The organism is Maribacter huludaoensis (assembly GCF_029350945.1).
Classification (GTDB): domain Bacteria; phylum Bacteroidota; class Bacteroidia; order Flavobacteriales; family Flavobacteriaceae; genus Maribacter; species Maribacter huludaoensis.
The window spans coordinates 359,984-417,654 of sequence record NZ_JARKMS010000002.1; the positions used below are offsets into that span (position 1 = coordinate 359,984).

Annotated in this window: 39 protein-coding genes and 1 tRNA gene (1 of these 40 cut by a window edge); 31 read left to right on the forward strand and 9 right to left on the reverse strand. The window is 36.9% G+C overall.

The window, feature by feature from the left end:
- The 5 genes from PXC01_RS06640 to PXC01_RS06660 form a co-directional block, all read right to left on the reverse strand.
- On the reverse strand, window positions 1-3,545 hold a 3,545-nt coding region (locus tag PXC01_RS06640), incomplete at its 3' end, for a leucine-rich repeat domain-containing protein (RefSeq protein WP_276471535.1).
- 118 nt (window positions 3,546-3,663) lie between these two features.
- Window positions 3,664-6,498 (reverse strand): DNA polymerase I, encoded by a 2,835-nt coding sequence (gene polA / locus PXC01_RS06645; protein ID WP_276471536.1) that lies wholly within the window; start codon window positions 6,496-6,498, stop codon window positions 3,664-3,666.
- A gap of 95 nt (window positions 6,499-6,593) precedes the next feature.
- Window positions 6,594-7,109 (reverse strand): hypothetical protein, encoded by a 516-nt coding sequence (locus PXC01_RS06650; protein ID WP_276471537.1) that lies wholly within the window; start codon window positions 7,107-7,109, stop codon window positions 6,594-6,596.
- A gap of 10 nt (window positions 7,110-7,119) precedes the next feature.
- Window positions 7,120-7,803 carry a hypothetical protein gene (locus PXC01_RS06655; protein ID WP_276471538.1) on the reverse strand — a complete coding sequence of 228 codons (684 nt, stop codon included), beginning with the start codon at window positions 7,801-7,803 and terminating at the stop codon, window positions 7,120-7,122.
- A gap of 229 nt (window positions 7,804-8,032) precedes the next feature.
- Window positions 8,033-9,019: an isoaspartyl peptidase/L-asparaginase family protein gene (locus tag PXC01_RS06660; RefSeq protein ID WP_276471539.1), complete on the reverse strand. Its 987-nt coding sequence runs from the start codon at window positions 9,017-9,019 to the stop codon at window positions 8,033-8,035.
- Between the two features lie 41 nt (window positions 9,020-9,060).
- Between PXC01_RS06660 and PXC01_RS06665 the strand changes: the two genes are divergently transcribed.
- The 3 genes from PXC01_RS06665 to PXC01_RS06675 all read left to right on the forward strand — a co-directional run bounded on the left by PXC01_RS06665 (window position 9,061) and on the right by PXC01_RS06675 (window position 11,459).
- Window positions 9,061-9,783 carry a copper homeostasis protein CutC gene (locus PXC01_RS06665; protein ID WP_276471540.1) on the forward strand — a complete coding sequence of 241 codons (723 nt, stop codon included), beginning with the start codon at window positions 9,061-9,063 and terminating at the stop codon, window positions 9,781-9,783.
- A gap of 57 nt (window positions 9,784-9,840) precedes the next feature.
- The gene (locus PXC01_RS06670; RefSeq protein ID WP_276471541.1) at window positions 9,841-11,070 is read left to right on the forward strand and encodes a metallophosphoesterase; all 1,230 of its coding nucleotides are present in this window, start codon (window positions 9,841-9,843) and stop codon (window positions 11,068-11,070) included.
- 92 nt (window positions 11,071-11,162) lie between these two features.
- The gene (locus PXC01_RS06675) at window positions 11,163-11,459 is read left to right on the forward strand and encodes a thioredoxin family protein (RefSeq protein WP_276471542.1); all 297 of its coding nucleotides are present in this window, start codon (window positions 11,163-11,165) and stop codon (window positions 11,457-11,459) included.
- Window positions 11,460-11,531: 72 nt separating this feature from the next.
- Here the strand turns inward: PXC01_RS06675 and PXC01_RS06680 are convergent, their stop codons facing one another.
- Window positions 11,532-14,855, reverse strand: coding sequence for a glycosyltransferase family 117 protein (locus tag PXC01_RS06680; protein ID WP_276471543.1), 3,324 nt, complete (start codon window positions 14,853-14,855; stop codon window positions 11,532-11,534).
- Window positions 14,856-15,022: 167 nt separating this feature from the next.
- Between PXC01_RS06680 and PXC01_RS06685 the strand changes: the two genes are divergently transcribed.
- Together PXC01_RS06685 and PXC01_RS06690 are read left to right on the forward strand one after the other, a co-directional pair.
- Window positions 15,023-15,093, forward strand: a tRNA-Gln gene (locus tag PXC01_RS06685).
- A 246-nt stretch (window positions 15,094-15,339) separates the two neighbouring features.
- On the forward strand, window positions 15,340-15,672 hold the full coding sequence (locus tag PXC01_RS06690) for a hypothetical protein (protein ID WP_276471544.1): 333 nt from the start codon (window positions 15,340-15,342) through the stop codon (window positions 15,670-15,672).
- A gap of 31 nt (window positions 15,673-15,703) precedes the next feature.
- On the opposite strand, the gene PXC01_RS06695 is transcribed toward PXC01_RS06690, so the two are convergent.
- Window positions 15,704-17,029 carry a cation:proton antiporter domain-containing protein gene (locus PXC01_RS06695; protein ID WP_276471545.1) on the reverse strand — a complete coding sequence of 442 codons (1,326 nt, stop codon included), beginning with the start codon at window positions 17,027-17,029 and terminating at the stop codon, window positions 15,704-15,706.
- A 223-nt stretch (window positions 17,030-17,252) separates the two neighbouring features.
- Between PXC01_RS06695 and rimP the strand changes: the two genes are divergently transcribed.
- The 3 genes from rimP to infB are packed head-to-tail and all read left to right on the forward strand — an operon-like array spanning window position 17,253 to window position 21,842.
- On the forward strand, window positions 17,253-17,714 hold the full coding sequence (gene rimP, locus PXC01_RS06700) for a ribosome assembly cofactor RimP (protein WP_276471546.1): 462 nt from the start codon (window positions 17,253-17,255) through the stop codon (window positions 17,712-17,714).
- Window positions 17,715-17,726: 12 nt separating this feature from the next.
- Window positions 17,727-18,959 (forward strand): transcription termination factor NusA, encoded by a 1,233-nt coding sequence (gene nusA, locus PXC01_RS06705; RefSeq protein ID WP_276471547.1) that lies wholly within the window; start codon window positions 17,727-17,729, stop codon window positions 18,957-18,959.
- A gap of 42 nt (window positions 18,960-19,001) precedes the next feature.
- Window positions 19,002-21,842, forward strand: coding sequence for a translation initiation factor IF-2 (gene infB, locus PXC01_RS06710; RefSeq protein ID WP_276471548.1), 2,841 nt, complete (start codon window positions 19,002-19,004; stop codon window positions 21,840-21,842).
- Between the two features lie 56 nt (window positions 21,843-21,898).
- On the opposite strand, the gene PXC01_RS06715 is transcribed toward infB, so the two are convergent.
- Entirely contained in the window at window positions 21,899-22,270 is a 372-nt protein-coding gene (locus PXC01_RS06715) for an SPOR domain-containing protein (protein ID WP_276471549.1), read from the reverse strand.
- A 231-nt stretch (window positions 22,271-22,501) separates the two neighbouring features.
- On the opposite strand from PXC01_RS06715, the gene PXC01_RS06720 reads away from it, so the two are divergent.
- The 9 genes from PXC01_RS06720 to PXC01_RS06760 all read left to right on the forward strand — a co-directional run bounded on the left by PXC01_RS06720 (window position 22,502) and on the right by PXC01_RS06760 (window position 35,239).
- Window positions 22,502-23,872, forward strand: a complete 1,371-nt coding sequence (locus PXC01_RS06720) for a c-type cytochrome (protein ID WP_276471550.1) — start codon at window positions 22,502-22,504, stop codon at window positions 23,870-23,872.
- Between the two features lie 35 nt (window positions 23,873-23,907).
- Entirely contained in the window at window positions 23,908-27,027 is a 3,120-nt protein-coding gene (locus tag PXC01_RS06725) for a TAT-variant-translocated molybdopterin oxidoreductase (protein WP_276471551.1), read from the forward strand.
- A gap of 32 nt (window positions 27,028-27,059) precedes the next feature.
- Window positions 27,060-28,805, forward strand: coding sequence for an NrfD/PsrC family molybdoenzyme membrane anchor subunit (gene nrfD / locus PXC01_RS06730; RefSeq protein ID WP_276471552.1), 1,746 nt, complete (start codon window positions 27,060-27,062; stop codon window positions 28,803-28,805).
- 2 nt (window positions 28,806-28,807) lie between these two features.
- A complete protein-coding gene (locus tag PXC01_RS06735) occupies window positions 28,808-29,338 on the forward strand; it encodes a DUF3341 domain-containing protein (RefSeq protein WP_276471553.1) in 531 nt (176 codons plus the stop codon).
- Window positions 29,339-29,340: 2 nt separating this feature from the next.
- Window positions 29,341-29,901, forward strand: coding sequence for a c-type cytochrome (locus tag PXC01_RS06740; RefSeq protein ID WP_276471554.1), 561 nt, complete (start codon window positions 29,341-29,343; stop codon window positions 29,899-29,901).
- 15 nt (window positions 29,902-29,916) lie between these two features.
- Window positions 29,917-31,251, forward strand: coding sequence for a quinol:cytochrome C oxidoreductase (locus PXC01_RS06745; protein WP_276471555.1), 1,335 nt, complete (start codon window positions 29,917-29,919; stop codon window positions 31,249-31,251).
- A gap of 32 nt (window positions 31,252-31,283) precedes the next feature.
- Window positions 31,284-32,387: a cytochrome c oxidase subunit II gene (locus tag PXC01_RS06750; protein ID WP_276471556.1), complete on the forward strand. Its 1,104-nt coding sequence runs from the start codon at window positions 31,284-31,286 to the stop codon at window positions 32,385-32,387.
- Between the two features lie 59 nt (window positions 32,388-32,446).
- Complete coding sequence (locus tag PXC01_RS06755) at window positions 32,447-34,276, forward strand: cytochrome c oxidase subunit I (RefSeq protein WP_276471557.1); 1,830 nt, start codon at window positions 32,447-32,449, stop codon at window positions 34,274-34,276.
- A gap of 135 nt (window positions 34,277-34,411) precedes the next feature.
- Window positions 34,412-35,239 (forward strand): GIN domain-containing protein, encoded by an 828-nt coding sequence (locus PXC01_RS06760; RefSeq protein WP_276471558.1) that lies wholly within the window; start codon window positions 34,412-34,414, stop codon window positions 35,237-35,239.
- Here PXC01_RS06760 and PXC01_RS06765 read toward each other — a convergent pair.
- Window positions 35,236-37,500 carry an acyl-CoA dehydrogenase family protein gene (locus PXC01_RS06765; protein ID WP_276471559.1) on the reverse strand — a complete coding sequence of 755 codons (2,265 nt, stop codon included), beginning with the start codon at window positions 37,498-37,500 and terminating at the stop codon, window positions 35,236-35,238. The two genes, PXC01_RS06760 and PXC01_RS06765, sit on opposite strands and share 4 nt — an antisense overlap.
- Window positions 37,501-37,629: 129 nt before the next feature.
- Here PXC01_RS06765 and ruvB point away from each other — a divergent pair, with 129 nt between their 5' ends.
- From ruvB to PXC01_RS06835, 14 genes are all read left to right on the forward strand, one after another.
- Window positions 37,630-38,652 (forward strand): Holliday junction branch migration DNA helicase RuvB, encoded by a 1,023-nt coding sequence (gene ruvB, locus PXC01_RS06770; RefSeq protein ID WP_276471560.1) that lies wholly within the window; start codon window positions 37,630-37,632, stop codon window positions 38,650-38,652.
- A 2-nt stretch (window positions 38,653-38,654) separates the two neighbouring features.
- Window positions 38,655-39,578, forward strand: a complete 924-nt coding sequence (queG, locus tag PXC01_RS06775; protein ID WP_276472116.1) for a tRNA epoxyqueuosine(34) reductase QueG — start codon at window positions 38,655-38,657, stop codon at window positions 39,576-39,578.
- Between the two features lie 230 nt (window positions 39,579-39,808).
- The gene (gtfA, locus tag PXC01_RS06780) at window positions 39,809-41,263 is read left to right on the forward strand and encodes a sucrose phosphorylase (protein WP_276471561.1); all 1,455 of its coding nucleotides are present in this window, start codon (window positions 39,809-39,811) and stop codon (window positions 41,261-41,263) included.
- A gap of 120 nt (window positions 41,264-41,383) precedes the next feature.
- Window positions 41,384-42,700: an MFS transporter gene (locus tag PXC01_RS06785; protein WP_276471562.1), complete on the forward strand. Its 1,317-nt coding sequence runs from the start codon at window positions 41,384-41,386 to the stop codon at window positions 42,698-42,700.
- Between the two features lie 122 nt (window positions 42,701-42,822).
- A complete protein-coding gene (locus PXC01_RS06790) occupies window positions 42,823-45,117 on the forward strand; it encodes an NADP-dependent malic enzyme (protein ID WP_276471563.1) in 2,295 nt (764 codons plus the stop codon).
- A gap of 73 nt (window positions 45,118-45,190) precedes the next feature.
- Window positions 45,191-45,772 carry a Holliday junction branch migration protein RuvA gene (ruvA, locus tag PXC01_RS06795; protein WP_276471564.1) on the forward strand — a complete coding sequence of 194 codons (582 nt, stop codon included), beginning with the start codon at window positions 45,191-45,193 and terminating at the stop codon, window positions 45,770-45,772.
- A gap of 5 nt (window positions 45,773-45,777) precedes the next feature.
- Window positions 45,778-52,962: a T9SS outer membrane translocon Sov/SprA gene (sov, locus tag PXC01_RS06800; RefSeq protein ID WP_420828580.1), complete on the forward strand. Its 7,185-nt coding sequence runs from the start codon at window positions 45,778-45,780 to the stop codon at window positions 52,960-52,962.
- Between the two features lie 121 nt (window positions 52,963-53,083).
- Window positions 53,084-53,464 (forward strand): glycine cleavage system protein GcvH, encoded by a 381-nt coding sequence (gene gcvH, locus PXC01_RS06805; protein WP_276471565.1) that lies wholly within the window; start codon window positions 53,084-53,086, stop codon window positions 53,462-53,464.
- A gap of 37 nt (window positions 53,465-53,501) precedes the next feature.
- A complete protein-coding gene (locus PXC01_RS06810; RefSeq protein WP_276472118.1) occupies window positions 53,502-53,849 on the forward strand; it encodes a VanZ family protein in 348 nt (115 codons plus the stop codon).
- A 62-nt stretch (window positions 53,850-53,911) separates the two neighbouring features.
- Window positions 53,912-54,616, forward strand: coding sequence for an energy transducer TonB (locus tag PXC01_RS06815; RefSeq protein ID WP_276471566.1), 705 nt, complete (start codon window positions 53,912-53,914; stop codon window positions 54,614-54,616).
- Window positions 54,617-54,841: 225 nt separating this feature from the next.
- The gene (cyoE, locus tag PXC01_RS06820) at window positions 54,842-55,744 is read left to right on the forward strand and encodes a heme o synthase (protein WP_276471567.1); all 903 of its coding nucleotides are present in this window, start codon (window positions 54,842-54,844) and stop codon (window positions 55,742-55,744) included.
- Window positions 55,745-55,746: 2 nt separating this feature from the next.
- On the forward strand, window positions 55,747-56,328 hold the full coding sequence (locus PXC01_RS06825; RefSeq protein ID WP_276471568.1) for a cytochrome c oxidase subunit 3: 582 nt from the start codon (window positions 55,747-55,749) through the stop codon (window positions 56,326-56,328).
- A gap of 97 nt (window positions 56,329-56,425) precedes the next feature.
- Window positions 56,426-57,403 (forward strand): cytochrome c oxidase subunit 3, encoded by a 978-nt coding sequence (locus PXC01_RS06830; RefSeq protein WP_276471569.1) that lies wholly within the window; start codon window positions 56,426-56,428, stop codon window positions 57,401-57,403.
- Window positions 57,404-57,456: 53 nt separating this feature from the next.
- Window positions 57,457-57,671 carry the 5' portion of a cytochrome C oxidase subunit IV family protein gene (locus tag PXC01_RS06835; RefSeq protein WP_276471570.1) on the forward strand. The gene runs 169 nt beyond the window's last position, so the window shows 215 of its 384 coding nt (coding positions 1-215); its start codon is at window positions 57,457-57,459; the stop codon falls past the right edge of the window.

Genomic DNA, 57,671 nt, shown 5'->3' on the forward strand with positions numbered 1-57,671 from the left:
ATTGTGGTTATTGTGCAACCATTTTCATCAACTGTATCTCCTGTAGGAGTATTTGGGCAGTCATCATCTGCATCTGCAACACCATCGTTGTCAGAATCTGTTATTGTGGTTATTGTGCAACCATTTTCATCAACTGTATCTCCTGTAGGAGTATTTGGGCAGTCATCATCTGCATCTGCTACACCGTCGTTGTCAGAATCTGTTATTGTGGTTACTGTGCATCCATTTTCATCAACTGTATCTCCTGCTGGAGTATTTGGGCAATTGTCATTAGTGTTGATTATTCCGTCATTATCGTCATCTCCAACGGCAGTAACATTTGCCCTAATTATGGTATTGTCTAATAAAATTCTGTCTCCGGTTTGACCAGATTCAACTCTAATACCTAAATCTAACATTTCGTTAGATGTTGGTGTAAAAGTTGTTGAAAAAGTTTGCCAACCTGACGAGCTAGGTGTAGTGCTAAATTCAGCAACAATATCACCAAATATACCGCCTTCTGTCAACTCAAGTTGTAAAGTGGTGAAAGTGCCTTCTAGTACTTGATAATCTATTGAGATTATATATTCTACACCTTTGTAGAACTGCAATTCGTTTTGGAATATTGAATTTGATGAAGCACCACCTGTAATTAACTCCACACTATATTGTAGATTATCACTAATGTCTGTGTTTTTTACCCAGCTCCCTAATTGGATATAAATACCCCATTTTGACAAATTAGTGCCACCCCCATAAGACCAATCTTCAAAACTAGGGTCTTCTAATAGATTTGAACCATCTATTGTAACTTCACAGCCATCATCATCTACAGCAAGAGCAGTATCAGAAGTGTTTGGGCATAGATCATTATTATCTAAAACACCATCATTATCCGCATCTGGTAAAGGATCTCCTAAAACCCTAAGGTTGTCAAGAATGATTATACCTGTTTCCGTGGTGTTAGCTCTGAAAATAAGTCTAAAAATATGCGATTCATCTGTATCGTTTGTGTCAAAATCAAATGAGAAAGTATGCCAGTTGCCATCCGTATTAAAAGTTGTATACTCTCTTAATAAAGGTATTCCATATGGGTTTCCGTCTTTTGAGATATGAATTTCAGCACTAACGTTCGTGCCTCTTTTTATTTTGTAGTCAAAGGCATAGGTATAAGTTGTGTTGGTTGCTAATTGAATAGCAGTAGTATTTATGAGTTCTGTTTTAAATTGTAGAGAATTATTTAAATCTAGCTCTAAAGATGAAGATCCGTCTGTGGCATCCGTACTTTGAATAATGCTATTTTCATTTTCAATAGTCCAATCTTCAGGCGTAGCCGGGTTTGTTGACCAATTTTCAAAACTAAAATTCTGTGCGTAATTAACTTGATTGTTGTTGCTTACTATACAACCTTGGCTGTCTACGGTATTACCAGATGGTGTATTTGGACATTGGTCATTGCTATTAATTACACCATCGTTATCATCGTCTAATTGATTTTGAGAGCAACCATTGACGTCAACGTTTTCCCCAGTTGGTGTGTTTGGGCAATTGTCATTAGCATTGTTTACTCCGTCATTGTCATCATCTCCAACAGTAAATTGTAAGGTAATTGGATTTTTCGTAAGTGTTAGTGATGGTAAAACCGTATTAGTTATTAAGCAATCATAAACGCCTGCATCGGGCGCTGTAACATTAGGAATGATAAATGAACTATTTGTGGCTCCATCTATTTCAACTCCATCCTTACGCCATTGATACTCATTGTCAACATCTGTTGTATTATTAACAGAAACAGTAAATTCTTGACCTTCACTCCGTATAATTGTTTCTGGTTCTCCTATATTCTCTTGTGGTGTGTAATAAAAATTGACATGATTAGTGGCATTACTTTTTAAATCTTCAAAAACAAATGAATTAGTGTTAAGTCTAAAGTCAGAAATTGAATTTGGAAATATTGGTACTGTACCATTTAGATTGTTTCTGTCTAGAAAAAGATTATTAAGAGTCGGAATTTGTGTGAGTTCAACAGGAATATCTCCTATAAGGTTATTTCTTGATAAATATAATCCAATAAGATTGGGCAATTGTCCTAGACTTGGAGGAATACTACCGCTTATTCGGTTGAAATTTAAATCTAAAAACTTAAGACTTGTTAATGCGCTATATTCTGTAGGTATCTCTCCTTCTAGGCTATTTAATTCAGCACTAAGTCTTTCAAGACTTGATAGTGTACTTAATTCTTCAGGCAAAGTTCCTGTTAAACTATTACGATCTATTACTAGGTTTTTGAGAGACACAAGTTGTCCCAATTGAGTTGGAATTGTGCCTCCAAGATTATTTTGCCCCAAATCTAAGGTTTCTAGATTGTGTAGCTGCCCTAATTGTTCTGGTATACCACCTGTTAATCCATTATTGCCCAAATCTAAGTAACTTAAATTTGTCATTTGACCTAAAGTACTGGGGATAGAACCTGATAAATCGTTGTATTTAAGATTCAGGACCTCAAGTTGATCAAGTTGTCCAAGCGTACTAGGTATATTGCCATTGAGTCCATTGTAGTTAAGATTTAGATTCTTTAAATTGGATAGATTTCCTAACTCAAGGGGTATAATGCCGGTTAAGTTATTATTGTTGAGAAATAATCTTTCTAACCCGGACATTTGTCCTATTTCGGGAGGAATATTTCCTGATATTTCAAAATTATTTAAATAGATCTCTTTCAGTTGTATTAGGTTTCCAAGTTCTGGAGGAATTATTCCAGAAATACTGTTCTCGAGCTGTCCCTGGAATCCATTCTTGGTTAAATCCAAGGTTAGCAATTCCTCTAAATCTCCAATTTCAGGTGGTAAGAATCCAATTAAATTATTAGCTCTTAATTTTATTTTTGTTACACGTCCAGCGTCATTTGTCGTAATGCCATCCCAGCTATACATAGATTTATTTAGGTCCCAAGGTCTTTGCCAGCTAGCTCCGTCAGTAGAATTATAGAGAGCAATTAGTGCATTTCTATCTACTATATTTTCAGGTATTTCTGAGGCGTCAAAAAGGCGTACGTTGTCAATTAGAATGTCTTGGACAGAACTTTTTACGCTGCTAAGGGCAATGGAAAATTCAAATGTGTAGAAACTATCAGTTGGGACATCGATTTCAAATTGAACGGTTTCCCAGGTGTCAGTTTGGTGAGAACCACTAGCTCCAATACCTCCTGTATTTCTTTGGGCAAAATACCGAATAGATGGTACGTCATTGGTTGAAGAACCGTTAATAAAGGTCATTTTTACATCCACCCTTAGTAAATAGGTTTTACCGCCTTCTAAATTATAAGAACCACTGTTAATAGTTGCATCTTGGGATGTAGTAGCATTAAAAATTTGTACGCTACTTGATCCTGAATTGAAGTCTGATTGATTTCTTGTTACTTGGTCGATAGTTGAAGTCCAATTGTTTGGGTCATTGCCAGTCCAATTCTCAAAATCACCATTGGAAATAAGATTTGTCTGCGAAAATCCTGTAAAACAAATCAAAAAGAAAACTGCCAATAGCAGCTTAGTGTAGTTTTTAATCATAGTAAAATATGGTTAGCAAAACACTAATATAAATATTAGCGTTTTGTTAACAGAATATTTTCGTCGAAATACTACAATTGTTTCTTACGAAGTGTGGTCGTTCTATTACAAAAAAGTATTAATGCGCAACCAGCCAATTCTCACCCAAGCCAACCTCAACATCTAAAGGAACTGCAATTTTATATGCATTTTCCATTTCAGATTTAATGAGTGATTGTAATTCTTCTAATTCTGGCTTGTAGATATCGAACACCAATTCATCATGTACTTGCAATAACATTTTAGATTTGTAATTGCCTTTTTTTAGTTTGTTGTGAATATTGATCATGGCGATTTTTATAATATCTGCCGCACTACCTTGAATAGGTGCGTTCACGGCATTTCGCTCTGCAGCGCCACGAACAATGGCATTACTACCATTGATATCTTTTAAATAGCGTCTTCTGCCCAATACAGTTGACACATAACCATTTTCACGTGCAAAATCTACTTGTTCGCTCATGTAATTTCTTAGCTTTGGGTAGGTCTTGTAGTAGGTGTCTATCAGTTCTTTTGCTTCTTTTCTTGACAAGTCCGTTTGGTTGCTTAAGCCAAATGCAGATACACCATAGATGATACCGAAGTTTACGGTCTTAGCATTACTACGCTGTTCTCTGGTTACTTCATCTAATGGAACATTAAATACTTTTGATGCCGTAGAAGCATGAATATCCTCACCATTCTTAAAAGCTTCTATCATGGTGGTTTCTTCACTTAACGCAGCAATAATACGCAGCTCTATTTGTGAATAATCTGCCGCTAATAAAGTGTAGTTCTCATCTCTAGGTACAAAAGCTTTTCTTACTTGCCTTCCACGCTCTGTTCTAATAGGTATGTTCTGTAAGTTAGGGTTGTTGCTACTTAACCTTCCGGTAGCTGCAACGGTTTGCATATAATCTGTATGCACTCTTCCTGTAGATGGTTCAACCTGCTCTGGTAGTGCATCTACATACGTGCTTTTTAATTTAGCAAGACCTCTATAATCCAATACATTCTGAATGATTTCATGATCCTTTGCTAAATAGGACAATACATCTTCTGCGGTAGAGTACTGACCTGTTTTGGTCTTTTTAGGCTTGTCAACTAGTTTCAGTTTATCAAATAATATTTCACCTAATTGCTTTGGAGACCCTATATTAAATTCTTCACCGGCCACTTCATAAATTTTCTTCTCAAGGTTAGAAATGTCATTATTTAAGTCTTCGGAGAGTGAATTCAAGAATTCCTTGTCTAAATTGATGCCTTCCAATTCCATATCTGCCAATACGCGTAGTAACGGAATTTCAATTTCTTCAAATAACTTTTCGGTATTGGCTTCTTTTAATTCTGGTCTAAAATGTTGAGCAAGCTGATAGGTGATGTCTGCATCTTCAACCGCATATTCCGTTTGTTTTTCTAACGGAACATCGCGCATGCTCAATTGATTTTTCCCTTTTTTACCTATAAGTTCTGTTATGGAAACCGGAGTGTAATTTAAATACGTCTCTGCCAGTACATCCATATTATGGCGCATATCCGGATTAATTAGATAGTGTGCCAGCATAGTATCGAACAGAGGTCCTTTGACATCAATATTGTATTTATCCAATACTTTGATATCATACTTTAAATTCTGACCTATTTTTTCAATTTCTTCGGCTTCAAAGAAAGGGCGTAGCTCTTCTAAAAGTGCCTGTGCTTCTTCTTTGTTATCCGTGAAAGGAATGTAATATCCTTTTGTTGCTTCCCAAGAAAAAGCAATACCAACTAATTCTGCTGTCAAAGGATCTAAACCTGTAGTTTCGGTATCAAAGCAAACAGAAGTTTGTTGCATTAAGCTTTTTAGAAATAACTTCATTGCCATGCCGGGAGCCACACTTTGGTAAGAATGTGCAACATCGGCAATCGTCTTTCTGCTTGAAAAATCTTTAACTGTTGCACCAGCATCTGCAGGACTTCCAAATAGCGAGAACTGTCCCGATCCAGCATCTTGTATCTCTTTTTTAGCTGCTGGTTTGTTTGTAACTTCTGTATTCGCCTCTTCGGCTTCCGTAGAAAATAATTTTATAAACTGATCTTTTAATCTTCTAAACTCAAGCTCTTCAAATATTTTCTGTACTTCTTCACCATTCGGTTCAGACATCTCATAATCACTAGCATTAAAAGTGACATCGACATCTAAGCAAATAGTAGCTAATTTTTTAGAAAGTAAACCAAGTTCACCATTGGCTTCTACTTTCTCTTTCATTTTGCCCTTTAGCTTATCGGTATTTGCTAAAAGTCCTTCCATAGAATCGAACTGTTCTATGAATTTTTTAGCGGTTTTATCACCAACGCCTGGTAATCCTGGGATGTTATCACTGGCATCGCCCATCATTCCTAGGTAATCAATAACCTGTTCTGGTCTTTGAACTCCAAAACGTTTTTGAATTTCTGGAATACCCCAAATTTCAATGCCGTTACCCATTCTTGCGGGGCGATACATAAAGATGTTTTCAGAAACTAACTGCCCAAAATCCTTATCTGGCGTTACCATAAAAACCTTGTATTCTTCTTTTTCTGCCTGTTTTGCCAATGTACCTATAATATCATCTGCTTCCCATCCTTCTTTTACAACTACGGGAATGTGCATTGCCTTTAGTATTTCTTGAATATAAGGTATAGCTATACGTATGGCATCGGGTGTTTCCGATCTGTTTGCTTTGTACTCGGGGAACAACTCTGTACGCTCCGCACTTCCGCCTTTATCAAAACAAACGGCCAAATGATCAGGTTTTTCACGACGAATTACATCGAACAAAGAATTCATGAACCCCATAATCGCTGAGGTATCCATGCCTTGAGAATTTATTCTTGGGTTTTTTATAAGTGCGTAGTAACCACGAAAAATTAGTGCGTATGCATCTAGCAAAAAGAGTCTTTTTTGATCTGCCATTTTTGAGTATTGATTGTAAAAGGTTAAAAGTACAAATTGATACGGAAACATTAAGGGAGATTGCCTTATTGCTTAGAAGTTTTGTTATTCAATATTTATTTTTCAGGAGATTCATAATCCCCATATATTCTAAAATATTTATAGACGTAATAATAATTGTTTTCATCCTCATCATTTTCAAATTCCTTATACCTTATTTCGAGATTGCCTCTATCTATCAGGTTTACTTCAAAGAGTTCCATAATCAATTCAGAATTGTCAGAAGTATTTGTGAGTTTAAAAATAACCTTGTTGCCTATCATTACTTTCCACTCTCCATTATCGCTAGTTTTTGTATCAATTTCACAGAAATCAGTTCCGCCAGAATTATTTTCGGTTTCAATATAATCTTCAAAGTAAAGACTGCCATCTTCAAAAAGAATTAATTCTGTTTGCCTTTCACATATACCCGTAGATAAGTTATCTGCTGAAGAGCCATCTTTGAAAAAGACAATTCCTATAGTTCCGACCCATTTACCAGCAATCTGTTCTTTAAAGGTATATTTCTCTTCTATAGTACAGCCGGAGAATATAATCATCATAACGGCTAGAAATAAATAAACTGTTTTCATTTATGGTATATTAAAAATGATTTGAGGAATAATAGTCAGCTTCTTTTTCCTGAAGTATGTCATAATAATCGGCACCGAATAAATACTGTACATTATACAAGCCTGCTTTTAAAGGAGCATTCAAATCTGTATAAAAGACTTTATTGTATTTTAAAAAAAAATCGCTTTTTTCTTCTAACCTTTTAATAGGTTCTTTAACATAGGCATTGATAAAAAATGCACTAGTGTATTGATAAACATGAATAATTTCATGTGCAATAACCGCTTCTATATCAATATTGATATTACGTTTAAATTGAATTGTATTATGTAAAGCAATTCCTTCTGGTTTTATTCCTCTTGATTCAGGGAAGGTTTTTCTTTGAAAGATAAAATGACCAGAGTATAAAGTTCTTTTAAGATCTAACTTTGAGGTAGCAAAACCATATGCATTACCGTAAAGTGCAAAGGGTAAAATTCGATAGCGCAGTTTTTTTTCTCGCTTAAAATCATATTCCAGATAATTAAAGCCGAAATCCATGTACCATCGTTCCCAAAAGTTCCGATTGGCGGCAGCGTTATAAATAATGGAGTTACCTGCAGAATTCAAAATTTTAGAAGGCCATAAGTAGGCGTAGTTATCTGTTCTATGAAATTGCCTTACCAATCTTTTACTTTCAAAAGTCAAATAACCTCCTAAAGCACCTTGATACATGCCTTTGAAAAAACTTTTGAACCCTTTTCATTAGGTTTCTTATTAATCAATGCTCCAACGCCGCCTATGATAGCTTTGGATCCTACATTGTAGAAAGTGGCTTGTGAATCATTTCTTTGTGGGTATAAATATCCGGAAATCAATAAAATTAGAATTATCCTCATGGTTGGTTTTGAGGAAAATCTGAAATCAAAAACTACGCCATTTGTAAGATTTTTCAGAAATATTCTTAACTTTTTAAATAACTATCGGAAGGATTGTTCACATGACCTTCTTTAGTATACATTCTATAAGTGAAACCTGGGTGAATACAGTAACCACCTGTTTCTCCTTTTTTATTGATTGCGATAAACCCGATTTGAAAATCTTGTTTGTCCTTATTTTTAGCGATGATGCGTTTTACTCCTTCTTCACATGCCTCTTGTGGCGATTTGCCTTGTCGCATTAATTCTACGATTAAAAAACTACCAACGGTTCTAACCACTTCTTCGCCAACACCTGTTGCCGTAGCGCCACCAACTTCATTGTCAACAAAGAGTCCCGCTCCAATAATAGGGGAGTCACCAACCCTGCCAGCCATTTTATATGCCATGCCGCTAGTGGTACAAGCCCCTGCAATATCACCATCGGCATCAATGGCAAGCATACCAATAGTATCATGATTTTCAATATTAATGATAGGTTTATATTTTGATGTCTTTTTCCATTCTTCCCATGCTTGTTTTGATTCTTCGGTAAGCAAATTGGTTTTTTCAAAACCCTGTTCGTAAGCAAATTGTTCGGCACCTTTACCGGCTAGCATTACATGCGGAGTTTCTTCCATTACCTTTCTAGCCACAGAAATTGGGTTTGCAATATTTTGTATGGCCAAAACCGCACCACAGTTACCATCTTTATCCATGATACAGGCATCTAACGTAACATTGCCATCCCTATCCGGTCTGCCGCCATTCCCAACTGTACTATTGTTGATGTCGTTTTCTTCTACCATTACCCCTTGGTGTACGGCATCTAGTGCGGCGCCACCTTTTTCTAGAACTTCCCATGCTTTGGCAGTTGCATTTCCAAAATCCCAAGTGCAAATAGCTATGGGTAGTACAGGTGCATTATCTGCTTTTTCAGTTTGGGGCATTTTTTTATATGAAGCTAATATGGGAGCAGAGACGATACCCGCGGCTACGGTGCTAGAATTTCTTAGAAACTTTCTTCTTTTCATGAGATGGGTTCTTTACATTTAGTAACTTTAAATATAGCAATATGATAGTAGAAGTTTGTGCAAATTCCTTAGAATCTGCCTTGGTTGCGGAACAGGCTGGAGCAGACCGTATTGAGTTGTGTTCGGAATTGGCGGTGGGCGGACTAACTCCTTCTTACGGGTTGTTGAAAGCTGTGAAAGAGCAAGTATCTATTCCGGTGCATGTACTGATAAGACCTAGAAGTGGAGATTTTACGTATTCAGATGATGAATTCAATATTATGCTTGCCGATATTGCACTTTGTGTTGAAATGGGATTTGACGGAATTGTATCGGGGGTTTTATTAAGCGATTTTTTGTTGGATGCGGATAGAACGCAAATCTTAAAAGATGCGGCAGGTGAGTTGAAATTTACATTTCATAGGGCTTTTGATTGGATTGAAAATCCGTTTGAAGCATTACAAAAGCTGGATGCTATGCAGGTAGATTATATATTGTCATCAGGTCAACAAAATTCGGCACTTTTGGGAGTAGACCTTTTATCGGAATTAAAGAAGAAAAGCAAGAGCGTACAGATTATGCCTGGATCTGGTATAAACGCTGGTAATGTTGAAACTTTTAAAACCAGGGGATTTAGTGCCGTTCATTTATCGGGAACAGCTTTGGTTAAAACAATACTTAATAAACCTAATATATCAATGAACTCGGAAGGCTTTTTGAGCGATGATCATGTTGCCATTACGCAATTGGAAAATATTAATGCAGTTGTGGCTAAGGTTAAATAAATTGCAAATGAGCACATATACCGCTGTGATACAGATATCTTTGTAAAAAATTCTATCATGATACGTTGGTTTATTTTCGTCATAGCTTATGTTGCCTTAAGTTTTTATGTGCTGCAGGCATTAAAAACCATTACCAGACAACCATGGTGGTCGTGGATTTATATTGTGGTTTCATTAGCGGTTATGTTAAATTTCATCTACCAATTTTCAGTTGGAGAAGAGACAGGCCGTGTTCTAAGTATTTCTAAGAGTTATGCTTTCGGATTTTTATTGACCATGTTGACTTTCAATATCATTACTATTCTGTTTCTGTTTTCTGAAGATATGTATCGCCTTATTTCTGGACTATATCAAAAGATATTTGGTGAGGAAAAACAATTTGGACTTCCTGCCCGTAGAAGGTTTCTGAGCTTGTTGGCCTTAGGTGTGGCCTCCATACCATTTGGCGCGCTTTTGTATGGTATGTACAAGGGTAAGTACAATTTTAAAGTATTGAAATATGATTTGGAGTTCGATGATCTTCCTGATAGTTTTCACGGCTATCAAATTACCCAAATATCTGATATACATAGTGGTAGTTTTGATGACAGGAAAAAAATTGAGTACGCAGTAGACCTAATAAATAAGCAAAAAAGTGATGTATTGCTTTTTACAGGTGATATGGTGAATAATATGACTTCTGAAATGGAACCCTGGGCAGATCTGTTCAGTACCCTTCATGCTAAAGATGGTAAGTTTTCAGTTTTAGGAAACCATGATTACGGTGATTATATCCCTTGGGATACAGAAGAACTGAAACATCAAAATCTAGAAGATCTTAAAACATTACAGAAGCAGATGGGTTTTGATCTGTTGCTTAACGAGCATAGATATCTTAAAAGAGGTGATGATAAAATTGCCCTAGTAGGAGTAGAGAATTGGGGTAAAGGCGGCTTTAAAAAGGCCGGTGATCTCAAGAAGGCCGCTTCACAGATAGAAGAAAATGATTTTAAAATTTTAATGAGCCATGACCCCTCTCATTGGGAAATGGAAGTTATAAAAGATGACTACCATTATCATCTGACATTAAGTGGTCATACCCATGGTATGCAATTTGGTATAGAAATACCTGGATGGATCAAATGGAGTCCGGTGAAATGGAGATACCCTTATTGGGCGGGCATTTACAAAGAAATGGGGCAGTTCATTAATGTGAACAGAGGTTTTGGTTTTTTAGGATATCCGGGTAGGGTAGGCATTTGGCCAGAAATTACCGTGATAACTTTAAAGAAAAAGGCATTAACATGATTTTAACCCTTTTACGATGCTACAATTAGCCCGCTAAGAGTAGTATTTTAACAATTTTTATTACATTTGGCTAACAAAGAAAAGCATTTTATATGTCCAAATTTGGTGAACTAATAGATTTAAATGTACCTGTTCTTCTGGATTTTTATGCAGAGTGGAACGAACAGTCGACTGCAATGCATCCTGTATTAAGGGATGTAGCCGCTGCACTTGGTAGTAGAGGTAAGGTCATAAAGATAGATGTAGATAAGAACAAAGAGCTTTCTCAGGCTTTGCGTGTTAAAGGCTTGCCTACACTTATGATCTACAAAAAAGGAGAAATGGTATGGAGACAAAGTGGTGAGCAAGATGCTACTACGTTAATGGGTATTCTTAAAGAATACGTTTAGAACATAACATATAGAAATAAAAAAAAGCTTTGAGTTTGTGCTCAAAGCTTTTTTTTGTGACCATTTATATATCTATTCTATAATTTCGGTCTTCGTATTATCCGGTAAAATGGTATCGGAAACCGGTACGGTGTCCATCATATCGGGATTGCCCTGTTGCATTTCTTCGCGCATGTCCATATCATCCTCGTCCTTATAAAAGTGCTGGAATTTATCAATGTACTCATTAAAGATTAAGGTTTCTTTTTCTGCAATGTCTTCACTGTCATTGGTTATAATGATATCTATATTACGTCTATAGGCCTCCATATCTGCAATGATATCGTCAATATTACTGTATTGTTCGTCCAAGCTTGTGGAAGCGTAATACTCCAATCGTTCTTGGTACTTGCCTTTTAACTTTTCAAAAAGGGCACGGGCTTTTTGGTTTTCACCAACTTTATAATAGCCATCTATAAAAGGTTCTACCAATGTGTAGTATCCAAATTTATCTACTGGCATATTGGTCAAGGAAATTTCGATAATATCTTTCGCCTTGTCCATTTTGTTTTCCTTGATCAACGCTTCTGTTAAACGAGCTAAATTACCTCTAAAGGATACGCTTTGAATACGGGTTTGTGTATCGTGGTAAATGTCGCCACCTGCATTGCCCCAATCCCAACCGGTAACAATATCATACATTAATTCTGTATCTATTCTTCCTAGTTCAAAAGCATTAGGTCTTTCTGTACGGATAGGCACTAGTTTATATGCCAAACCATCCAGTTGAAGGTAATCTTTCATCCAAAGGTATTCGGCATCATCAAAACTACCACCAGAGAAGTATAGAGGACGTTTCCAGTCATTGTTCGCTAAGATGTCAAGCATCATCATGCTTTTTTTGGTAATAGCACCTGGTAGGTCTATATCAATGTAATCAACAATTTGGTCGGCGTCTTTTTCTTTCACCAAGCCACTGCTCAATACATTTTGTTTGTTTACAGGCACCCTAATTTTATTGGTAGGGTAGTATACCATGTTTTGAGTGTCTTCTGGATATTGACTAAGATCAGCGCCATTTTGCTCAAACAAGTACTTTAGTTTAGTTCTTGGTTTATCACTATCGATCCAGTTAATAAAATCTTTAATGGGCCATCTGTTTTCCGTAATGCCTTGGTGGTATAGCACATCTCTTGATCCCCACCTGTATTTCTCATGAGTAATTTGTGAAGGTATTGGCGCGCTTTCGTAAGCTGCAGCTTTCATTTGGTCAACATACCAATCTGTTTCAAAAAGACTGGTACATACCACACGAACGTCCGTTCTGTAATGTTCAATTTCTTGTGCGTACCAAATTGGGAACGTATCGTTATCTCCAATGGTAAATAAAATAGCACCTGCATCTTCTTGGCAAGAATCTAAATATGCCTTTGCAGAAGAGTTTGCGGTGAATTTACCTGATCTATCATGGTCGTCCCAGTTTTGTACTGCCATTACCGTTGGTACCGCAAGTAATGTTACTACAACTACAGCAGGGGCTAATATTTTAGGGGTGATCCATTCTTTAAAACTATCATACAAACCATATACTCCTAAACCGATCCAAAGGGCAAAGACATAGAAGGATCCTACAAGGGAATAATCTCGTTCACGAGGTTGAAATATGCCTGGGTTCGTATAAAATTGTATGGCCAATCCTGTAAAGAGAAAGAACATCAATAATACCCAGAATTGCTTTTTGTCTTTTGAAAGTTGAAAAACAATACCAATAATTCCTAGAATTAATGGCAAAAAGAAATAGGTGTTCCTACCTGGGTTGTTTTGAATATCACTAGGTAAATTATCCTGACTGCCTAATCTAATACTATCAATTACATTGATGCCACTTAACCAGTTTCCATTTTCATTATATCGACCCTGAACATCATTTTGTTTTCCAACAAAATTCCACATGAAATAACGTAAATACATGTAATTGAACTGAAATTCGAACATATATTTAACATTGTCCCACAACGTAGGTGGTTGTACTTCTATATACTCATCAAAACGTTTTAGAAAGCTAATGTATTGATCGGCACCGATCTCACCGTTGGCAAAACCAATTTTAACCTGTTCTGCAGCTTGCCTTAACTCTTGATTCGGTTGTGTGATCCTAAAATCTAAGGCGCCAAAATAGCGCATGTAGTTCTCTGCATTTTGTGAACTCCACATTCTTGGTAACAATCCTTGGTGTTTAGGATTGGGACCTTGAACGGCATCTTTGTATTTATTTACTATAATGTACTTTCCTAAAGTATAATCTTTCTCATATTTGGGTTTTCCGTCTTGGTCTTCACCTGCCGGTGCAAACATATCTGAATAATAGGTGCCATAAACAGGGCTGTCTACACCTGGGTATTGCTCTCTATTGTAATATGCTAGTAGTGCTCTTGCATCTTCTGGATTGTTTTCATTGATGACAACTTTGGCATTTGCTCTAATGGGTAACATTAACCATGATGAAAAACCTAGGAATAAAAACATTAAACATAAAACAATAGTATTGCCTGTTCTATAATTGTTCTTGCGTGTATAGTTTAGACCAAAGTAAAATGCCGCTATGAAGAGGAGACCTATTATTATAGACCCAGAATTAAAAGGTAGCCCAATGCTGTTAATGAAGAATACTTCTCCCCAGCCAAATAATTTAAGAACGTAGGTAAGTGAAAATTTATATACCAACATTAAAATGGCAATAACAATGATGTTAGCCAGTAAAAAGTTCTTTACTGTAGTCTTTTGGTAGGTTTTAAAATAATAAAGTAGGCCAATTGAAGGGATTGCCAAAAAGCCCATAAATTGAACTCCGAAAGTCAATCCTACAACAAAAGAAATTAACACGAGCCACTTATTGCCACGGGGATCATGTAGGTTATCGGTCCATTTCAGCCCTAACCATAATAATAAGGCCATAATGAAACTTGCCATTGAATATACTTCGGTTTCTACGGCGTTGAACCAAAAACTATCTGAATAGGTGAAGGCCAATGAACCAACTAGGGCACTACCAAAAACGGCTATTGCCTTACTATTGGTAAAAGGACCATCTTTTTCAATTAATTTTCTGGTAATGTTTGTAATCGTCCAGAACATAAATAAAATGGTGAATGCGCTAGATACACCAGATACCAAGTTGACCATCATTGCGATTTTACTTGGCTCTAAGGCGAACATTGCAAAAAAGGCACCGATCATCTGTAGCAATGGCGCCCCGGGCGGGTGGCCCACTTGAAGCTTGGCCGCCGTTGCTATATACTCTCCCGCATCCCAAAAACTATTGGTGGGTTCTACGGTAATGTAATACGTGATAAAGGCGATAAAAAATACGGACCATCCTAATATGGTGTCCCACTTGTGGTAGTTCTTTGAAAACATGAAGCTTGGGTTAAACCTAAGTGGCGAATTTACTAATTAATCTAGAAAGGAATGAACTATTTTTATAAACCTTTAACACAGGTAAAGTAGATTTTTTTCATTTTTACTTGAAAAAATGTTTGGTGAAACAAAACTTTGTTTTAAATTTGCAGCCTCTTAAAAGGTATTGGCCCATGGTGTAATGGTAACACTCCGGTTTTTGGTACCGTCATTCAAGGTTCGAGTCCTTGTGGGCCAACTAAGAGAGCAATCCTGATGTCATTTGATGTCAGGATTTTTTATTTTTATGATTTATGTCATTTTAATTGTAATCTAATTGTCTGACCTTCGTACTTATACATATTTCAGTACGGAATGTTAAGTGTTGATAACCGTTGTGTCAGTATTTTTGTACATTTAAACCGATAACGTTACAAATACATCGGAAAAGAAACCATTTCGATTTTGTTATTATATACTTTGGTACCCTAAAGAACTTAACCCTATGAAACTCTCTCCAAAAGTTTTAAAAATATTATTAATCGTTGTTGTACTTGGATTTGGGATCGGCTTTTATCTGCAAGATCTAAAACATGAAGAAAGTACTGCCCATGCTTGGAAAGCCAATCGTTATAATTTAGATCGCTTTAATAAGATAATGGAATATAACAACAAAATGAACTCCTCTAATTGGAGGGTGTTGAAAGATAGTATAGATCAACAATTGGATACTCTGATGATACTTCGTTTTCGTAAAGAAGTTGATAGTATAGAAGATTCTGAGCCTCAGGCGTACAGCGATCAAGTTGAGGTGCATGCATCTTTTATGCCTCAATAGTCTTTATGGTTGATGTTGTATAGGATATCACTCAATGAGTGTCCTTGGGTTCTATTTTGTCTATAGTTGCCTTGTCCATTTCTTGGTAATCTTCATCTTCAGTTTCTCTAATAGCGTCCTCGGCTAAGTTTCTTTCAATAATTTCTTCATCAATTTCATCTAGCATAGTCCCCATTTTTCGTTTATCACGAATCATGGCCCATGTCATTATTAAGCTTGTGGCTATAATTACAAATAACAAGATGCCAGATTCAAATCCTTCAATCTGAGCTTCTGCAGGTATGGCATAAAATAGCAATACGGTAATTAATCCTCTAGGGGCTATGAATAATTGGGGCAACATATCTTTTCCAACAAAAACCATCAAGATCAAAAATCGGATGGCGTAAATAGAGGCAATTATTAGCAAGCTTACAATGGCAACGTTAACGCTAAGTAAAGATGATAGTACTATGGTGATGCCAAAAATCACAAAGAAAAAGGTTCTGACTACAAATGCAGTTTCTAGCGTAACTATATGCAGCTCGTGATAAATTTGTTGCATTCTTTCCTTTTCAAGAAAGATTTTTGTTTTGCCTGGAAAAAATAAGTTGACATTCTTTACAATCAAACCAAATACCAATATGATTATTAAGGATGATAAGTGCATTTTTTTGCCTATTGCGTAAAGAAGGAGTAATACCGATATAAGCAAGAATAATTTTGCCTGGCTTTTTATGCGTTGAAAAACTAATATAATAGCATAGCTGGCAACTAGTGCTATAACTATGGTAACGGCGAAATTTATGCTAAAACCAACCACACCGGTATCTTCGGCCGGGTTTAGTTTTCCCGTTAAAAAATAGAACATCATAATACCCATAATGTCAGAAAAGGTGCTTTCGTAAATATGGAATTCTTTTTTCTGTTCACTTAAACCGCCTACGCTTGGTATAATTATAGCGCTTGATAGAATGGATAGCGGCGTGGCATATAACAATGCAGATTGCATAGTCATATTTGGTATAAACTGATAAAGGATTAGAGCGGCAACATATGCAGAACCTACTAGGCCAATTAAAGCGATGGCCATAGATTTTAGAATAGGCCATAATTTTTCCTTTTTCAATTCTAGTTCTAAGGCAGCTTCTAGCACTATCATGATAAGGCCTACCGTACCTAGAATTTCAAGTGACCCTTTAAAGTCAGGTATTTCAGGTATAAAAATTTCAAGACCTATTTTAATTAATATGCCTAGGACAATGAGCATAAGCACTGCCGGTATATTGGTTTTTTTTGAGATGCCATTAAAAAAGAAGGATAGTACAACAATTAAAGAAGCTCCTATAATTAGGTTATAGGATGAAAGAATTTCCATTTTATAATTTTTTGGTTGGTGTTGGGCTAAAAATAAGATAATTATTAAAACGTATATTAATTGTTATATTTTAATTATCTGTTTTGATTCTTTTCATAGTGAATGAATTAGGTGTAATTAGTCTATTGTAGGAAATTAAATTTATTGTATATTTGCAAAGCTGAAAGGATATAAAAGTATTCATGAGGGGACAATTAGTCCCCTCTTTTATTACTTATTATTTATGCTAAAGGAAAAAGTAAAGGAATTATTGGATCAAGGTCTTCAGGAAGACCCCTCCCTATTTTTAATCGATTTCACAATGGGTGCTGATAATAGCATTCATGTGGTAATAGACGGTGACCATGGGGTTACGGTCAGTGATTGTATTAAAATAAGTAGGGCGATCGAGCATAATTTGGATCGTGACGAACATGATTTTTCGCTAGAGGTTGCCTCTGCGGGTGCATCGGCACCGTTGGTTATGCCTCGTCAATACGTTAAAAACGTGGGCAGAAAACTTGAAGTTCGTACAAACGACAATAAGTTTGAGGGGAATTTGACCGCCGTAAATGATGATTCTATTGTTTTGGAATGGAAAGCTAGGGAGCCTAAGCCAATAAGTAAGGGGAAAGTGACCGTTCAGAAAAAAGAAGAAGTAAATTTTTCAGATATTATTAAAGCAAAAGTTGTATTAAAATTTTAATTGTAATTACCAATGGAAAATATTGCGTTAATTGAATCTTTCTCAGAGTTTAAGGACGATAAGTTCATAGACAGGGTAACATTAATGGCCATTTTGGAAGATGTATTTAGAAATGCGCTTAAAAAGAAGTTTGGTTCAGATGATAACTTTGATATCATTATAAACCCGGATAAAGGTGATTTGGAAATTTGGAGAAACCGTATCGTTGTAAATGATGGTGAGGTTGAGGAGCCAAATGAAGAAATTTCATTATCTGCGGCACGTAAAATTGAGCCAGATTTTGAAGTTGGTGAAGATGTGTCTGAAGAGGTGAAGTTGATTGATCTAGGAAGAAGGGCAATTTTGGCATTACGTCAAAATCTTATTTCCAAAATTCATGAGCATGATAATACAACCATTTATAAGCATTTTAAGGATTTAGAGGGCGAGATTTATACGGCAGAGGTACATCATATTCGTCATAAAGCTGTTATTTTGTTAGATGACGAGGGCAATGAGATAATTTTACCGAAAGATAGACAGATACCTTCTGATTTTTTCCGTAAAGGTGATAACGTTAGGGGTGTTATTGAAAGTGTGGAGTTAAAAGGAGCTAAACCTACGATTATAATGTCTAGAAGTTCGCCTAAATTCTTGGAGCAATTGTTCTTTCAAGAGATACCAGAGGTGTTCGACGGATTGATCACTGTCAAAAAAGCGGTTAGAATACCAGGAGAAAAAGCGAAAGTTGCTGTAGACTCTTATGATGATCGTATTGATCCTGTTGGTGCCTGTGTGGGTATGAAAGGGTCTAGAATTCACGGTATTGTTCGTGAATTAGGTAATGAGAATATAGATGTTATTAACTGGACGGCTAACCCACAATTGTTAGTGACCAGGGCGTTGAGTCCGGCTAGGGTTTCTTCTGTTAAGTTGAACGATGAGAAGATGACAGCACAAGTTTACCTGAAGCCAGAAGAAGTTTCTAAGGCAATAGGTAGAGGTGGTCATAATATTAGATTAGCTGGTCAACTTACTGGTTATGAGATAGATGTGTTTAGGGAAGGAGTTGAGGAAGATGTTGAATTAACGGAGTTCTCAGATGAAATCGATGCTTGGATTATTGAAGAATTCAAGAAAATCGGTTTTGATACGGCACGTAGCGTATTAGAGCAAGATGTGAATGATTTAGTGAAACGTACAGATTTAGAAGAGGAAACTATTTTAGAAGTTGTTCGTATACTAAAAGAAGAATTAGAAGATTAGCTATATATTAGCACTTAAATAAAAGAACGGGAATCAGTATTTATGGCAGACAATGCAAAAATAAGGCTTAATAAAGTTCTTCGTGAACTTAATATTTCCTTGGATAGGGCAGTGGACTTTCTTAACGGAAAAGGACATGATGTGGAAGCGAGGCCTACCACAAAAATTTCTGATGATGTTTACCAAGTTTTACTTGATGAGTTCCAGACGGATAAGAGTAAAAAAGTTGCGTCAAAAGAGGTTGGAGAGGAAAAGCGTAAGGAGAAAGAGGCAATTCGAGTTCGATTGGAAAAAGAGCAAGAAGATCGTCGCTTGGCCCGTGAGCGAAGAAACTCTGAATCCGAAGACAAAACCTTAGTTGGTAAGGTAGAACTTTCTGGTCCCAAAATGGTAGGTAAAATTGACCTTAATCCTAAGAAAAAAGTTGAAGAGCAACCTGCTAAAGAAACTCCAAAAGCTGAAGAAAAGGTTGAGCCTAAAGAGGAAGAAAAATCTGCTCCAAAGGTAGAGGTCAAGGAGACAAGAAGGGTTGTTTTACAAGGTCCTAAAATTGTGTCCCAACCTGCTCCAAAGAAAGAGGTGAAAAAAGAGGAGCCTAAAGTTGAATCTCCTAAAGCTGCCGCTCCTAAAGCTGATGAAACTAAAAAATCAGAAGCTAAACAGGAGCCTGCAAAAGCTGATTCTACTGCAGAAGCCGCTCAGGAGCCTGAGGCACCAAAAACAATAGAGACTCAGTATCAGAAATTGTCAGGTCCAAAAATTGCCGGTGAGAAAATTGACCTTAGCAAATTTGAAAAGCCCAAGAAAAAGAAAGAAGATAAAAAGCCTGCTGCAGGTGCTGACCGAAAGAAAAGGCGTAGAAGAATTGTAACTAAAAATACTTCTGGTCCAGGTCAAAATAGAAACACCGGAAACTCTGGTGATAGAAATAAAGGTAGAGGAAGATTTGCGCCGGTGGCAAAAGTTGAGCCTACTGAGGAAGACGTGCAAAAGCAAGTACGTGAAACCCTAGAAAAACTTCAAGGTAAATCCAAGAAGGGTAAAGGGGCAAAGTATAGAAGAAGTAAAAGGGATCAGCACCGTGAGCAAACGGAGAAAGATCTTGAACAACAGGAATTGGAGAACAAGGTGCTTAAAGTTACCGAGTTCGTTACGGCAACAGAGGTCGCTACCATGATGGGAGTTTCTACAACTGAAATTATTTCAGCTTGTATGTCATTAGGTATTATGGTGACCATGAATCAGCGTTTAGATGCTGAAACATTATCTATAGTAGCAGAAGAATTCGGTTATGAGGTTGACTTTGTTACTGCTGATATTGAAGAAAGTATAGTTGAGGAAGAAGATGCTCCTGAAGATTTAAAGCATAGAGCTCCGATCGTTACGGTCATGGGGCACGTGGATCACGGTAAAACATCTTTATTGGATTACATCCGTAAAGAGAATGTAATTGCCGGAGAAAGTGGTGGTATTACTCAGCATATTGGTGCCTACGGAGTAACACTTGAAAATGGGGAAAGAATTGCTTTCTTGGATACTCCTGGTCACGAGGCTTTTACTGCTATGCGTGCTAGAGGTGCTCAGGTAACCGATATTGCAATTATTGTTATTGCGGCAGATGATGATATTATGCCACAAACGAAAGAGGCGATCAGTCACGCGCAAGCTGCTGGTGTACCAATTGTTTTTGCAATAAACAAAGTTGATAAGTCTACGTCTAATCCTGATAAGATCAAGGAAGGTCTAGCGCAGATGAACCTATTGGTTGAAGATTGGGGAGGTAAAATACAATCTCATGATATTTCTGCCAAGACCGGTTTAGGTGTAAAGGAATTATTGGAGAAAGTTTTACTTGAAGCTGAGTTATTAGAGTTAAAGGCCAATCCAAATAAAAATGCATCAGGAACTGTTGTGGAAGCGTTCTTGGATAAAGGAAAAGGTTATGTGTCTACTGTGTTAGTGCAGTCTGGTACACTTAAGATAGGTGATTATGTGTTGGCCGGTACTACAAGTGGTAAGATCAAGGCAATGCAGGATGAAAGGGGCAATAATGTAAAAGAAGTTGGTCCTTCAACACCAATATCTATATTAGGTCTTGACGGGGCTTCTCAGGCAGGTGATAAGTTCTACGTATTGGAAGACGAGCGTGAGGCTAAGCAAATTGCCTCAAGAAGATCTCAATTACAACGTGAGCAGTCTGTTAGAACGCAGCGTCATATTACTTTGGATGAAATTGGTCGTAGAATTGCATTAGGTGATTTCAAAGAACTTAATATTATTCTTAAGGGTGATGTTGATGGTTCTGTTGAAGCGCTTACAGATTCTTTCCAGAAATTATCCACTGATGAAATTCAAGTGAATATCATACATAAAGCTGTAGGTCCTATTACGGAATCAGATGTGTTATTGGCTTCTGCTTCGGATGCGGTTATTATAGGGTTTAATGTAAGGCCTATGGGCAACGCGAAAGCAATTGCCGAGAAAGAGGAAATAGATATCCGTATGTATTCTATCATTTATGCTGCGATCAATGACCTTAAAGATGCAATGGAAGGTATGTTATCTCCTGAAATGAAAGAAGAGATTTCTGGTACAGCTGAGATTAGGGAAACTTTTAAAATTTCTAAAATTGGAACTATTGCAGGTTGTATGGTAACAAGCGGTAAAATCTTTAGAAACTCTAATATTAGATTAATACGAGATGGCGTAGTTATATATACAGGTACATTATCTTCGTTAAAACGATTTAAAGATGATGTTAGGGAAGTAGCTAAAGGTTATGACTGTGGTCTTCAAATTAAAAACTATAATGATATTAATGAAGGTGATATTGTTGAAGCGTTCCAAGAAGTTGCAGTGAAGAAAAAGTTGAAGTCCAAATAGAATTTAAAATAAAAGAGTATTAAAATCTCTTTAGGAATAAAGCAAAAAAAATCGACCTATTTGGTCGATTTTTTTGGTTTTAATAACATAGCATCGGGGTACTTGGTCCTTACCTCGTTGAACTTTCGTTCGGCATCTAATCTAGAGGTAAACCTGCCGACTCTTACGCGATATGTTGGTGAGTCAAAATCAATTTTAGAAACTAGTTCAGGAAAATCCTCTTCCACGTTTGCTTTTATTTTTTGTGCTTTTGCATAGTTGCCAAAGCCAACTTGTATTCTGTAGTATTCATTATTGCTTAAGGATGATTTGTAAATCTCTAACAATTGATCAATCTTCGGGTCTTGCTGTATATCTACATTTGCACTTTGTGCGTAGCTAAATTGGCTAAAACAAGCAAAAACTAGGAGGGTACTAACAATTTTCATAACCTATTTTCAATTTATTTTTTATTTAGGACAAAAGTAATTTATTAAGGCTCAAACAAATAAATCTTGATCTATTTAGAATATTTCTAAATTGTAAATTATAGATACATTAACATTTTGCAAATAAAGTCTATGTCGTATTTTTGTCATCGATTTAGGCATTTGGTGGATTGTAATTGGTTTCATCTATGACCAAAATCATGCCAAGATTCCGATAGAAATATTCGATATATGAAAAAGGTTCCAAACCGAAATCAGTTTTCTAAAATTTTAGGATTATCCCTAATTGTATTTTTGCTTTTTGCAAGTCCCTCAATAGCGCAGGATGAAGCTGCTGCAGAATCTGTGGCTACTGAAACCGCAGGGGGTGGCGATGAAAAAAAAGGCAAGGCATTGTTCAATCAAAACTGTGCTGCCTGTCATGCGTTAAATCGTAAGATGACCGGTCCTGCATTAGAGAATGTAGAGGCTAGGTTGAGTGAAGAAGAAGGCTTAGACAGAGAGTGGCTTTATGCTTGGATTAAAAACAGTCCTGGTGTAATTAAGTCGGGTGACGCTTATGCCAATAAATTGTACGCAGAGTATAATAAAGCTGCAATGACGGCTTTTCCAACCTTGTCAAACACAGATATCGATGATATTTTGGCATATACCGCTGCAGCTCCGGCTGCTGCCCCTGAACATGTTGTGGGTAGTGCAGATGTTGCTGGTGGAAATGCGGGAAATTCTTCTGGCGTCTCTAATGAAGTGATTTTAGGTGCTTTAGTCTTGGTTTTTGGTTTGTTGGTGGTTATGCTGTTGTTGGTGAATAAGACATTACAGCGTATAGTACAGGCAAATGGTGTTGTTCTTGAAAAAGAGAATGCTGAAAAAAGAACCCCGATTTGGAAAGCTTTTGCTCAAAATCAATTTTTGGTTTTGGTTACCGTTGTGTTCTTATTGTTGGGTAGTGCATACTTTGCTTATGGTTGGATGATGCAGGTAGGTGTCGATCAGGGTTATGCCCCAATTCAGCCAATTCATTATTCACATAAGATCCATGCAGGTGATAATAAGATAGAGTGTAAATATTGTCACTCTTCTGCTAGGGTTTCCAAACATTCTGGTATACCTTCTTTAAATGTATGCATGAACTGCCATAAATCAGTTTATGAGTACACTGGTAATCCGGAAGGTCCGTCTCAAGAGGATTTGGAGAATGGATACACGAACGAGTTCTATACTGGTGAGATAAAGAAATTATACAAAGCAGTTGGTTGGGATGAAGAAAATCAAAAATACACTGGTGAAAGTCAGCCTGTAGAATGGGTAAGAATTCATAATCTGCCAGATTTTGCTTATTTCAATCACTCGCAGCACGTTTCGGTCGCAGGTGTTGAGTGTCAAACTTGTCACGGTCCTGTAGAGGAAATGGAAATTATGTATCAGTATTCACCGTTGACAATGGGTTGGTGTATTGATTGTCATAGAGAGACCAATGTAAAGGTTGAGGGTAATGAATACTATGAGAAAATTCATGCTGAGCTTTCAAAGAAATACGGTGTAGAGAATTTAACAGCTGCTCAGTTGGGTGGGCTGGAATGTGGTAAATGTCACTATTAATAATAATTTAAAGAAGCTAATTACAGATAATACGTATGGCATCAAACAAAAAATATTGGAAGAACGAAGCGGAGTTAAATCCTAACGATTCCATTGTTGAGGCGCTAAAGCAGAATGAATTTGTAGAGCAGATTCCTGTGGATGATTTCTTGGGTGACAAGGAAACATTGTCTTCTACAAATACAAATCGTAGAGATTTCTTGAAGTATGTTGGGTTTAGTACCGCGGCCGCTTCTTTAGCAGCATGTGAAGGACCGGTTGTGAAATCGATTCCTTATGTGGTATTGCCAGAAAATATAGTTCCCGGAGTCGCTAACTATTATGCAACTACAATTGCAAATGGTTTTGATTTTGCTAGCATATTGATAAAGACTCGTGAGGGTCGTCCTATCAAGGTAGAGAATAATACTTTGGCTAAAATAGGTGGTTCGGCTAATGCTAGGGTGCAGGGTTCTGTTCTTTCGTTGTACGATAGTACAAGGTTGCAAGGGCCGTTGGCAAATGGAGAGCCGGTAGAATGGGATGTACTTAAAGCTACCGTTAAGTCTAAAATGGGTTCGCTTAAGGGTTCTGCTAAAAAAATTGCTGTTCTTACACAGACATATGCTAGTCCATCAACCGATCGTCTTATGGCTGATCTGGTCGCTGCCAATGAAAATGTGGTTCATGTTACCTATGATGCTATATCTGAAGATGCGGCATTAACTGCGTTTGAAAATAAATACGGAGAGCGTGCTTTAGCTGATTACGATTTTGAAAAGGCGGGGCTTATTGTTTCTTTTGGTGCAGATTTTATTGCCGACTGGCAAGGCGGTGGTTATGATGCGGGTTATTCTAGAGGCCGTGTTCCTAAGAATGGTAAAATGTCCAGACATATACAGGTTGAGGCAAATATGTCATTGACCGGTGCAAATGCCGATAAGCGCGTGGCTATGAAGCCAAGTGCCCAAAAGGTTGTTTTGGCTAAATTATACGGAAAATTAAATGGTACTTCTGTAGGTGGTAACACTTCAGAGTATGATGCTTTGGTTGATTCCATTGCCGTAGAGATAAAGAAAGCTGGTTCCAATGCGGTTGTTGTAACGGGATTAGACGATGTTAATGCTCAAGCTGTTGTTTTGGCAATCAATGAAATGCTTTCCAGTAAAGCCTATGATGTTGCGGCTCCTAAATATATAAGAAAAGGTAGTGTGAAGGCTGTTAACTCGTTGATTGCAGATATGAAGGCCGGTAGAGTTGGCGCTTTATTGATGGATGGGGTTAATCCTGTATATTCATTGCCTAATGCAGCTGATTTTAAAGAAGGTCTGGAAAAGGTTGATTTATCTGTTGCTTTTTCTACAAATTGGAATGAAACTACTGAGGCTGTGCAATATGTGGGTGCTACAAACCACTATTTGGAGTCTTGGGGAGATATTCAAATTAAAAAGGGGCATTACAGTTTAATGCAGCCGACTATTAAAGAATTATTTGATACAAAGCAGTTTCAAACGGTAGTTTTAGAGCTACTGGGAAGTGAGCAAACGTATTATGATTATATAAAAGATACTTGGACTTCATCTGTACTTAACGGTGCAAGTTGGAATCAAGCGTTGCAAGATGGTGTTTTCAGTACCAAGACTATGGTGGTGAATACTGAAGGGGCAGCTCAAAATATTACGACTACGGAGGATACAATTGAGGTTGTTTCCAATACTTCTTTGTCTTCTGCTGTACGTAGTTTAGCAAATACCACTAGTGTTGGAATGGAGCTTACGTTGTATTCTAAAGTTGGTATGGGCGATGGCCAGCAGGCAAGTAACCCTTGGTTGCAAGAATTTCCGGATCCAATTACAAGAGTTTCTTGGGATAACTATGTTACTATTTCAAAAGCGGATGCTGCTGAACTTGGTGTAGAAAATGTAAACGTTGCAAACGGCGGTATGGATGGTAGCTATGTAAAGCTTACCGTTAATGGTGTTAGTTTGGAGAAGGTGCCGGTGGTTGTTCAGCCTGGGCAGGCAAAAGGTACTGTAGGTCTTTCATTCGGTTACGGTAAAACTGTAGGATTGAAAGAAGAAATGCAGACTGGTGTAAATGCTTTTAAACTATATAACGGATTTAGCAATATTCAATCTGTAAGTGTAGAAAAAGTTGCAGGTAATCATGAGTTTGCTTGTATTCAATTACATAAAACCCTAATGGGTAGGGGAGATATCATTAAAGAAACAACTTTAGAGATATTTAATACTAAGAACCATTCGGAATGGAACGAGGTTCCTGTGGTATCTTTGGACCATCAAGAAGTTCCTGCAACTTCTGTTGACTTATGGGATAGCTTTGATCGTTCTATCGGTCATCATTTTAACATGTCTATTGATTTAAATGCTTGTACCGGTTGTGGTTCTTGTGTTATCGCTTGTCATGCAGAAAATAATGTACCTGTTGTTGGTAAGGCTGAAGTAAGAAAGTCTAGGGATATGCACTGGTTGCGTATCGATAGATATTATTCGTCTGAAGAAACCTTTGAAGGTGATAATGCCAAAAAAGATGGTTTTGATGGTTTGTCCGGTGATAATGGTTCATTAGGTGGTTTCGGTGAGTTAGAAGATCCTTCTGCGAATCCTCAGGTTGCTTTTCAGCCTGTAATGTGTCAGCACTGTAACCATGCTCCTTGTGAAACTGTTTGTCCAGTGGCGGCGACTTCACATGGTAGACAAGGTCAAAATCAAATGGCTTATAACAGATGTGTAGGTACAAGATATTGTGCTAACAACTGTCCTTATAAAGTACGTAGATTTAACTGGTTCCTTTATAATAACAATGACGAGTTCGATTTCCATATGAACAATGATTTGGGTAAAATGGTATTGAACCCGGATGTAAACGTTCGTTCTAGAGGTGTTATCGAGAAATGTTCTATGTGTATTCAAAAAACACAAAAGACTATTCTTGATGCTAAGAGAGACGGTCGTGTTATTGAGGATGGAGAATTCCAAACAGCTTGTTCTTCAGCATGTAGTAACGGTGCCATTGTATTTGGTGATGTTAATGATGAGAAGAGTAAAGTTGCAGAATTAAAACAAAGTGACCGCATGTATCATTTGTTGGAGCATGTAGGTACACAACCAAACGTTTTCTACCATGTTAAGGTTAGAAACACCAACGAAGCATAAACAATAGTAGAAAGTAATTATAACAAAAGTCTATGGCGTCGCATTACGAAGCACCTATACGTAAACCCCTAGTAACTGGAGACAAAGGCTACCACGATGTAACAGTGGATATTGCCGCACCAGTGGAAGGCAGAGCTAATAAGCACTGGTGGATAGTTTTTTCCATTGCCCTAGTGGCATTCCTTTGGGGAGTAGGTTGTATTATTTATACGGTCTCTACCGGTATCGGTACATGGGGTCTTAACAAGTCTGTAAACTGGGCTTGGGATATTACCAATTTCGTTTGGTGGGTAGGTATCGGCCACGCTGGTACTTTGATCTCGGCGGTATTATTGTTGTTCCGTCAAAAATGGAGAATGGCAATTAACCGTTCTGCTGAGGCAATGACAATTTTTTCCGTTGTTCAAGCAGGTTTGTTCCCTATTATTCACATGGGTCGTCCATGGTTGGCATATTGGGTATTACCTATTCCAAATCAATTTGGGTCGTTATGGGTAAACTTTAACTCTCCACTTCTTTGGGATGTATTCGCTATATCAACATATCTTTCTGTTTCATTGGTATTTTGGTGGACAGGTTTACTTCCTGATTTTGCTATGATTCGTGATAGAGCCGTATTGCCTTTTCAAAAGAAAATCTATAGTCTTTTAAGTTTTGGGTGGAGTGGTCGTGCCAAAGATTGGCAACGATTTGAGGAAGTGTCATTGGTACTTGCAGGTCTTGCAACTCCGTTGGTATTATCTGTACACACCATTGTATCTTTTGACTTTGCTACGTCGGTTATACCAGGTTGGCATACAACAATCTTTCCACCTTACTTCGTGGCAGGGGCAATTTTCTCTGGTTTCGCAATGGTAAACACGTTGTTGATTATAATGAGAAAAGTATGTCATTTAGAAAATTATATTACAATTCAGCATATTGAATTAATGAATATTGTAATCATGTTAACCGGTTCTATTGTAGGTTGTGCCTATATTACCGAGTTGTTCATGGCATGGTATTCTGGTGTGGAATATGAGCAATACGCTTTCTTGAACAGGGCAACCGGTCCTTATTGGTGGGCATACTGGTCAATGATGACTTGTAATGTATTCTCTCCACAATTTATGTGGTTCAAGAAATTAAGAACTAGTATCATGTTCTCTTTCTTTATTTCTATTGTGGTAAACATAGGTATGTGGTTCGAAAGATTCGTGATTATCGTAACTTCATTGCATAGAGATTATCTTCCTTCTTCCTGGACAATGTTCTCTCCAACTTTTGTAGATATCGGTATTTTCGTAGGTACAATTGGATTCTTCTTTGTGTTGTTCTTATTGTACTCTAGAACTTTCCCTGTTATTGCACAGGCAGAGGTTAAATCTATTTTAAAATCTTCTGGGCAGAAGTATAAAGTTCTAAGAGATTCAGGTAAGCCGTTATATGAAATCAAAACGACTAATGTAGAGATTAAAGAGCCTATAACTGATGATGTTCTTATGGGCGAAGTTGTTCCTACTGTAGGTGATAAAGTAGGTGTTTCTGATCTTTTAAGTGCGGTGGGTACTTTTGATGCCACTACACAAGAGGCAGATGATTTGAAGAGGGTTAAGGGTATTGGTCCTCAGATGGAAGCAACATTAAATGAAATAGGAATTTACACTTTTGCTCAAGTAGCTAGAATGACAGAGAGCGAATATAATTTGTTAGATTCTATTACAGGGTCTTTCCCAGGTAGAGCACAACGTGATGACTGGGCAGGACAAGCAGCAATTTTATTAAATAACAAAAGATAAATATGGCATCTAAAGTTATACACGCTTTTTACGATGATGACGATGTGCTCATGCTTGCCGTTAAAAAGGTAAAGGCAGCAAAGCTTCACATAGACGAAGTATATTGTCCTTTCCCTGTGCACGGATTAGACAAAGCTATGGGCTTAGCGCCTACAAGATTGGCTATTACAGCTTTCTTGTATGGTTTGGTTGGTTTAACTGTGGCAACTCTTATGATGAATTTTATCATGATAGAAGATTGGCCGCAAGATATAGGTGGTAAGCCTAGCTTCAGTTATTTGGAGAACCTACCTGCATTCGTGCCTATTATGTTCGAGTTGACGGTGTTCTTTGCGGCTCACTTAATGGTTATTACTTTTTATTTAAGAAGTAGACTATGGCCTTTTAAAGAAGCCGAGAATCCTGATGTAAGAACTACGGACGATCATTTTTTGATGGAAATAGAAATCCATGACAACGAGCAAGAATTAAGAGATTTGTTAATGAATACTGGTGCAGTAGAAATTAATATTTCAGAAAAAAACAGTCATTAAATATGAACAGTTTTAAGAAAATAGCGATAATATTCGGGTTGGCTATCGTAGCAACGTCTTGTAAAGATGACAGCGTACCTAACTATCAGTATATGCCTAATATGTATGAGTCCGTAGGTTATGAGACTTATAGTGAGGTAGACTTTTTGCCAAACGAAGCAGAGGCTTTGGTTCCACCTTCAAATACGATAAACAGGGGTTGGTTGCCATATGAAATTGAAAATTCCCCGGAAGGTAAAGAATTATCAAGATTGCAAACAAGTCCGCTTGATACAATGAATGTTGAGAAAAATTTGGCTAAAGGTGGTCAGTTGTATACCATTTATTGTGCTATTTGTCATGGGGATAAAGGCGATGGTCAGGGTACTCTTGTTAAAAGAGAAAAGATACTAGGTGTGCCTAATTATGCTGACGAAGTAAGAAACATTAATGTAGGTTCCACATACTATACAATTCATTATGGATTGAACTCAATGGGTTCTTATGCTTCACAGATGAACACTGAAGAAATGTGGCAGGTGTCAGAATATGTAATGAAATTGAAACAAGATTTAACCAAATAATAGGTAAACAATACTATGTATACGTTTTCAAATAGACTCAAAATAGCTTCCATCGTTCTAATGATAGTAGGTGCATTAGGAATCATTGGTGGGTTTGTTATGGCTCCTGGAACTATAGCAGAGGCAAAAGAAATGGTAGCAAGTCATGACGGAGGTCATGGTGACGCCCATGCAGCTGAAGCTGAACATGCAACAAAAGAAAGTGATCACGCGGTTGCTGAATCTCATGGTGAAGAACATGATGCTTCTCATGATCAGCATTTATTGGATCAATTAAAAAATAGACCTTGGGCGGCTTTATATGTTGCGGCGTTCTTTTTTATGATGATATCATTAGGGGTATTGGCTTTTTATGCTATACAACGTGCTGCGCAAGCAGGTTGGTCTCCACTGTTATTCAGAGTAATGGAAGGTATTACGTCTTACTTGGTTCCTGGTGGAATTATTGTATTTGTAATATTGCTTCTTTCTGTTTTACACATGAATCATCTATTTGTTTGGATGGATGCCGATGTTGTAGCACAGGATGCATTGTTACAGGGTAAGTCTGGGTATTTGAACCCTACCTTCTTTTTAATAAGAGCAGCTATATTTTTAGCTGGTTGGATTGGTTATAGAGAGTATTCTAGAAAACTGTCTATTGCGCAAGATGATTCGGATGACAATTCTAACTTTAAATTAAATTTTAGAATATCTGCTGGTTTCTTGGTATTTTACCTTATTAGTGAATCTATTATGTCCTGGGATTGGATTATGAGTGTAGAACCACATTGGTTCAGTACATTGTTCGGTTGGTATATTTTTGCCAGTATGTTCGTTTCAGGAATTACGGTTATAGCGATGGTAACCATCTATTTAAAGTCCAAAGGTCATTTACCGGATGTTAACGACAGTCATATACATGATTTAGCAAAGTTCATGTTCGGTATCAGTATATTTTGGACATACCTATGGTTCTCTCAATTTATGTTGATATGGTATTCTAACATACCGGAAGAAGTAACATATTATGTTACTAGAATAGCAGATTACAAATTACCATTCTTCGGTATGGTAGCAATGAACTTCTTGTTCCCGGTGCTTCTTTTAATGAATAGTGATTATAAGAGAATTAATTGGTTTGTAGTTTTAACAGGTATCGTAATACTTGCTGGGCATTATATGGATATCTTTAATGCTATTATGCCTTCTACGGTAGGTAAGAACTGGTACATTGGTATTCCTGAGATAGGTTCTGTATTGTTTTTTGCAGGATTATTTATATTCTGGATTTTTAGAGCACTTTCAACGCAGCCGCTACAACCAAAAAGAAATCCTTTTATTGAAGAAAGTAGACACTTTCATTACTAGTAATTAAGTAAAGTATAACATTTATATATACAATGACGACATTATTAACTTTAGCTGTACTTGTTCTTGTAGCCATTGCCATTTGGCAATTGACTAAAATCTTTGAATTGTCACAGCTTAGAACTGAGCAGCACCAAATAGCAACGGATAGCGATAATAAAAATAACGGTTACATGTTATTTGGATTTTTGGTATTCATTTACGGAATTACCATATTCAGTTTTTGGAACTATGGTAAGTTTCTTTTACCAGAAGCTGGATCGGCACATGGTGAGGAATATGATAGCTTAATGTTGGTTTCTTTCATTATTATCTTTATCGTGCAAACCTTGACCCAAGCGTTGTTACATTATTTTGGTTATAAATATGCCGGTAAAAAAGGTCAAAAAGCGTTGTTTTATGCGGATAATGATCGTTTAGAGTTTATTTGGACCATTATTCCGGTAATTGTATTGGCAGGTCTTATTCTTTGGGGATTATATACCTGGACTACTATTATGGATGTAAACGATGAGGATGATCCGTTGATTGTTGAACTTTATGCACAACAATTTAATTGGACAGCCAGATATGGTGGTGATGATAATGTTTTAGGTGGAGCCAATGTTAGAATGATTGATATTGACAAAGCAAACGTTTTAGGCTTGGATGAAGCCGATACCTATGCACATGACGATATTATTGTAAAAGAATTGCACTTGCCGGTAGGTAGAAAGGTGAATTTTAAAATGCGTTCTCAAGACGTATTACACTCAGCTTACATGCCTCATTTTAGAGCGCAAATGAACTGTGTCCCTGGTATGATTACCGAATTTTCTTTTACGCCTATTTATACAACAGAAGAAATGAGGACCAATCCAGATGTTATGGATAAGGTTAAAAGAACTAATAAGATTAGAGCAGAAAAATCTGCAAGTACAGGAGAGGCTCTAGATCCTTGGCAGTTTGATTATATCTTGCTTTGTAATAAGATTTGTGGTAAATCTCATTATAACATGCAAATGAAGATTATTGTAGAGACCGAAGAGGAATATAATCAGTGGATCAAATCACAATCAACTTTTGCCGAAACGGTTATGAAGGATGATACTAACCCTGCTTTTAACACGGTTAGTGCTGTTTCAGTAGCAGAGTAATTTTACTCTCAGATTAATATAGCTATAATTAGAAAATTAATATAAATAAGATTACGATTATGTCAGCAACAGCACATGCACATGTAGATGATCATGCACACGACGATCATGGACATCATCATAAAGAAACTTTTGTAACAAAGTATATCTTTAGCCAAGACCATAAAATGATTGGTAAACAATACCTTATTTTAGGTGTGTTTGTAATGGGTTTTATAGGTATTGCAATGTCATTATTGTTTAGAATGCAATTGGCTTGGCCAGGAGAGTCTTTTCCAATTTTTGAAGCTCTTTTAGGCAAGTGGGCACCTGGTGGTGTTATGGATGCCGATGTTTATTTGGCATTGGTTACCATGCACGGTACTATAATGGTATTCTTTGTACTTACTGCAGGTTTAAGTGGTACGTTCAGTAATTTATTGATTCCATTGCAGATCGGTGCACGTGATATGGCATCTGGTTTCTTGAATATGGTATCCTTTTGGTTGTTTGCAATAGCCTCTGCAATTATGATAATTTCTTTATTCGTAGAGGCAGGTCCGGCAGCTGCTGGTTGGACAATTTATCCACCGTTAAGTGCTTTGCCGATGGCTCAACCAGGTTCTGGAATGGGTATGACGTTATGGTTAAGCTCAATGGCAATATTTATTGCATCATCTCTTTTAGGTTCTTTGAACTACATTGTAACGGTTATTAATTTAAGAACCAAAGGTATGTCAATGACAAGATTGCCTTTAACAATATGGGCATTCTTTGTAACAGCTATAATAGGTGTAATTTCATTCCCTGTTTTATTATCTGCGGCATTATTATTAATAATGGATAGAAGTTTTGGAACTTCTTTCTTCCTGTCAGATATTTTTATTCAGGGTGAGGTTCTACATTATCAAGGTGGGTCACCAGTATTATACGAGCACCTTTTTTGGTTCTTAGGTCATCCGGAGGTATATATTGTATTGTTACCGGCATTGGGTATCACCTCTGAGGTAATGTCTACAAATGCGCGTAAACCAATTTTTGGTTATCGTGCTATGATTGCTTCCATTTTAGCAATAGCATTTTTATCTACAATTGTTTGGGGTCACCACATGTTTATCTCAGGTATGAATCCGTTTTTAGGATCTGTATTTACATTTACAACGTTATTGATTGCTATACCATCTGCGGTAAAAGCATTCAACTATATAACTACGTTATGGAAAGGTAACCTACAATTGAACCCGGCAATGTTGTTTTCAATTGGTTTAGTATCAACATTTATTACAGGTGGATTAACTGGTATTGTTTTAGGAGATAGTACGTTGGATATTAACGTTCACGATACATATTTCGTAGTAGCTCACTTCCACTTGGTAATGGGTATCTCTGCACTTTACGGTTTGTTTGCTGGTGTTTATCACTGGTTCCCTAAAATGTATGGTGGTAGATTAATGAACAAGAACTTGGGTTATGTTCACTTTTGGGTAACAGCTATTTGTGCCTATGGTGTTTTCTTTCCTATGCACTTTGTAGGTATGGCTGGTGTTCCAAGAAGATATTACGAGAATACGGCTTTTCCAATGTTTGATGAGTTAACTGATATTCAAGTATTAATGACTGTATTTGCCATAATAGCAGCAGCTGCACAATTGGTTTTTGTTGCTAACTTCTTCTACAGTATATTTTACGGTAAGGTTGGTCCAAAGAATCCATGGAAATCAAATACTTTGGAATGGACTGCTGAGCAAGAACATATTCATGGTAACTGGGCGGGTCCTATTCCTGAAGTTCATAGATGGGCTTACGATTATAGTAAGGTTTATGAAAACGGAGATTATATTATTGAAGGTCAAGATTATGTTCCACAACATATTCCTTTACAGGAAAATGAAGAAGAAATGAATCATTAAAAATATTTAAGTTTTATAAAGCCCAACTAGCTATAGTTGGGCTTTTTTTTTGGTTAAATTCTTAAGATATTATTAAGTTGTTCTAATTTTACTTAAAATTGGATAACTTCAGATAATTAAACATAAGTAAACACTATGAGAAAGTTCACCCTATTGATTACAGTATTAGTCATCTCTATTAATGCTTACGCCCAACGTAAACCCAAGATAAAAGGAAATAAAAATGTCATTGAGGTACGTGAGGATTTAGAACCTTTTAATGCTATTGAATTAGTTGATGATTTGGATATCGTTATTCAAAAGGCTACATCTGAAGGTTATGCACTAGAATTGGATGATAATTTGGTAGACGTGCTTAAATTCAGGGTAGATAATGGAACGTTAAAAATATCATCGTTTTATAATATTACCGGAAAAAAGAAACTGGTGATTACAATTTTCTTTCAAGAGCTAAATAGTATTAAAATGATGAACGGAAAAATTAGTATGAAGGATGTCATTTCTACTGATAGGCTTGAAGTACAAACGTATGGTACTTCTAGGTTGGAACTAAATGCTACCGCTGATATTATGGATATTAATATGGAGGAAATTAGCTCTGGTGATTTTAATTTAGCGAGCGACTCATTAAACCTTACATTGAAAGATAGGATCGATGTTAAATTATACACTACGGGTGCCAGCAATAATATATATATGTATAAAAATGCATCGGCTAAAGTGGAAGGTACTTCAGAATATTTAATGACAAAATTATATGGTAATACCTCATTAAAAGCATCAGATCTTCAGGCGAATCATGTACTTGTAGTTGCTGAAGATTCACCTGATATAGAAATAAGAGCCTTAAACACATTGCAACTTAGCTCAAAGGGGTCTGCTAGGACCAAACTTTATGGCGATGCAGAAATAACTATCCTGGATTTTATGGATACATCTAGATTGGAAAAAGAACGTAATTAATTTGCAATGGGAGCGGTCATTAAATGATCGGGTATGCCAAAACCATCTACCAAACTATTAAGATGTGGTCTTAATTCTGTACATAGTCGTTCTACTCGTTGTCGTATAGCTTTAGATTTGGTTCCGCTTATATATCCTTGTTCTAAATACCATGAAGCATTTTTTCTAATTTCATGCAGGGCATATAGCGTACCCAGTTTTTCAAATAATTCCTTATAAGCTGGGTCTTTAATAGTCCTAATGTGTTCAATAAACGATTTGTAAGCCAGTTCTGCGCTATAAGCTTTGCCAAGTGTCATTAAATGTGTTTGTACCTTTAAAAATGCCTGATATGAAGGAATACCTTTTTTAATATAGCCCCTAATGCGCATTGCAAGGGTATAGGTCAATCTTCTAGTTCTATGTTCTAGGGCATGGACATGAAATTTAGGGTTGTACAAGTGGTCCTTGTCGGTCTTGTTAGTGTATAGCGGATTAATAGTTGATAGCTTATCGCTAAGTTGAGAGCTCAATAATTTTAAAACAGTTGAAAAACCTGCGCTATTAAACTCAGCCTTAAAATCTGACAGAACGCCTTTGGCGGCCAATTGTAATAATACATTGTTGTCCCCCTCAAACGTGGTAAATATATCAACGTCACCTTTTAAATCCGCAATTCTGTTTTCTAATAGATACCCTTTACCGCCACAGGCTTCGCGGCATTCCTGTATGGTGTCGTTTGCATACCATGTAATAATGGATTTCAGTCCTGCAACTTGTGTTTCAACTTTTCTCTTGTCAGGTTGCGTTTCATCGCAATATACTGTCATCATTTTATCTAAGGTAATGTGGTATACATATGCGCTTGCAATTAATGGAGTTAAACGAAGTTGGTGCGATGGGTAATCCATAAGCAGGTCTTCCTGTATTTTTACACTGTCATTGAATTGCCTTCTTTTTAATGCATGTTTTATAGCTACGGTCAGTGCAAATTTTGCACCGCCTAAGCCTGCTCTTGCTACACAAATTCTGCCGCCCACTAAAGTGCCCAACATAGTAAAGAATCGTTTGTTCGGATTCTTTATTTCTGAATAATAATCTCCATTCGCTAAAATAGTACCATACTTGTTCAATAGGTTTTCTTTTGGCACCTCAACTTGATTGAACCAAATTTTACCATTATCAACTCCGTTAAGACCTAATTTATAGCCATTATCTTCAACTGTTACACCAGGTAGTAATTCATGTTTCTCGTTTCTTAGGGGTACTAGAATAGCATGTACGCCTTCATTTTTTCCGTTTACAATAAGTTGAGCAAAAACAGATGCCATTTTAGAATGTATGGCATTACCTATATATTCTTTGTTGTCATTTTTTCCTGGGGTGTGTATAACAATGGTTTCTGAGTTTTTGTTATAAGTAGCTGTGGTTTTAATTCCTCGTACATTGGATCCGTGCCCGGTTTCCGTCATGGCAAAACATCCTAATAATTCAGCTTTACCGGTGTCTTTTAAATACTTGTCATGGTGTTTTTTTGTTCCAAGTTTCTGAATACTTCCGCCGAACAACCCAAATTGAACTCCAAATTTTATAGAAAGACTTCCGTCCGCCCACATCATATTTTCAAAGATGTATGCATAACCTTCCATATCATTGGTGCCGCCATAGGCATCTGGGTAGGCCATTGCTCCGTATCCTTTATCTGCCAAAAATTCAACTTGTTCTAAAACATGATTACGAAAATCCTCTTTGTTTCGTCTTACTTCCCAAGAGAAAATAGGGTCTTTTAATACGGTTCTAAAAGAATCTATCGCTTCCGCATGATTTCCCTTTAAAATTGTGTCTATGGTTTTTGACGAATATTGAGATGATTTATTTTCTAGATCAATATGCACGTCAAATAGATAATTGTAATGATTGGGTTGAATGCCCAAGTTTATTTCAATACTTTTTATTTGATCGTTATACGAAATTTTATCATGATAGTGCGATGCTACTTTTTGGCTAAAAGCTGTTAAGGGATACGTTTCATGCTCCACTAACTTAACACCACTGTTATTGATTAATTGTTTCCAGTATTTAAAGGTCTCGTTCTTTGGTGGATTTTTTACGTTCATCCACGCTTTAAGCTGTTTTTTATCCTCTGTGGACAAGGTGTCATCATGAGAAATGGCATTCTCAACCACATTTATTTCAGATGCCGATAACAGATCGTCTGACCATATGATATAAAATATAGGAATATATTGTAGTACTTGTGCTGGGTAATTTTCTTTTGTCATGCCATGAATTTACAATTTTTAGTTAGATTTCTTACAGGTATTTAACGGTCATTTAGGTATTTTAATAAATTGAATTAGCTACCGGTATAAGTTTAAAGTTATCTGGTGTTTGTCTATCTTTGTTAGTGTATGAACGAGTATTTAGACCCATCTGCTGATGGTTTCTCTAATGAGGAACTTGATATTGAAAGAGCATTAAGACCTGTAAATTTTGATGATTTTACCGGTCAGGACCAGGTTCTTGAAAACCTGAAGGTTTTTGTTGAAGCTGCGAATAGAAGGGGCGAGGCATTGGATCATACCTTGTTTCACGGTCCCCCAGGTTTAGGTAAGACTACTTTGGCGAATATTCTTGCCAATGAACTAGGGGTTTCTATTAAAATTACTTCGGGTCCTGTTCTAGATAAACCTGGAGATTTAGCGGGTTTGCTTACCAATCTAGACGAACGTGATGTTTTGTTTATTGATGAAATTCATAGATTAAGCCCTATAGTTGAAGAGTATCTATACTCTGCAATGGAAGATTATAAAATAGATATCATGTTAGAATCTGGGCCAAATGCCAGATCTGTTCAGATAAATTTAAATCCATTTACGTTGATCGGTGCAACTACAAGGTCAGGATTGTTGACCGCTCCTATGCGCGCCCGTTTTGGTATTCAAAGTAGGTTGCAATACTATTCAACCGAATTACTTTCAACTATCGTGGAGCGTAGTGCAGAAATTCTACGCGTACCAATTTCTCAAGATGCGGCAATTGAAATTGCTGGCAGAAGTAGGGGTACGCCCAGAATATGTAATGCTTTGCTGAGAAGAGTGCGAGATTTTGCCGAGATCAAAGGGAATGGCTCTATTGATATGGAAATTTCAAAATTTAGTCTGAAGGCCTTGAATGTGGATGCCCATGGTCTAGATGAAATGGATAACAAGATTTTGACCACTATAATCGATAAATTTAAGGGCGGTCCTGTGGGTATTACCACTTTGGCCACGGCGGTATCCGAAAGCGCAGAAACTATTGAAGAGGTGTATGAGCCATTTTTAATTCAGCAGGGTTTTATCATGAGAACTCCACGAGGTAGAGAAGTGACAGAATTGGCATACAAACACCTAGGAAGGATTAAAGGAGGAATTCAACCTGGATTGTTTTGAGTATCAATATTAAACATAAATGGACCAATAGTATTAAAACCGAAGCCAAACGCCTCGGTTTTTTATCATGTGGAGTGTCCAAAGCAGATTTTTTAGAAGAAGAAGCTCCTAGGTTAGAGAGATGGCTCAATAATAATATGAACGGCGAAATGAGCTATATGGCAAATCATTTCGATAAAAGATTGGATCCAAGAAAGCTAGTAGAGGGGTCAAAGTCTGTAATTTCCGTTTTGTTAAATTATTATCCTAAAGAAACTCAAGATGAAGATTCATACAAAATTTCCAAGTACGCATATGGTCATGATTACCATCATGTAATTAAAACAAAACTCAGACAATTACAAGAATTTATAACGGATGAAATAGGCGAAATCAACGGGCGGGCCTTTGTAGATTCTGCACCTGTGCTTGACAAAGCTTGGGCTGCAAAAAGTGGCTTGGGTTGGATCGGTAAGCATAGTAACCTGCTAACCCAACGGGTGGGGTCGTTTTACTTTATAGCAGAGTTAATAGTTGATTTAGAACTGGAATACGACCATGCGGTAACAGATCATTGCGGTACCTGTACGGCTTGTATAGATGCGTGCCCTACGCAGGCAATTGTGGAGCCATATGTAGTTGATGGCAGTAAGTGTATTTCATATTTTACCATTGAGTTAAAAAACGAATTGCCAAACGAAATGAAAGGTTCTTTTGATGATTGGATGTTTGGATGCGATGTTTGCCAAGATGTTTGTCCTTGGAACCGGTTTTCAAAGCCGCATAATGAACCTTTGTTCAATCCTAATCCAGAATTGCTCAGCATGACTAGAAAAGATTGGGAGGAAATTACCGAAGATGTGTTTAGAAAGGTATTTCAAAAATCTGCAGTAAAGCGAACGAAATATGACGGACTTAAAAGGAACATTGATTTTTTAAAAGAATAGTTCACTTTTTTGGAAATCTTAATATGTTTTTAGTATGTTTCCATCTTGCTGAAAATTATTTTTAATACTCTAACGTTTGAGTTTTTGCCAGGGGGCTCTAATCTTCATTTCGTCCCTGATTTTAGGCTTTTAAGTACTATATTGGATTCCTGTTTTAACAAAATGGCACTATAGCTTATTTCATTTGCAAGTGCTCATTTAAGAAAATTCGAAAGAAAGAAAGATTTAAGATGAAGAATAAAGTTCAATTAATTACTTATGTAGATAGGTTGGGTAAAAGTGACATTAAGGGGCTTGACCTTTTGTTGAAAAATCAATTCAAAGATTTGTTCGGTGGTGTTCACATGCTTCCCTTTTATTATCCTATAGATGGAGAAGACGCTGGGTTTGATCCTATTGATCATAAACAAATTGATAAGAGATTAGGTAGCTGGGCCGATGTTAAAGAGTTAAGTGCATCTGTAGATGTTATGGCAGATTTGATCGTTAACCATATGTCCGCCAAATCACCTGAATTTCAAGATTTTTTGAAAAAAGGGGAAGATTCTGAATTTGCAGAATTGTTTTTGACTTTTGATACGGTTTTTCCGAACGGAGCTACTGAAAAAGATTTAATAGAAATTTATAGGCCACGACCTGGATATCCATTTACAAAAGTAAAATTTGATAACGGTCAAGAAAGGCTTATTTGGACCACTTTTACCACAAATCAAATTGATATAGATGTTCATTCTAAAAAAGGGAAGGATTATTTAGAGAGTATTTTAGTTGAGTTTCAGAAGTCTGGGGTAAACATGATTCGCCTAGATGCTGCCGGATATGCTATTAAAAAAGCAGGTACTAGTAGTTTTATGATAGAAGAAACCTTTGCTTTTATAGATGAACTTACAACAAAGGCCAAGAAAATGGGCATTGCTGTATTGGTAGAGATTCATTCATATTATAAAACTCAAATAGAAATTGCAAAAAAAGTTGACTTTGTTTATGACTTTGCTTTACCAGTGTTGGTCTTGGATACCCTATTTAACGCCAGTGCAGAGAATTTAAAAAATTGGTTGAACGTAAGTCCAAGAAACGCAATTACGGTTTTAGATACCCATGACGGTATTGGTATAGTGGATGTAGCATCTGAAAATGGAGAGAAAGGGCTGATAGATGATGCAACTTTAAATGCCATTGTAGAACGTATGCACGAAAATAGTGGCAATACAAGCAGAAAGGCAACAGGAGCTGCTGCTTCAAATCTAGATTTGTATCAAGTAAATTCAACTTATTTTGAAGCGCTAGGTAAAGATGAGAACGCATATTTAGCGGCAAGGGCCATTCAGTTTTTTGTTCCAGGTATTCCTCAAGTTTATTATGTAGGACTTTTTGCCGGTGAAAACGATATGGACTTATTGGCCAAGACTAATGTGGGTAGAGACATTAATAGACATTACTATTCCCAAGATGAAATAAATGAATATGTTGAGACGTCTTTCTTTGCAAAGTTTAAACAATTGATCATTTTAAGAAATACACATACCTCTTTTAATGGTGAGTTTATTTTGAAGGAATCGTCTAATTCTATTTTAAACATTAGGTGGGAAAATGACAGGCAATGGTCAGAATTGTACCTGGACTTAAAATCAATACATGTAAAAATCACCTATTCTAACCATGATAAGACAGATTCATTATATTGAATTCGTGTTAGTTAAATTGCTATAACGTTATAGTGCCGGGAATTTCAAATTTCTTACCAACATTTTATGTTCTAAATTATTTAATATGCTATCTTGTTAAGCTAGTTATAATAGGATATTATGAAAATAAGCAAACCAAGTTTAAGTTTTTGGCAAATATTCAATATGAATGTTGGGTTTTTAGGAATTCAGTATAGTTTTGGATTGCAACAAACAGCTATAAACCCAATCTTCCTATACCTGGGTGCTCCAGAAGATATGCTTCCTATTTTAAATATTGCAGGTCCTGTAACCGGTTTGATCGTACAGCCAATCATAGGTGCAATGTCAGATAAAACTTGGTCTCAGCGTTGGGGTAGAAGAAAACCTTATTTTTTGATCGGGGCAATTTTGGGCAGTTTGTGTTTGTTCGCTTTCCCAACAAGCCCTGTTCTATGGTTTGCAGTTGGTTTGTTATGGATTTTAGATGTGGGCAATAATATGGCAATGGAGCCCTACAGGGCATTTGTTGGAGATAAATTGCCGGACAATCAATTAAGTTTAGGGTACCAGATGCAGAGTCTTTTCGTAGGTGCCGGTATTCTTTTGGCGAACGGATCTATAGTGCTGTTTCAATATTTGTTCGGTGGCGAATCTGTAGAGGTTGCGGGTACAATTCCTACTTGGTTGTACTATTCATTCTACATTGGTGCCATTCTTTCTATTACGACTATTCTTTTTTCGGTTTTAAAAACTCCTGAAATTCCGCCTTCATCTGAAGAGCTGACAGATATCCTCAAAGCAAAGGCCAAACCTTTAACGGAGCGTATTGCCTTGCCCTTTAAGGAAATTGCAGAATCTATAAAGAAGATGCCAAAATTCATGTGGAAGGTAGGTGCCGTTTATTTGTTTCAATGGTATGCTTTATTCATTTATTGGCAGTATACTACACCATTGTTTAAATTGACTATGGGTTATACTACGGGAGAAGCTGCTTCACAATCCGCACAAATGAGTTTAACGTACAATATTGTCACCATGGTCGTGGCTTTGGCCTTGGTACCGCTTACACTTAAGTTTGGTGGAAAAAAGGTATATGCGTTAAGCTTGTTCGGTACTGCCATTTCTTTATTCACTATTCCGTATATCACAGATCCCGTAATGGTTTTGGTGCCAATGGTTTTATTTGGTATCGGTTGGGCGGCTATGATGGGTATACCTTATACGATGGTATCAAAAGTAGTTCCTCAAGAAAGACGTGGCGTATATATGGGAATCCTAAATATGATGATAGTAATTCCTATGGGGATAGAGACCCTTACCTTTGGTCCAATTTATAAATTCTTACTTGGTAATAATGCAATTAATGCCATGTTGTTTGCAGGAGCCTTTTTTGCGATATCTGGTTTTCTGGCATTAAGACTTAATGTTTCGAGTAAAGAAAGTATGGTTGATTAGTGATATCATATTTAGCTAAAAGCTTTTTTGATCGGTGGTATTTATTTTGTTTGTATAAATACGTATCCTCGTAATGCTTTCTTACAGAATACCTTTAAATTTGTTTTTTTAAATAGAAGCGTATGAGCAATGAAAAGCTAAGAAGAGAAGCACTTATTTATCATGCCAAGCCACAGCCAGGTAAGATAAAAATAGTTCCTACTAAACCTTATAGTACACAACGTGATCTAGCTTTGGCATACTCCCCTGGTGTTGCAGAGCCATGTCTAGAAATAGCAAAGGATAAGGATAACGCCTATAAATATACATCTAAAGGTAATTTGGTTGCCATTATTTCTAATGGTACCGCTGTCCTTGGACTAGGAAATATTGGTCCTGAGGCATCAAAACCTGTGATGGAAGGTAAAGGTCTTCTTTTTAAGATTTTTGCAGATATAGACGGTATTGATATTGAAGTGGATACTGAAGATGTAGATAAGTTTATTGAGACCGTTAAAATGATCGCCCCAACATTTGGAGGCATAAATCTTGAGGATATTAAGGCTCCAGAAGCTTTTGAAATTGAAAGAAGGCTAAAAGAAGAGCTGGATATTCCTGTTATGCACGATGACCAGCATGGTACGGCCATAATTTCTGCAGCTGCATTATTGAACGCATTAGAGCTTTCCAACAAAAAGATGGAAGAAGTTCGCATTGTTATCAGTGGTGCGGGTGCTGCCGCAGTATCATGTACTAAATTGTATAAGGCGTTTGGCGCTAAAGCTGAAAATATAGTAATGCTTGATAGTAAAGGTGTTATTAGAAAGGATGCCGATAATTTATCACCTGCAAAGAAAGAATTTGCTACCGATAGAAAAATAGACACGCTAGATGAGGCTATGGTAGATGCCGATGTTTTCGTTGGTCTTTCTATAGCCAATATTGTTACTCCGACCATGTTGAAATCTATGGCAGAAAACCCTATTGTGTTCGCTATGGCAAATCCAGACCCTGAGATTGCCTATGATCTAGCAATTGCTACACGTAAGGATATAATTATGGCAACGGGAAGATCCGATCATCCTAACCAAGTAAATAATGTACTTGGTTTTCCATTTATTTTTAGAGGTGCGTTAGATGTCCGGGCAACAGCAATCAATGAAGCTATGAAAATGGCGGCCGTAAAAGCTTTGGCAGATTTAACTAGACAGCCCGTACCAGAGCAAGTAAATATTGCTTATGGCGAAACAAGATTGACTTTTGGTAAAGAGTATATTATTCCCAAACCTTTTGATCAAAGACTAATATATGAAATACCACCTGCCGTAGCCAGGGCAGCAATGGAGAGTGGTGTTGCTAAGGCACCAATAGATGATTGGGATAAATACAGAGAGGAGTTGATGCTTCGCTCGGGCAACGATAATAAAGTGGTACGTCAACTTCATGCCAGGGCACGTAGCCATACCAAGAAAATTGTATTTGCCGAAGCTGACCATCTAGATGTTCTAAAAGCGGCCCAGATAGTTTATGAAGAAGGTATTGCAATTCCTATTCTGTTAGGTAGAAAAGATATCATTCTTGAATTAAAGAAAGAGTTGGAGTTTGATGCTGACCTTGCCATTATTGATCCAATGTCAGAAGAATTCGATGAACGCCATATACGTTATGCTACCAAATACTGGGAAAGTCGAAAGCGAAGCGGAGTAACCTTTTACAGCGCAAAAATAAAAATGCGCGAGCGTAATTATTTTGGCTCTATGATGGTAATGGAAGGCGATGCGGATGGAATGATTTCTGGTTATTCAAGGGCATACCCTACGGTGGTAAAACCAATTTTAGAAGTTGTTGGTAGAGCAAGTCAGGTTAAGAAAGTGGCTACGGTAAACATTATGATTACCGATAGAGGGCCGTTGTTTTTGGCCGATACTTCAATTAATATAGAGCCCAATGCAGAAGAATTGGCTGATATTGCACAAATGACAGCTAATGTTGCCTCTAATTTTGGCTTTAATCCCGTTTTGGCAATGTTGAGCTATGCTAACTTTGGTTCCTCAACACATCCTAATGCTAAAAAGGTTAGAGAAGCGGTTCGTATTCTTCATGAAACTCAGCCAGATTTAGTGGTAGATGGGGAAATACAAACCGATTTTGCATTAAATAGAGAACTTCATGAAAGTAAATTCCCGTTTTCTAAGCTTGCAGGCAGAAAAGTAAACACCCTGATATTCCCAAATTTAGAATCGGCTAACATTACCTATAAATTACTGAAAGAATTGAATAGTGCAGATTCTATAGGACCTATAATGGTAGGTTTGCGCAAAGCGGTTCATATTATGCAATTGGGTGCCAGTGTAGATGAGATAGTTAACATGGCGGCAGTAGCGGTAATTGATGCTCAAGAGCGCGAAAAGCGCAAAAAAGCTAAAGGTTCAAAATAATTTTTACGTAATTAATAACTGAAATAGGGAAATTGGTAGCTATACTTATTTCCCTTTTTAATTTAAATAGATCATGATACATCACTTAAAAGGAAAACTAGTAGAGAAAAACCCAACTCATGTTATTATTGAATGTGGTGGTGTAGGGTATTTTGTAAATATTTCTTTAAATACTTTTTCCAAGTTGCCGGAGCAGGAAAATATTTCCGTTTTTACGCACCTTCAAGTGAAAGAAGATTCTCACACATTGTTCGGGTTTGTGGAAAAATCTGAACGTGAAATTTTTAGGTTATTGTTATCTGTCTCGGGTATTGGGTCAAGTATAGCCAGAACCATGCTTTCATCTATGTCTCCCTCTCAGGTCAGGGATGCCATTGCCAATGGGGATGTTGCTTCTATTCAAGCAGTAAAAGGTATCGGTGCCAAAACGGCACAACGTGTAATTTTAGATCTTAGGGATAAGGTCTTAAAAGTTTACGATATAGACGAACTTTCGTTAAGTACAAACAATACAAATAAAGATGAAGCGTTATCTGCTTTAGAAGTTCTGGGCTTCGCACGCAAACAATCAGAGAGGGTTGTCGATAAAGTGCTTGGTCAAGATGCTTCGCTAAGTGTCGAGGGCATAATAAAACTCGCGCTCAAAAATTTGTAAAAAGTTTGAAAAACGGGGTAACTAAATTTCTTAAAATTTCTTTTAAGCACGTCTTTGTATTCTTTATGTTTTTGGGTTCTATAACCAGTGTTGTAGCTCAAGGAACAGAAGAACAGCAGGTAGACTCGGTAAAGACAGGATACAATCTGGGAAGAATTCTTATTGAGAATCCAGAAAGCATTGTGTCCAAATATATTTATGACCCTAAACTTGATCGTTATATCTATAATGAGAGTGTGGGCGATTTTAATATTGGTTATCCTATAATTCTTACACCGGATCAATATTTTAAATTGATCAGGGAAGAAGGAATTAAATCATATTTTAAAGAAAAATCCGATGCTTATTCGGGTAAAAAAGAAGGTAGTGAAGAAGCACGTAAAAATTTACTTCCCAACTTCTATGTAAATAATGATTTCTTCTCTACAATTTTTGGAGGTAATACTATTGAGATAATTCCCCAAGGATCCGTTGCAATGGATTTAGGTGTTATTTGGCAGAAAAATGACAACCCTTCTTTATCGCCTAGAAATAGAACTAACCTTTCGTTTGATTTTGATCAACGTATAAGTCTTAGTATGTTAGGTAAGATCGGTGAGCGCTTGCAAGTGACCGCTAATTATGATACCGAGGCAACTTTCGATTTTCAGAACATTGTAAAATTAGATTATACGCCTACTGAAGATGATATTATCCAGTCTATAGAAGTAGGTAACGTGAATATGCCACTTAATAGCTCTTTGATTCAGGGAGCCCAAAGTTTATTTGGTGTAAAAACAAAATTACAGTTTGGCAAAACCTCTGTGACGGCTGTTTTTTCTGAACAACGTTCACAAAATAATACCGTAGTTGCTCAGGGTGGGGGTACTTTAAATGATTTTACGTTGACCGCCCTGGACTATGACGAAAATAGACACTTTTTCCTGGCACAATATTTTAGGGACAATTATGATGATGCCCTATCTGCCTATCCGTATATACAGAGTCAAGTACAGATTACCCGAATAGAAGTATGGGTTACCAACAGAACTCAGCAAACATTGAATGTACGTAATGTAGTGGCAATTCAAGATTTAGGTGAATCTAATATTGCCAAGACCAGGGTAGGTCAGAATAATGGTAGTGGGGTTGGCTTCTTCAACGGTCCGGCAGATGTAAGACCTAGAAATAACGCTAATGACTATGACCCCGCTTTAATACTTTCTGGAGGTGGTGCCTTAAACGATAATATTAGGGAGATTGCAACTGTTGAAAGTGGGTTTAATGCGGGTAGTTTTGCCGGAGGATATTCTCCAAACCAGGGTTTTGATTATGCGTACCTAGAGAATGCAAGAAAATTAGAGCAGGGTAGGGATTATGATTTCAACTCACAATTGGGTTATATATCCTTAAATCAACGCCTAAGTAACGACGAAGTTTTGGGTGTTGCCTATCAGTACACCTTTCAAGGTCAAGTTTATCAAGTAGGTGAATTTGCAAATGGAGGTATAGAAGCTACTACCGTTACACAAGACGTTAGTGCCGTAATTGAGAATAATACATTAATACTTAAACTTCTTAAAAGTAATATCACCAATATCTCTGATCCTATTTGGGACTTGATGATGAAGAATATTTACGCTACAGGTGCATATAGTTTAAGTCAGGAAGATTTTAAGATGAATATTTTATATTCTGATCCTACTTCAAGAAATTATATAACCCCGGTAGAAGAAGGTCCGGGTTCTGGTTGGCCAGAAGGTTTAGAAGAGACTATTCTATTAAATGTATTTAACTTGGATAGATTAAATGTCTATAACGATATACAACCTGGTGGAGACGGATTTTTCGATTTCATTAGCGGGCAGACTATAGATGTGCAAAACGGCCGAATCATCTTTACCAAAGTAGAACCTTTTGGAGAGTTCTTGTATGAAAAGCTACAGAATGGTAACAGTGGCCAGTATGATGTTACTTCTGGTTATAATGCCAACCAAGAGCAATATGTATTCAGGGATATGTATGCTTTAACAAAAACTGCGGCACTTCAAGATCCGGAGAAGAATAAATTTTTGCTAAAGGGCTCTTATAAATCTGAAGGTAGTAATGGTATTTCTATAGGTGCATTTAACGTACCTCAAGGTTCTGTGACGGTGACCGCAAATGGTAGGACTTTGCAAGAGGGTATAGATTACACGGTTAATTATCAATCTGGTACGGTTCAAATTTTGGATCCGAGTTTAGAGGCTTCTAATGTGCCTATTAACATATCGGTAGAGAATAATGCTGTGTTCGGTCAGCAAACGCGTCGTTTTACCGGTGTAAACGTAGAGCATCAATTCAATGAAAAATTTGTTTTGGGCGGTACGTTATTGAATATGAACGAACGTCCGTTAACACAGAAATCTACCTATGGTGTAGAGTCTGTAAACAATACTATTTTTGGTTTAAATACTAACTTTTCTACAGAGGTGCCTTTCTTGACCCGTATGGTGAACAAGCTGCCAAATATAGATACAGATGTGCCTTCCAATATATCGGTAAGGGCAGAAATGGCGGCCTTGATACCCAATTCTCCTAAAAATGCTGATTTTGAAGGGGAAACAACTACGTATTTGGATGATTTTGAAGGTGCGCAGGCATTAATAGATATTAGGGCATCGTTAGGGTGGTCTCTTGCGAGTATGCCTTTGGAGTTTGGTAACGATGATCAACCGTTTGGTAGTTCGCCGGAAGATTTAAATAACTTATTGAACGGTTACGGTAGGGCTAAGTTATCTTGGTATACTATTGATCCCATATTTTATACTACGCAAAGACCGGCTTCTGTTAGTGATGACGATCTTTCCATCAACGCTACCCGTAGGGTTTATATTGATGAAGTTTTTCCAGAAACAGATGTGGCGCAAGGGCAAACCCAAGTACAGACCACTTTGGATATGGTCTACTATCCAAATGCTAAAGGGCCGTATAATAACAACCCGGATTTTGAAACTGAAGCTCCGTCGGAAAAATGGGGCGGTATGATGCGTTCTTTGAGTAGTACGGATTTTGAGCAGAGTAATGTGGAGTTTGTTCAGTTTTGGGTAATGGACCCATATGTTGATGGTATTGCCAATGGTGCGGGTGAATTGGTGCTTAACCTTGGTAATATATCCGAGGATATTTTGCGCGATGGTAAAAAGCAATATGAAAACGGTTTGCCCGGTGTAAACAGTAACGATTTTGTTTCGCCTACCTCTTGGGGCGAAGTGCCCGCAACGCAATCTTTGGTCTATGCTTTTGATGCTGACGAAAATAATAGGGTTTTGCAGGATACCGGTTTTGATGGTTTGGATGATGTGCGTGAAGCAGATGTATATACCAGTAACCCGGGCAGTGATCCTGCATTGGATAATTATGTATACTATTTAAATAGAGAAGGTAGTATTTTAGAAAGATATCAAGACTTTAATAATCCACAAGGGAACTCGCCTGTTTCGGTAACAAATACGGACAGGGGCTCTACTACATTACCAGATGTGGAAGATGTAGATAGAGATTTAACAATGAATACCGTAAATAGCTATTATGAGTACCGTATTGCTATTAAGCCGAATACTACTATTAACGATAAGTATGTAACCGATATCATTGAAGGTACGGCAAGTGGGGAACCAAGAATATTAAACGGAGATGAGGTTAATTACCGTTGGATACAATATAAAGTTCCATTGAGCGACTTTACAGATGCCATAGGCGGTATAACAGATTTTAGGTCTATCAGTTTTATGCGTATGTACATGACAGGGTTTAATAGTCCTACAGTTTTGCGTTTTGCAACTTTAGATTTGGTTAGGGGAGATTGGCGTACCTATACAAGTACATTGCAAGATAAAAATATTGATAGTGATCCCTCTGACGACGGTACTACCTTAGATGTAAATACCGTAAACATAGAAGAAAATAGTAGTAGAACCCCAATACCGTACGTATTGCCTCCGGGTGTGGTTAGGGAACAGTTAAATAATAACAACACCATTATTCGCCAGAACGAGCAATCCCTTTCATTGACAGTTTCTAATTTAGAGTCTGAAGATTCACGCGGAGTGTTTAAAAATTTGAACGTTGATATTCGTCAATATGAGAAATTGAAAATGTTCATACATGCCGAAAAAATTATAGATAGTGATTATGCGGATACCTCTACACCTTTGGTAGGTTTCTTGCGTATGGGTACAGATTTTACCCAAAACTACTATCAAATAGAATTACCGTTAGAGTTTACGCCTTTTACGGCGGTTTCAGATGATGAGATCTGGCCAGAGAACAACGAGATGAATATTTTGCTTAGCGATTTGACAAAAGTAAAGTCGCAATGGATTGCAGATGGTGAGCTTAGTGATGTTCGGTTCTTTGAAATTGATAATGGTGAAGTAATACCTGTTGGTGAGTTTGATGTTCGTACACCAGGTAGAATACGTATTGGTATTAAAGGTAACCCTTCTTTAGGTAGTATACGTACTATGATGGTGGGGGTTAAAAACCAGGATATTTTACCGGCAAGAGGTGAAGTATGGTTTAATGAACTACGCCTTGCAGGATTGGATAATAACGGTGGTTGGGCCGCAATTGCCGCAGTAGACGGTAATATTGCAGATTTTGCCAACTTTAGTGCAACGGGTAGTAAGAGTACTTCAGGTTTTGGTTCAATAGATCAAATGCCAAATGAGCGTGCACGTGAAGATGCCGTTTCATATGATGTTGTTACCAATGTTAATGTTGGGCAATTGCTTCCTAAAAAATGGGGTATTCAATTACCGTTTAATTACGGAATATCAGAACAGATGATCACACCGGAGTTTGATCCTGTATATGATGATTTAAAACTAGCGGATAGAATAGCGGCCGAAGATACCCAAGAAGGTAAAGATGAGGTTTTAGAGCAGGCAGAAGACTATACAAAACGTACCAGTATTAATTTAATTGGTGTGCGTAAAGACCGTAGTGAAGAGGCCGATGCTAATTTCTACGATATTGAAAACTTCACCTTTAACTATAGTTATAACGAAACAGACCATAGGGATTTTGAAATTGCTGAGTTAAAAGAACAGAATGTAAATACCGGTTTTGTATATAATCATAGTTTTGAACCGGTTGAAATTGCACCTTTCGCCAAAAAAGATTCGCTCTTAACGGGTAAATATTGGAAATGGTTGAAAGATTTGAACTTAAACTTGTTACCGTCAAATATTGGGGTTACCTCAAATATCAATAGACAGTTTAATGCACAACGTTTTAGGGATGTTTATACCGATGGTGAGGACAGAATAGAATTGCCGGAGCTTCAGCAGCGTAATTATTTATTTAATTGGCAGTATGCGGTCAATTATAATTTGACCAAATCACTTAGATTGAACTTAACAGGTTCCAATAATAATATCGTTAGAAATTACTTGAACGAAGATGAGCCTGTAGAATCAATAGATAGAATTAGAAATGAATTAGGTTTATGGGATGGCTTTTTTGATGTAGGTGAGCCAAACAGACATTCTCAGCAAATGCAATTGAACTATGAGGTGCCATTTTCTAAAATACCTGCGTTAGATTTTATTAGTACACAATATTCTTACACCAGTAATTTTGATTGGCAAAGGGGTGGTGATGCATTGTTTGAGGTTGCCGGTGAATATATCAACACCGTGCAAAATGCAAATACACATACAATAACTTCGTCTTTGACCATGCAAAAGTTCTATGATCTTATCGGACTTAAAAAGCGTTCCGCTCCAAGAGCATCAACTGCCGGTCCTATACGAAGGGATAAATCTGGTGCTGTCTCCGAAGATCAAGAAAAAATTAAAGGTAAAACAAGTGATTTGTTCAATACCGTAGTGGATATTGTTACCATGGTAAAAAGATTGAATTTCAACTACAGTGAGAACAATGGTACCGTACTTCCTGGGTATACACAATCTGTAGGCTTTGTAGGTACTACGAAACCCACTATTGGTTTCTTGTTCGGTAGTCAGTCAGATGTTCGTTATGAAGCGGCTAGAAATGGTTGGCTAACCGGTTTTCAAGAATTTAATGAGCAATTCATCCAAAGAACAAACAAACAATTGAATATTACCGCTACTGCGCAACCAACCAAAGATATTACTATAGATTTGGTCGCGGACAGACAATATTCTGATAGTTATCAAGAGAATTTTAATGTTGTTGATCAAGAATATAATCTTCAGTTGGGCAATAACTATGGTAGTTTTAGTATCTCTACTATGATGATCGGTACTGCATTTGGTAAGAGTGATGAGTTTGACTCAAGTACCTTTCAACAGTTTAAGGATAATAGGATTACAATAGCTAATAGATTAATTTCTGACCGTTCACAACCTGTAGGTGAGTTAGATGAAGATGGTTTTCCACAATTGTATGGTAAAACGCAACAAGATGTTTTGTTACCGGCATTCTTTGCAGCATATACGGGCCAAGATGCCGAACGCGTAAACTTAGATACGTTTAGGGATATTCCTATTCCTAACTGGAGTATTAAATATACGGGTCTAATGAAGAGCAAATGGTTTAAAAAGAAATTCAAGCGTTTTTCTTTAAGCCACGGGTATCGCGCATCATATAGTATAAACTCATACCAAACGAATTTAGAAAAGGTTCAATTGATCAAAGATGGTGAAAATGCTATTAATGCAGAGAATCTAGATATTTTGCCCGATCTTATTTTAAACAATGTGGTGCTTACAGATCAATTTAACCCATTGGTAAGGGTAGATTTTGAAATGAAGAATTCTGTTAGTGTATTGGCGGAAGTAAGAACAGATAGAACATTGTCATTAAGTTTTGATAATGATTTAATGACCGAGATCAATGGTAAAGAATATACTGTTGGTTTAGGATATCGTTTTAAAGATGTAAAATTTGTAACCAATATTGGAGGTAATAAAACAAGGCTAAAAGGTGATTTAAATCTGAAAGCGGATGTAACTTTAAGAGATAACATTACTATTATTAGAAATTTAGATATTAATAATAATCAAATAACCTCTGGTCAGAATCTAATGTCGTTGAAGTTTACTGCAGATTATGCCCTAAGTAAGAATTTAAATGCATTGTTCTTTTATGATCATTCATTCTCTCAATTTGCAGTCTCCACTGCTTTTCCGCAAACAACAATTAATACCGGGTTTACAATTCGCTACAATTTTGGCAACTAATTTAGAAACTTAATAAAAGTTGAATACAGATTAAATGAGGCCTTATTAAACATTTATAAATGTTTTGATAACCTAAGTTGAAAACTTTACATTTGCCGAAGTAAAATAATAAACGATTATAATGAATATACCAGCCGAATTAAAATATACAAAAGATCACGAGTGGGTAAGGATCGATGGTGATGTTGCCACTGTAGGTATTACAGATTTCGCACAAGGTGAATTAGGTGATATTGTTTATGTAGAAGTAGATACTCTTGATGAAACTTTAGAACGAGAAGCTATTTTTGGAACAGTTGAAGCTGTAAAAACTGTTTCTGACTTGTTTTCTCCTTTATCTGGTGAGATTATCGAGTTTAATGAAGCACTTGAAGATGAGCCGGAAAAAGTAAATAGTGACCCATACGGTGAAGGTTGGATGGTAAAAATTAAATTTAGCAATGCTAGCGAATTAGATGATTTGTTGAGCGATGCTGCATATAAAGAGATAATTGGTGGTTAAAAACACTATTTATAAAGTACTTTTCATAAGCTGGATGATGTTTGTAACATTTTTCAGCTTATTTTCTTTTTCGGGAATTGGTGCCTCTAGCTTCAATATTCCGCATATGGACAAAATCGTACATTTTACCTTCTATTCTGTAATGGTGGTGCTGGGTTACTTGGCAATACCCAAAAGTAAAGAACAATTGGTAGGTAGGGCTAAGTTGTTGTGGTACATTGTTTTATTCGCGATAGTCTACGGCATAATTATTGAAGTACTACAACATGTGGCAACTTCTGACAGGCATGGTGATCCGCTAGATGCTTTGGCAAATTCTACCGGAGCTCTTGTAGGATTGTTGGTCGTTAGATTTCTGTTTTTTCGAGTGCCCTCGTTAAAATGAAAATTTTAGTTGCATTTTTATCGATTAATTAGTTAAATTAGCAATCACTAAATTGAAAATATATGGAACCTAAAAAGAATCCTAAAGCGGATTTAACAAAGAACAGCAGTCTTTATTTCGTTATCGGTTTGTTCGCAGTAATGCTATTTACATATGTAGCATTTGAATGGAAAACGTATGATGAGGTGAATGATTATGATATTTCTATGAATGTGGATGATCTTTTAGATGAAGAAGTTCCAATGACAGAACAGATTAAAACTCCACCGCCACCACCGCCACCAGCTGCACCAGAAATTATTGAAGTTGTAGAAGATGAAGAAGAGGTTGAGGAAACTGTAATCGAGTCTACTGAAACTAGTCAAGAAGAGGAAATCGTTGAAGTTGAGGACGTTGTTGTTGATGAAATCGAAGAAGACGTTGATGTGCCTTTCGCAGTTATTGAAGATGTACCTGTATTCCCAGGTTGTGAAAATGAAAGCGATAAAAGGGCTTGTTTCAACAAAATGATACAAAAACACATTGGTAAGAACTTCCGTTACCCAGAAATTGCTCAAGAAATGGGTGTTCAAGGTAGGGTTAGTGTAATGTTCGTTATACAAAAAGATGGTAGTATTGGTAACGTTAGAATGCGTGGTCCAGATAAAAACCTAGAAAAAGAAGCAGCTAGAATTATTAGTAAGTTGCCAAAAATGACCCCTGGTAAGCAGAGAGGTAGAGCTGTACGTGTTCCGTTTAGTATTCCTATCAATTTTAAATTACAATAGTATTTAGTTACTGTTTCAATACATATAAAATCCCGGGCACAATGCTCGGGATTTTTTTTGTCATTTTTTTAGCTCAGTTGTCTTTATAAAGACAAGTCTTGTGTTGTTATTTCTTCCGTTGTAGAATGGTATACAGAAGGGCACTTTCAATAATACTAGAAATAAAGCATTTAGGTTGCAGAAATATTACTGGGGCGTTATCTTTGCACCCCTATTTAAAGAAATATGAAGATGGCTGTTGGTTCGGAAAATGAAAGTGCTGTTGCATTGATTTTTGCCGATTTTAAGGAGATTACCAAGGCTAGATTAGCTGTAAGTGTCGTCTTTTCTTCTATTGCCGGTTATTTCCTTGGGGCCAATGAAATACTATGGGGGCAAGTGTTGTTATTGGCATTTGGCGGTTATTGTATGGTAGGTGCAAGTAATGCTTATAATCAAGTTATTGAGAAAGATTTAGACGTTTTAATGAAGCGTACTAAAAATAGACCTATTCCTGCTGGTCGTATGACGGTTAACACGGCCATGATACTGGCCATTGTTTTAACATTACTGGGTATTGTGTCATTATATCTCTTGAACCCGAAAACAGCAATGTTCGGGGCTATTTCCATTTTCTTGTACACCAGTGTCTATACTCCTTTAAAAACAATAACACCATTAGCTGTTTTTGTTGGTGCCATACCAGGGGCAATTCCCTTTATGTTGGGTTGGGTGGCAGCTACAGATGATTTTGGTATAGAGCCCGGTACTATTTTTATGATTCAGTTTTTTTGGCAATTCCCACATTTTTGGGCGCTTGGGTGGATGTTGGATGACGATTATAGGGCTGGCGGATTTAAAATGCTGCCAACAGGTAAAAAAGATGCGGCTACGGTGTTGCAAATAATTATGTACACTATATGGATGATGGCGGTTTCTATCATTCCTGTTTTTGGAATTACCGGTAGGTTGCAACTATCAATAGTTTCGGCCATAATTATCTTTTTAATGGGGGCGGTAATGTTGGCGTTTGCATTTCAATTGTATAGAAAGAGAGATAATGTATCTGCAAGAAAATTAATGTTGGCAAGTGTCAGTTACATAACACTGATGCAAATAGTTTACGTAATAGATAAATTTTTAGCTTAATTATGGATTTAACACAAGGTACGGAGGCAGAGAAGAACGCCAGGGCGAAGAAGATGATGCTGTGGTTTGGAATTATTAGCTTGTTAATGGGTTTTGCTGGATGGACAAGTGCTTACATTGTAAGTAGTTCAAGAGAAGATTGGTCCAGTGATGTTTCACTGCCAAATGCTTTTCTGTACAGTACAATCGTTATCATTATTAGTAGTATAAGTTATATGTTGGCAAAAAAGGCTATTAAAGATGGTGAAAATGCCAGCGGTACTAAATGGCTTTGGATTACGTTAGGTCTAGGTATACTTTTTATCTTTTTGCAATTTTCGGGTTTTTCGGAAATGGTGGCACAAGGGTATTACTTTACCGGACCAACTAGTAGTATTAAAGTTTCATATGTCTTTTTGATTGCAATGGTGCATGTAGTGCACGTTGTGGCAGGTATGATTTCTTTATTGGTGGTTTTGTACAATCAAAACAAGGGAAAATATAGTAAAGAGAACTATTTAGGTGTTACCTTAGGGGCAACATTTTGGCATTTTTTAGATTTATTGTGGGTCTATTTGGTGTTATTTATGTTCTTTGTAAAATAAAAAGTGTATCAAAATAAGTTTTGGGTCAAATTGCGTTTTTAAATAGTTCAAAAAAATGTAAATTTGCTAAAGTTTTATTAAAACTATAATTAATTATATGAATTCTACGGTGACTACGGGAACGGAAACAAGCGTATGGGGTGGTGGCAATCAACCTTTAGGAGCAAGCTACGGAAAAATGATGATGTGGTTTTTCCTTGTGTCGGATGCCTTAACTTTCTCTGGATTTTTAGCGGCATACGGCTTTTCAAGATTTAAATTTATTGAAACATGGCCCATAGCGGACGAAGTGTTTACACACGTTCCTTTTTTTCATGGTAACTATCCTATGATATATGTTGCCTTTATGACTTTTATTTTGATCATGTCATCGGTAACAATGGTATTGGCGGTAGATGCTGGGCATAAAATGAAAAAGAATGCCGTTACCTGGTATATGTTCGCTACTGTAATTGGCGGTATTATATTCGTTGGGTCTCAAGCTTGGGAATGGGGTACTTTTATTAAAGGTGATTTTGGTGCTTTAGAGACAAAGGGAGGTAGAATCTTACAGTTTGTAGATGCTACTGATAATGAGAAAAGAGTTGCGTTATCTGAATTTGCAACTTCTATTCCTAGTGAAAGAACCGTTCATGAAAGAAAAAATGGTGTTTGGTTTTATGACGAGGCTACTAGAACTAGTGTTTCTCTTAACGAGGTAGTTGAAGGTTTTAAGGCAAACCCTAATGTATTGATTAGAACAGAGCTTATTAACGAAGAAGGTAAGAAAACCGTACTTGATAGAAAAGCTTCGTTGGCTAAATTAGCAGATGCAACACAAGTTGTAGAAGGTGCTAATTTGGTTCATAATGAATATGGTAGCAGATTATTTGCAGATTTCTTTTTCTTTATTACAGGTTTTCACGGTTTTCACGTATTCTCAGGTGTAGTAATAAATATTATTATTTGGTTTAATGTTATTCTTGGTACTTACGAAAGAAGAGGACATTATGAAATGGTAGAAAAAGTTGGTTTATACTGGCACTTTGTAGATTTAGTTTGGGTATTCGTATTTACCTTCTTCTACTTGGTATAATCCTTATAGAAACAATCAGCATTACTGTATAAAGAATTTTAGATTAAAGTAACATGGCAGACGGACATAAATTAGAAATTTTCAGAGGACTTGTAAAGTTCAAATCCAATACACAGAAAATTTGGGGAGTTTTAGCGTTTTTAACGCTTATAACTGCTGTAGAAGTAGTATTAGGTATTATCAAACCAGAATCGTTGACCGATACTTACGTATTGGGTATGAAGCTTATTAACTGGGTTTTTATTATTTTAACTTTGGTTAAAGCATA

What these genes read in the sequence shown, in the direction of transcription:
- gcvH (WP_276471565.1), top strand. Translation starts at nt 53,084, where the DNA reads ATGAATATACCAGCCGAATTAAAATATACAAAAGATCACGAGTGGGTA.
- PXC01_RS06655 (WP_276471538.1), bottom strand. Translation starts at nt 7,803, where the DNA reads ATGTATCAAGGTGCTTTAGGAGGTTATTTGACTTTTGAAAGTAAAAGA.
- infB (WP_276471548.1), top strand. Translation starts at nt 19,002, where the DNA reads ATGGCAGACAATGCAAAAATAAGGCTTAATAAAGTTCTTCGTGAACTT.
- PXC01_RS06790 (WP_276471563.1), top strand. Translation starts at nt 42,823, where the DNA reads ATGAGCAATGAAAAGCTAAGAAGAGAAGCACTTATTTATCATGCCAAG.
- PXC01_RS06660 (WP_276471539.1), bottom strand. Translation starts at nt 9,019, where the DNA reads ATGAAAAGAAGAAAGTTTCTAAGAAATTCTAGCACCGTAGCCGCGGGT.
- PXC01_RS06690 (WP_276471544.1), top strand. Translation starts at nt 15,340, where the DNA reads ATGAAACTCTCTCCAAAAGTTTTAAAAATATTATTAATCGTTGTTGTA.
- nrfD (WP_276471552.1), top strand. Translation starts at nt 27,060, where the DNA reads ATGGCGTCGCATTACGAAGCACCTATACGTAAACCCCTAGTAACTGGA.
- PXC01_RS06670 (WP_276471541.1), top strand. Translation starts at nt 9,841, where the DNA reads ATGATACGTTGGTTTATTTTCGTCATAGCTTATGTTGCCTTAAGTTTT.
- PXC01_RS06745 (WP_276471555.1), top strand. Translation starts at nt 29,917, where the DNA reads ATGTATACGTTTTCAAATAGACTCAAAATAGCTTCCATCGTTCTAATG.
- PXC01_RS06750 (WP_276471556.1), top strand. Translation starts at nt 31,284, where the DNA reads ATGACGACATTATTAACTTTAGCTGTACTTGTTCTTGTAGCCATTGCC.
- PXC01_RS06695 (WP_276471545.1), bottom strand. Translation starts at nt 17,029, where the DNA reads ATGGAAATTCTTTCATCCTATAACCTAATTATAGGAGCTTCTTTAATT.
- cyoE (WP_276471567.1), top strand. Translation starts at nt 54,842, where the DNA reads ATGAAGATGGCTGTTGGTTCGGAAAATGAAAGTGCTGTTGCATTGATT.
- PXC01_RS06675 (WP_276471542.1), top strand. Translation starts at nt 11,163, where the DNA reads ATGTCCAAATTTGGTGAACTAATAGATTTAAATGTACCTGTTCTTCTG.
- PXC01_RS06735 (WP_276471553.1), top strand. Translation starts at nt 28,808, where the DNA reads ATGGCATCTAAAGTTATACACGCTTTTTACGATGATGACGATGTGCTC.
- PXC01_RS06650 (WP_276471537.1), bottom strand. Translation starts at nt 7,109, where the DNA reads ATGAAAACAGTTTATTTATTTCTAGCCGTTATGATGATTATATTCTCC.
- PXC01_RS06715 (WP_276471549.1), bottom strand. Translation starts at nt 22,270, where the DNA reads ATGAAAATTGTTAGTACCCTCCTAGTTTTTGCTTGTTTTAGCCAATTT.
- PXC01_RS06725 (WP_276471551.1), top strand. Translation starts at nt 23,908, where the DNA reads ATGGCATCAAACAAAAAATATTGGAAGAACGAAGCGGAGTTAAATCCT.
- PXC01_RS06740 (WP_276471554.1), top strand. Translation starts at nt 29,341, where the DNA reads ATGAACAGTTTTAAGAAAATAGCGATAATATTCGGGTTGGCTATCGTA.
- PXC01_RS06680 (WP_276471543.1), bottom strand. Translation starts at nt 14,855, where the DNA reads ATGTTTTCAAAGAACTACCACAAGTGGGACACCATATTAGGATGGTCC.
- PXC01_RS06755 (WP_276471557.1), top strand. Translation starts at nt 32,447, where the DNA reads ATGTCAGCAACAGCACATGCACATGTAGATGATCATGCACACGACGAT.
- polA (WP_276471536.1), bottom strand. Translation starts at nt 6,498, where the DNA reads ATGGCAGATCAAAAAAGACTCTTTTTGCTAGATGCATACGCACTAATT.
- PXC01_RS06810 (WP_276472118.1), top strand. Translation starts at nt 53,502, where the DNA reads ATGTTTGTAACATTTTTCAGCTTATTTTCTTTTTCGGGAATTGGTGCC.
- PXC01_RS06720 (WP_276471550.1), top strand. Translation starts at nt 22,502, where the DNA reads ATGAAAAAGGTTCCAAACCGAAATCAGTTTTCTAAAATTTTAGGATTA.
- ruvA (WP_276471564.1), top strand. Translation starts at nt 45,191, where the DNA reads ATGATACATCACTTAAAAGGAAAACTAGTAGAGAAAAACCCAACTCAT.
- gtfA (WP_276471561.1), top strand. Translation starts at nt 39,809, where the DNA reads ATGAAGAATAAAGTTCAATTAATTACTTATGTAGATAGGTTGGGTAAA.
- PXC01_RS06825 (WP_276471568.1), top strand. Translation starts at nt 55,747, where the DNA reads ATGGATTTAACACAAGGTACGGAGGCAGAGAAGAACGCCAGGGCGAAG.
- PXC01_RS06815 (WP_276471566.1), top strand. Translation starts at nt 53,912, where the DNA reads ATGGAACCTAAAAAGAATCCTAAAGCGGATTTAACAAAGAACAGCAGT.
- PXC01_RS06665 (WP_276471540.1), top strand. Translation starts at nt 9,061, where the DNA reads ATGATAGTAGAAGTTTGTGCAAATTCCTTAGAATCTGCCTTGGTTGCG.
- PXC01_RS06765 (WP_276471559.1), bottom strand. Translation starts at nt 37,500, where the DNA reads ATGACAAAAGAAAATTACCCAGCACAAGTACTACAATATATTCCTATA.
- PXC01_RS06760 (WP_276471558.1), top strand. Translation starts at nt 34,412, where the DNA reads ATGAGAAAGTTCACCCTATTGATTACAGTATTAGTCATCTCTATTAAT.
- ruvB (WP_276471560.1), top strand. Translation starts at nt 37,630, where the DNA reads ATGAACGAGTATTTAGACCCATCTGCTGATGGTTTCTCTAATGAGGAA.
- PXC01_RS06785 (WP_276471562.1), top strand. Translation starts at nt 41,384, where the DNA reads ATGAAAATAAGCAAACCAAGTTTAAGTTTTTGGCAAATATTCAATATG.
- nusA (WP_276471547.1), top strand. Translation starts at nt 17,727, where the DNA reads ATGGAAAATATTGCGTTAATTGAATCTTTCTCAGAGTTTAAGGACGAT.
- rimP (WP_276471546.1), top strand. Translation starts at nt 17,253, where the DNA reads ATGCTAAAGGAAAAAGTAAAGGAATTATTGGATCAAGGTCTTCAGGAA.
- PXC01_RS06830 (WP_276471569.1), top strand. Translation starts at nt 56,426, where the DNA reads ATGAATTCTACGGTGACTACGGGAACGGAAACAAGCGTATGGGGTGGT.